Here is a 57671-nt window from a genome sequence, read left to right as displayed (position 1 = left end):
TGTCCAGCGACGTCCTGGTCTGGCTGCTCGGCGCGACCAGCGCCTGGATCCTCGCGGGCGTCCTCGACCAGCCGGGCAACGGGTCGGACTGGCTCTTCACCGGCCCCGGCCAGGAGTACCTGTGGCTCGGTCTCCCCGTCGTCCTCGGCGCCCTCGTCCACGACATCGGCGACGCCCTGACGGTCTCCGGCTGCCCGATCCTCTGGCCCATCCCGGTGGGCCGCAAGCGCTGGTACCCGGTCGGCCCGCCCAAGGGCCTGCGCTTCCGCGCCGGAAGCTGGGTCGAGCTGAAGGTCCTCATGCCGGCCTTCATGCTCCTCGGCGGCGTCGGCGGGGCCTCGGCGCTCGGCTTTCTGTAGGCCCGCTACCGGGCCGGGATCCAGCACCCGGCAGCCGGGCGGCCCACCCGTGCCGAGCGTCGGACCGGCGCCCGCCTCCCGGCTACCGGCCGGGGGCGGATCCGGGCCGGCCCGGTCCGCGCGACGGCAGGGTCTGCCGGTAGACGACGCTCGTCGTCGTGCTGCCGAAGCCCGCCAGCTCGTCCATGAGCGTCTCCAGGTGCTCCATGGACGTCGCGGCCACCTTCAGGGTGTAGCAGTCGTCGCCCGTGGTACGCAGGCACTCCAAGATCTCCCTGCGCTCGGCGAGCAGGCGCCGCAGCGGCTCGTGCCGGTTGCCCGGGTACTTGAGCCGGACGAGGGCGAGCACCGGATAGCCGACCTTCGTCAGGTCGACCACGGCGTGATAGCCGCTGATGACGCCCGCCGCCTCCAACTGGCGCACCCGCTCGGTGGTCGCCGACGGGCTGAGACTCACCCGCCGCCCCAGCTCGCTGATCGAGATCCGGGCCTCCTGCTGCAGTTGCTCGATGATCGCCCAGTCCACGGCGTCGAGATTCACGGTCATGCGCCGACACTACCGGGAAAGTCGCGGCGATCAGCCCTTATCGCAGGGAAGATCCTCTTCAATCGGCACTGATCACGGGGATAGCCTCCGGTCATGCGAATCGGCGTGAACGTACCGAACTTCGGCCCCGGGACGGACCCCGGCGTCCTGCGCGACTGGGCCCTCACGGTGGAGGCGCTCGGCTACGACCTGCTCATGGTGTCGGACCACGTGGCCGTCACCCCCGACGTCGCCGAGCGGTACCCGGAGCCGTTCCACGAAGCGTTCACCACGCTCTCCTGGCTCGCCGGCCTCACCACGCGTATACGGCTCGGCAGCACCGTAGTGGTACTGCCGTACCGGCATCCGCTGCTCGTGGCACGGACGGCCGCCACTCTCGACCGGCTCAGCGGCGGCCGGCTGGTGCTCGGGGTGGGCGTCGGCTGGGCGCGCCAGGAGTTCGAGGCGCTCGACGTGCCCTTCTCCGCGCGAGGCCGCCTCACCGACGACGCCCTGTGCGCCCTGCGCCGGGCATGGCGGACGGACGCCGGGGCGGGCGCCGTGCCGATCTGGGTGGGGGGCAACAGCGAGGCGGGCATCCGCCGCGCCGTCCGCTTCGGCGACGCCTGGCACCCGCTGCGGGGCACGCTCGACTGGATGCGCTCGGTCGTGACCCGGTACGAGCTGCCCGGCTTCGCGCCCCGCATCGCCCTGCGGCGGACCGGCACACCGGTCGACGCACCCGACCGCCCCGCCGGCGTCGGCACCCTCGAACAGATCCTGGACGACCTCGACCGGCTCGAGGGGCTCGGCGCCCACACCGTCGTACTCGACCCGTACCACGGCGACCCGGACGAGACCCGCAGACCCGAGCATGCCTGGCGGACTCTCACCGCCCTGGCCGACCACCGGAGGACAGCACCGTGATCACCCCCGCCGACGAGAGGCTGCTGCGCCGCGCGATCGAGATCGCCGCGCACGCCGTCACCCTGGGCGACGCGCCCTACGGCTCCCTGCTGGCCGGGCCCGACGGCACCGTCCTCGCCGAGGCCCACAACACCGTCCGGCGCGACGACGACATCACCGCCCACCCCGAACTGAAGCTGGCCCGGTGGGCGGCCCGCGAACTCGACCCCGACACGGCCGCGGACACCACGATGTACACGAGCTGTGAGCCCTGCGGCATGTGCGCCGGCGCCCTCGTCCGTTCCGGTCTCGGCCGCGTCGTCCACGCGCTGTCCACCGCTCAACTCGTCGCCCTCAACCCCGGGTCGGGAGCCTGGCCCACGGTACGGCAGGACGGCCCGGCCCTGTTCGACGCGGCCCGCGCACCGATCGAGTCCTACTACCGGGCCTGAACCGGCGCGGGCGGGCCGCTGCCGCCCCGTCCTCGCTACCCGTGCCAGGAGCGCCACAGCGCCGCGTACGCCCCGTCCGCCGCCACCAGCTCGTCGTGGCTGCCCAGCTCGCCGATCCGGCCGTCCTCGACCACCGCGATCAGGTCGGCGTCATGGGCCGTGTGCAGGCGGTGGGCGATGGCGATCACCGTGCGGCCGTCCAGGACGCGGGCCAGGGAACGCTCCAGATGGCGGGCCGCGCGCGGGTCCAGGAGCGAGGTGGCCTCGTCGAGGACCAGGGTGTGCGGGTCGGCAAGGACGAGCCGGGCCAGCGCGATCTGCTGGGCCTGCGCCGGGGTCAGGGCCAGTCCGCCCGAGCCGACCTCGCTGTCCAGGCCCTCGGCCAGGGCGCGCGCCCAGGTGTCGGCGTCGACGGCCTCCAGGGCCGCCCACAGCTCGGCGTCCCCGGCGCCCGCCCGGGCGAGCAGCAGGTTGTCGCGGAGCGAGCCGACGAAGACATGGTGTTCCTGGTTGACCAGGGCGACGTGCTCGCGCACCCGCTCGGCCGGCATCCGGGCCAGCTCCGCCGCACCGAGGGTGACGGTCCCGGAACGCGGGGCGTAGATGCCGGCGAGCAGCCGGCCCAGCGTCGACTTCCCGGCGCCGGACGGCCCGACCAGCGCGATCCGGGTGCCCGGGGCCACGTCCAGCGACACCCGGTGCAGCACGTCGACGCCCTCCCGGTAGCCGAAGCGCACCTCGTCGGCCCGCACCGCCCGCCCCTCGGGCCGCACGTCCGGATCACCGGCCCCGGGCTCGATGTCCCGCACGCCGACGAGCCGGCCCAGCGACACCTGGGCCACCTGGAGCTCGTCGTACCAGCGCAGGACGATCCCGATGGGGTCGACCAGCATCTGGGCGAGCAGCGCGCCCGTGGTCAGTTCACCCACGTCCATCCAGCCCTGGAACACGAAGGCCCCACCGACCAGCAGCACGGAGGCGATCACGACGGTGTGGGTGAGGGTGATCACCGGGAACAGCACCGAGCGCAGGAAGAGGGTGTATCGCTCCCACGCGGTCCAATCGGCGATCCGCCGGTCCGACAGCTCGATCCGGCGCGGGCCGAGGCGGTGCGCCTCGACCGTGCGGCCCGCGTCCACCGTCTCGGCGAGGGCGGCGGCCACCGCCGCGTACCCCGCCGCCTCCGAGCGGTACGCCGAGGGCGCCCGCCGGAAGTACCAGCGGCAGCCCGCGATCAGCAGCGGCGCGGCGAGCAGCAGCGCGAGCGCCAGCGGCGGCGCCACCACCGCGATGCCGCCGACGAGCAGCGCCGCCCACACCACGCCGATGACGAGCTGCGGCACCGCCTCGCGCATGGCGTTGGCCAGCCGGTCGACGTCCGTGGTGATCCGCGAGAGCAGATCGCCCGTCCCGGCCCGCTCCAGGACGCCCGGCGGCAGGCGCACCGAGCGCACCAGGAAGTCCTCGCGCAGATCGGCCAGCATCTCCTCGCCGAGGACCGCGCCGCGCAGCCGTACCAGCCGGACGAACACCGTCTGCACCAGGAGCGCGACGACGAACAGGGCGGCCGTGCGCCCCGGATGGAGCTCCCGGACGCCCGCCGTGAGGTCGTCGACGAGCGAGCCGAGGAGGTAGGGACCGGCCATCGAGGCGGTCACGGCGACGCCGTTGACGACGACGAGCGCCGCGAACGCGCCCCGGTGGCGGCGCAGCAGCCCGCGGACGTACGCCCGGACCGTCGCCGGGGTGCCGACCGGCAGGGTCGTCGCCGACCGCGGGGCGGCCGGGTCGTGGGCGGGCGGTGCCAGGCCGATCATGCCGATTCCCCTTCCAGTTCGCCCTGCCACTCTTCGTCCAGCTCGTCGGACCCGTCGCCGGGCCGCGCCCGCCCGGCGTTCCCGCGCGCGAGCTCCTCGTCGGTCTCGCGGGTGACGACCGCCCGGTAGCGGGGCTCACGGGCGAGCAGCTCGCGATGGGTGCCGACCGCGACCGCCGCACCGCCGTCGACGAGGACGACCCGGTCGGCCAGGTCGAGCAACAGCGGCGAGGAGGCCAGCACCACCGTCGTCCGCCCGGCCCGCAGCCGCTTGACGCCGGCCGCCACCCGGGCCTCGGTGTGCGAGTCCACCGCCGAGGTCGGCTCGTCGAGGACGAGGACCTCCGGGTCGGTCACCAGGGAGCGGGCCAGGGCGAGCCGCTGGCGCTGGCCGCCGGAGAGCGACCGGCCCCGCTCGGTGATCCGGGTCCGCATCGGATCGCCGCCGGTGTCCACGGACGCCTGGGCGAGGGCGTCGAGCACGTCCCCGCACCGGGCCGCCTCCAGCGCCCCGGCCGCCGTGACCCCGCCGGAGGACGGCACGTCGAGCAGCTCCGCCAGGGTGCCCGACAGCAGTACCGGGTCCTTGTCCTGTACGAGCACGGCGGTACGGGCGGTGTCGAGCGGCAGCTCGTCGAGCGGGACACCGCCGAGCAGCACCGAGGAGTGCTCCTCGCCCGGGTCGGCGGGATGGCCGCCGAGCCGGTCCGCGAGCCGCCCGGCCGCGTCCGGGTCGCCGCACACCACGGCCGTGAAGCGCCCGGCCGGGGCGAGCACCCCGGTCACCGGGTCGTAGAGGTCACCGCCCGGCGGCACCTCCCGCGCGGCGCCGTCCGCCGGCGTCGTCGTCCGGGCCAGGGCGAGCACCCGCGCGGTGCGCTTCGCGGAGGGCCGCGAGAAGGAGTACGCCATCGCGATCTCCTCGAAGGCGCGCAGCGGATGGTGGGTGAGCGCCACCGCCCCGTAGACCGTGACCAGTTCGCCGACCGTGATCCGCCCGTCGAGCGCCAGCCGCGCCCCGTACACGACGACGCCGAGGAGCAGCAGGCCCGGCAGCAGCACCTGGATCGCCGCGATCAGCGCCCACATCCGGGCGCTGCGGACGGCCGCGCGGCGGACCTCCTGGGAGGCGGCCCGGTAGCGGCCGAGGAACAGCTCCTCGCCGCCGATGCCGCGCAGGACGCGCAGCCCGGCGACGGTGTCGGAGGCCAGTTCGGTGGCCCGGCCGGCCTTCTCGCGCTGCTCGTCGGCCCGGCGGGTGGCGCGGGGCAGCAGCGGCAGCGCGGCGAGGGCGAGGACGGGGACGGCCAGCGCGACGACCGGGCCCAGGTCGGGCTGGTAGAGCACGAGCCCGACGCAGACGAGGACGAGGGCGACGGCGGCCGAGGCGAAACGGGAGACCGCCTCCACGAACCAGCCGATCTTCTCCACGTCACCGGTCGAGACGGCGACGACCTCGCCCGCGGCGACCCGCCGGGTCAGCACGGAGCCGAGCTCGGCGGTCTTGCGCGACAGCAGTTGCTGCACCCGGGCGGCGGCCGTGATCCAGTTGGTGACGGCCACCCGGTGCACCATGGTGTCGCCGGCCGCGATGGCCAGACCGAAGGCGACGAGCAGACCGATGCCGAGACCGAGCCGGCCCCCGTCGCGGTCCACGACGGCCTGTACGGCGAGGCCGACGCCCAGCGGCAGCCCGGCGATGCCCAGGTGCAGCAGCAGGCCCCACAGCAGGCAGCGCACCTGCCCGCCGAGCTGGCGCCGGCCGAGCCAGAGGAGGAACCGGGAGCCCGAACGGACGTCGGGTTCCCCCGGGTCGGCGTACGGAAGGTCACGAATCTGCATGGCGCCCCAAGCGCTGTCGGCCGGCGCCCTGACGACGGGCACGGCCGGTCCTGTGATGTCTCGCGTGAAATCTGTCCCTGCTCGGCCCGGACCGGTCAAGGCTCGCTCCGCCGGACCTCCGTCGGCAAACGATTTTCCGGCAACTCCGAGCACTTCGGGCCAAGCCGGCCCCCCGCCCTCTGGACCGCGCCCGCGGGAGCGCGCTTCACTCACGACCCATGAGACAACGGAAGATCATGAGCATGATCAGCGGCCTCACCCTGGCCGCCGGACTCCTGCTCGCCGCCCCCGCGGCCCATGCGGACGAGACCCCGGCCACCCCGCCGGCCGAGTTCACCACCGACTGGCACGACCCGCTCACCGCCGCACCCCCGATCACCACCCCGGGCACCCGGACCTGCGAAGTGACCCTCGCCGAGGAGCAGTTCCGGGATTTCACCCCGTACCGCGGCAGCTACACCCCGCCCGAGGAGTGCGGCGACGGCCGCTGGAACAAGGTGGTGCTGCGCCTGGACGGCACGGTGAAGGGCCGTCAGTACGACCGGCTCGGCCACCTCAGCCTCGGCGGCGTCGAGATCTTCCGCACCTCCACGCCCCAGCCCTCGCCCGACGGCATCGCCTGGTCCGTCGAGAAGGACGTCACCGCCTACCGCGACGTCCTCAGCCGCCCCCAGCCGGTCGAGATGCTCATCGGCAACGTCGTGAACGAGACCTACACCGGTGTCATCGACGTCCGCGTCACCCTCACCTTCCACACGGCGCAGGGCCGGGTGAAACCCGCGGCCGGCACCCCCGACCGGGTCCTCCCGCTCACCACCGGCACCCTGACCACCCCGCGCAACACCGAACGCCTCCTCGCCGAGGTGTACGCCACCGGCTCGGGCGGCGGCTGCGAGGAGTACTGGTACCTCACCGTCCCCGACGCGGCCCCCTACTCCTGCAAGGCCGGCGAAGGCCCGTACCGCGAGGTGCGGATCTCCGTCGACGGACGGCTCGCCGGCATCGCCGCACCCTTCCCGACCGTCTGGACCGGCGGCTGGTCCAACCCCTTCCTCTGGTACGTCACCCCCGCGCCGCGCGCCTTCGACGTCCAGCCGATCGTCTACGACCTCACCCCCTTCGCCGCGCTCCTCAACGACGGGCGGCCGCACCGCGTCGAGGTGAGCGTCGCCGGCGTGCCCGCCGGGCAGACCGGCTGGAGCACCCCCACCAACATCCTGCTCTGGCAGGACGAGGGCCGCGCCGTGGTCACCGGCGGCCTCGACCGGCACGAGGAGTCGGCGCCGCGCAACTCCTCGTCGTACACCGCCGGTTCGCCCCACCGGCTGGACACCGAGGGCGGTCACCGGCTGACCGTCGCCGGCCATCTGAACACCTCGCACGGGCGCGTCGACACCACCGTCACCCGCGTGCTCGACCACCGCTCCACGCACCGCTGGGGCGAGGGCGAGAACCCGGACGCGCTCACCGCGGCCTGGACCGACGACGAGACGGTCACCACCGGCCGGACCACCACCCGCACCCACCGCACGTACACCATGGACGGCGAGACCACCGTCGGCGCCGGCGACCGGCTGCGGACCGTGCTCACCCTCGGCGACCGGGCCCGCACCAGCGTCGTACGGGGCGGCCGCACCCTGTCGTGGTCCGTCCTCGACGACACCTACCGCGGTGACGCCACCTACACCACCGGCGTCCCGCGCGACCAGCGCCACGCGGTCGGCACCAGCTCCGAGCGCTACCGCAGTCACGGCTCCGGCGGCTGCTACGACCGTTCCCTGAAGATCGTCCAGGGCACCCTGGTCGAGGACCTGCGGCGCTGCTGAAAGCCGTGATGTCCGGGCCCCGCGCGGGGGCCCGGACACCCTGCGGACCGGGGTCTCGGGCTCGGCGGCTCAGGCGGGTCTGGCCGAGTCCACCCCCGAGCGGGCCCTGCGCCACTCGCCGCGCGTGAAGTCGGGGATGGGCTGCGGGGCGCCGCCCGCCTTGATGGAGGCGTGGCTCAGCGGCACGGGAGCGGTCCAGGTCGCCGCGTCGTACACGTCGAAGTCCGGGACGAGCCCCAGCCGCATGCACTGCGTCAGCCGGAACACCATGATGTAGTCCATGCCGCCGTGCCCGCCGGGCGGGTTGGCGTGCTCCTTCCACAGCCAGTGGTCGAACTCGCCCGCGTACGCGCCGAAGTCGCCCCACTGGTGGCCCTTGTGGTCCGGCTCCAGATAGATCCGGGCCGGATAGTCCTCGAAGACGCCCTTGGTGCCGCCCAGGCTGTTGATCCGGCTGTACGGGTGCGGGGTGGACACGTCGTGCTCCAGCCGGATCACCCGCCCCTTGGCCGTCTTGACCAGACTGATCGTCCGGTCGCTCTCGATGTACGACTCCTTCCAGCTCGGGTCGTTCTTCGGCATGTGGGCCGCCCGGTACTCGGCCAGGCCCAGCGCGGGCGTACCGAGGCTGGCGATGCTGACGGCCCGGTCCCCGGTTCACGTCCATGTAGTTGGCGACCGGACCGAAGCCGTGGTTCGGGTAGAGGTCGCCGCGCAGCCTGGTGTGCCAGAGCCGGCGCCACGGGCCCTCGTAGTACGTCGGCGAGAACATCAGCTCCCGCAGGTCGTGGTTGTACGCCCCGGCGCCGTGCAGGAGTTCACCGAACTTCCCGGCGTGCGCCATGCGCAGCACCCGCATCTCGTTGCGCCCGTAACAGCAGTTCTCCAGTTGCATGCAGTGCCGCCGGGTCTGCTCGGACACGTCGACGAGCTCCCAGAGGTGGTCCAGACGCATCGCGACCGGACACTCGACGCCGACGTGCTTGCCGTGCAGCATCGCCTGCTTCGCCTGCTCGAAGTGGAGGTCCCAGGGCGTGGCCACGTGGACGAAGTCGACGTCCGTGCGCTCGTACAGCCGCAGATAGTCCTCGGGGCCGCTCGCGTACACGGCGGGGGAGGGCTGACCCGCGGCGACGACCTGGGCGGCGGCCCGCTCGGCCTTCTCCTTCACCGGGTCGCAGACGGCGACCACCCGGACGCCGGGCAGGGCGAGATAGAGGCCGAGCATGCCGGCGCCGCGGTTGCCGAGACCGACCAGGGCGACCCGGACGGTGGAGCGGCCCTCGAACGGGACACCGGCCATGGTCGCGCCCCGGCGGGGCGGGGTCGCGAGGGTCTCCTCGGACGCGGGCGCCCCGGCCGGTGCCGCCGCCTCGGCGGAGCCCGTACCCAGGGCACCGAGCCCGAGTCCCGCGCCGGCCGCACCGGTGGTTCTGAGCACGGAGCGGCGGCTGGGGCGCGGGGGAGTGCTGTCGTTCATCGAACCTCCGATTGCGGTGCGTGCAGGGTGGGTTCATGAATCCCGAACAGGACCTTGGCCGCTGTTGCTCCTGATGTGCAAGGGCGCCGTTTGGACTTGTGCGCAGGGGTGGTTGGACTCTTCTCCTCCGGTTACCGGCCGGCGAGGGCGGCGGCGCGGGTCACGGCCGGGTGGCGCGCTCCAGCTCCAGCAGGGCCGAGCGGTACGGGCGGCCGGTCGCCCGCTCCATGCCGATCTCGCACATGCGGTTGGCGGAGAGGTGCGCGTCGAACGGCCGGGCCGTCACCTCCGCCGCCTCCCGGGCGGTGGCCGAGGCCGTCAGCTCCGGGTGCAGCATGCCGCGGTCGCCGGCGAACGCGCAGCAGCCCGCGTCGAGCGGCACGACGACCTCCTCCGCGCAGGCCCCCGCGAGCGCGGTCAGCCGGTCCTCGTCCCCCAGGTGCCGCATGGAACAGGTGGGATGGACCACCGCCGAGGCCACCCGGTGGCGCACGTCGAGCCGGGGCAGCAGCTCGTCCGCCGCCCACACGAGCGAGTCGACCACCGTCAGCGCCGCGTGCAACTCCCGGTTGTCGTCGGTGAGATACGGCACCACCTCCCGGGCGATGCCCAGCGTGCAGGAGGAGGCGTCCACGACCAGGGGCAGCGTGCCGCCGGCGGTCCAGCCCCAGGCGGCCGCCACGATCCGGTTGGCCATCACCTCGTTGCCGCGCGCGTAGCCCTTGGAGTGCCAGATCGTCGCGCAGCACGTGCCGGCCACGTCCTCCGGGATCCACACCGGCCGCCCGGCCCGCGCGGACAGCGCCACCACCGCCTCGGGCAGCGAGGGGCCGGGGTGGCCCGCCGGATCGCCGAAGATCCGGTTCACACAGGCCGGGTAGTAGACGGCGACGGCGGCCGGCCGGTGGGTGCGGGGCAGCCGGCGGGCCGCGGCGCCCGGGATCTCGGGCAGCCACTCCGGTACGAGGTCGGGGCGGACGGCCCGGCGCGCGAGGCCGGTCGCCGACTCCAGGAACCGGTCGCCGATCCGCTCGGCGGCGGCCACGGCGAGCCGCGCGGAGGTCTCCACGGCGCGGAAGTTCCGCGCGGCCAGCGCGGCGATCCGCTCCTCGCGCGCGGAGTGCCGGGCGTGCCGGAAGCCCTTCATCAGGGCGCCGGTGTCGATGCCGACCGGGCAGGCCAGCGCGCAGGTCGCGTCCCCGGCGCAGGTGTCGACCGCGTCGTAGCCGTACGACTCCAGGAGGCTCGTCTCGACCGGCGCGCCGTCCGCCTGCCGCATCATCTCCCGGCGCAGCACGATCCGCTGGCGCGGACTGGTCGTCAGGTCGTGGCTGGGGCAGGTCGGTTCGCAGAACCCGCACTCGATGCAGGGGTCGGCGATCGGCTCCACGGTGGGGATGGTCTTCAGGCCGCGCAGATGGGCCTGCGGGTCGCGGTCGAGGACGACGCGGGGGGCGAGGACGCCGTCGGGGTCGATGATCTCCTTGGTGCGCCACATCAGTTCGGTCGCCTTGGGCCCCCACTCCAGCTCCAGGAAGGGCGCGATGTTGCGGCCGGTGGCGTGCTCGCCCTTGAGGGAGCCGTCGAAGCGCTCCACGGTGAGCTTGCAGAAGTCGTCCATGAAGGACGCGTAGCGCTCGACGTCGGCCGGGTCGGCCGCGTCGAAGGCGAGCAGGAAGTGCAGGTTGCCGTGGGCGGCGTGACCGGCCACGGCGGCGTCGAAGCCGTGCCGGGCCTGGAGGTCGAGCAGCTCCGCGCAGGCTTCGGCGAGCCGGGCGGGCGGCACCGCGAAGTCCTCGGTGATCAGGGTCGTCCCGGAGGGACGGGAGCCGCCGACCGCCGTCACGAAGGCGCGGCGGGCCTTCCAGTAGCCGGCGATCGTCCCCGCGTCACGGGTGAAGGCGTTGCAGGCGTCCGCGACGGAGGGCACCGGGGCGACGAGCTCCAGTCCGGCCACCACCCGGGCCGCCGCCTCCTCGTACGCCGTCAGCGCGGCCTCGTCGGGCGCCCGGAACTCCACCAGGAGCGCCGTCGTCTCCCGGGGCAGCTCCGCCCAGTCGGCGGGTACGCCGGGGACGCGCACCGAGGCCCGCAGGGTGTTGCCGTCCATCAGCTCGACGGCCCGCGCCCCGGCCTCGGTGAAGCCGGGAACGGCGGCCGCGGCCGCCGGCAGGGAGGGGAGGAACAGCAGCGCCGTGGAGACCATGCGGTCCAGCGGGACGGTGTCGAAGACGACCTCGGAGATGAAGCCGAACGTGCCCTGGGAGCCCACCATCAGGCCGCGCAGGATCTCCGCCGGCGTGGCGCCGTCGAGGAAGGCGTCCAGGCGGTAGCCGTTGGTGTTCTTGAGCGTGTGCTTGGCGCGGATCCGGGCCGTGAGCTCCTCGTCCGCCTCGATCTCCGCCTTGACGGCCAGCAGGCCCGCGCACAGCCGGGGTTCGGCGCGGGCCAGTTCCTCGTCGGCGGCGGGGTCGGCGGTGTCGACGAGCGTGCCGCTCGGCAGCACGAAGGTGAGGGAGGCGAGGGTGCGGTAGGAGTCGCGGGTGGTGCCCGCGGTCATGCCGGAGGCGTTGTTGGCGACCACGCCGCCGAGCGTGCAGGCGATCGCGCTCGCCGGGTCGGGGCCGAGCACACGGCCGTACGGCGCCAGGGCGGCGTTCGCCCGGACGACCGTCGTGCCCGGCCGGATCCGGGCCCGGGCTCCGCCGTCGAGGACCTCGACGCCGGCCCAGTGGCGGCGCACGTCGACGAGGATGTCCTCGCCCTGCGCCTGCCCGTTGAGGCTCGTCCCGGCGGCCCGGAAGACCACCTCGCGGCCCTTGCCGTGCGCGTACGACAGGACGGCGGACACGTCGTCGACGTCCTCGGCCACCACGACCACCTGGGGCACGAACCGGTAGGGGCTCGCGTCGGAGGCGTACTTCACCAGGTCCGAGACGGTCGACAGCACCTTGTCCGGGCCGAGGAGGGCGACCAGCTCCTCCCGCAGGTGCTTCGGGGTGCCCCGGGACTGGAGGTCGGGCACCCGGTCGGGCGCCGCCCGCCGCTTCGTCCCGGCTCGCAGGGCCCGCGGGTTCGGCTCCAGTACGGGCATGGCCAGGGCTCCCCTCCGGCGCGACCGTGCCCTCGTCCCGGTGGCCCCGGTCTCAGCAGACCCGCTCCGGACCCCGGTCGACGAGGGCGGACAGCAGACCTCCGAGCACCTCGCGCTGTTCGACGGTCAGTGGGGCCAGCATGTCCTCTGCGGCGGCCCGGCGCGCGCTGCGCAGCTCCCTCAGCGTGTCGCGGCCGGCGTCGGTGAGCTCGATCCTGACCACCCGCCGGTTGGTCGGATCGGGCACCCTGCGCACCCGGCCGGCCGTCTCCAGACCGTCGACGAGGCTGGTCACCGCGCGGGGGACGACCTCGAGCCGGGCCGCGAGGTCGGCCATCCGGGGCGGCTCCTCGTAGTGCGCGACCGTGCGCAGCAGACGGGACTGCGCGGGGGTGATGCCGACCGGCTCCAGGTGGTGCTTCTGGATGCGGTGCAGCCGGCGGGTCAGGCGGAGCAGTTGCTCGGCGAGGAGGCCGTCGGGATCGGGGGTGGTCATGCGGGAACACTATCAGGACCATGTTCATTGTGAGCATAGGTAACAATGAGCTATGCTCTCATCGGTCACGCTCTCCCACCCGCGCAGGAGCCCATGCATCCGCACGACGAGTCCACCTGGACGCCACCCGCCCGCGACCCCCGGCAGCCCGAGGAGCCCGCCCAGTGGCGGCGCATCCTGCGGCTCTTCCGGCCCTACCGGGGCCGTCTCGCCGTCGTCGGCCTGCTCGTCGGCGCCTCGTCGCTGGTCACGGTCGCGTCCCCGTTCCTCCTCAAGGAGATCCTGGACACCGCGATCCCGCAGGGCCGCACGGGGCTGCTCAGCCTGCTCGCCGTCGGCATGATCCTCACCGCCGTGACCTCCGGCGTCTTCGGCGTGCTCCAGACCCTGATCTCCACCACCGTCGGCCAGCGCGTCATGCACGACCTGCGCACCGCGGTCTACGGGCGGCTCCAGAAGATGCCGCTCGCCTTCTTCACCCGCACCCGCACCGGCGAGGTCCAGTCCCGGATCGCCAACGACATCGGCGGCATGCAGGCGACGGTCACCTCGACCGCCACGTCCCTCGTGTCCAACCTGACCGCGGTCGTCGCCACCGTCGCCGCCATGCTCGCGCTGGACTGGCGGCTCACCCTCGTCTCGCTGCTCCTGCTGCCCGTCTTCGTCTGGATCAGCCGCAGGGTCGGCCGCGAGCGCAAGCGGATCACCACCCGGCGGCAGAAGCAGATGGCCGCCATGGCCGCCACCGTCACCGAGTCCCTCTCCGTCAGCGGCATCCTGCTCGGCCGCACCATGGGCCGCGCCGACTCCCTGACGAAGTCCTTCGCGGAGGAGTCCGAGCGCCTCGTCGACCTCGAAGTGCGCTCCTCCATGGCGGGCCGCTGGCGGATGTCCACCATCGGCATCGTCATGGCCGCCATGCCCGCGCTCATCTACTGGGCGGCGGGCCTCGCCCTCCAGGCCGGCGGCCCCACCGTCTCCCTCGGCACGCTGGTCGCCTTCGTCTCGCTCCAGCAGGGCCTGTTCCGGCCCGCCGTCAGCCTGCTCTCCACCGGCGTGCAGATCCAGACCTCCCTCGCCCTGTTCCAGCGGATCTTCGAGTATCTGGACCTCCCTGTCGAGATCACCGAACCGGCCGAGCCGGTGCGCCTGCCGAAGGTCTCCGGCGAGGTCGCCTTCGAGAAGGTCGGCTTCCGTTACGACGCCGAGGGCGAGGGCCGGCCCACCCTCGACGGCATCGACCTCACCGTCCCGGCCGGCGGCAGCCTCGCGGTCGTCGGCCCCACCGGCTCCGGCAAGTCCACCCTCAGTTACCTCGTGCCCCGGCTCTACGACGTCACCGACGGCCGGGTCACCCTCGACGGGGTCGACGTGCGCGACCTGGATTTCGACACCCTCGCCCGGGCCGTCGGCGTCGTCTCCCAGGAGACCTACCTCTTCCACGCCTCCGTCGCCGACAACCTGCGCTTCGCCAAGCCTGACGCCACCGACGAGGAGATCGAGGCCGCCGCCCGGGCCGCCCAGATCCACGACCACATCGCCTCCCTCCCCGAGGGCTACGACACGCTCGTCGGCGAGCGCGGCTACCGCTTCTCGGGCGGCGAGAAGCAGCGCCTCGCCATCGCCCGCACCATCCTGCGCGACCCGCCCGTGCTGATCCTCGACGAGGCGACCAGCGCGCTCGACACCCGTACCGAGCACGCCGTGCAGCGGGCCATCGACGCGCTCTCCGCCGGACGCACCACCATCACCATCGCCCACCGGCTCTCCACCGTCCGCGACGCCGACCAGATCGTCGTCCTGGAGGCGGGCCGCATAGCCGAGCGCGGCACGCACGAGGAACTGCTCGCCCTGGACGGCAGATACGCGGCACTGGTGCGCCGGGACGAACGCACGAACGTGGGAGCGGATGTTCCCCAGAACGTGTGATCGTGCCGGTTTTCATTGCCCCGCTCCCGTGGGGCGGCTGATGATGACGGTGCGCAAGCGACGGGCTGCAGACCGCGACTGCGCAGTCCCACAGCAGTTCCGCACAAGGAGAGAGCACCACCATGAACGTCATCACCGACCTGCTCGCCGGCGTCCTCCACTTCCTGGGCTGGCTCGTCTGATCCTCACGCCCGGCAGGTAGGCGGCGCCGTCGGTCCCCCGTCCCAGGGGACCGGCGGCGCCGCCGCGTGCGTGGGTCCCCGGATTCGCGGACGGACCGGGTTAGCGTGCGGCCATGTCGTATCGGTCCTGGCAGCCCGAAACCCGTCGCCGCCGGCCCCGGCTCACCGGGCGCGGCAAACTCGTCCTCCTCCTCGGCGGCGCCCTGACCGTCGCCGCCGCGCTCACGGTGTCGCTGCTGCTGGTGCTCGGCGGTGAGACCACCGAGCGGCCCGCCCCCGAGAAGCAGCGCACCCTCCTCATCCCGGAGGGCTGGCGCGGCGGTGAGGTGTACGCCGCCGTCGACCGCTCCCTCGGCCTCCCGGCCGGCACGGCCCGCAGGGTCGCCCAGGCGCCGGCCACCGGCCTCGCCCTCCCGCCCGCCGCCGGTGGCAACCCCGAGGGCTATCTCTTCCCCGCGACCTATCCGGTGCGGAAGACCACGACCCCCGAGGCCCTGCTGCGCTACATGGTCGACACCGCGGGGAAACGCTTCGGCACCGCGCGGATCGCGGAGGGGGCCCGGCGGCACGGGATGAGCGTCCACCAGACGGTCATCATCGCCAGCATCGTGCAGGCCGAGGCCGACACCCCCGAGGACATGGGCAAGGTCGCGCGGGTCGTCTACAACCGGCTCGCGAAGGGGATGCCCCTCCAGATGGACTCGACCATCAACTACGCCCTCGGGCGCGACACCGTCGACACCACCCACCAGGACACCCGCATCGACAGCCCCTACAACACCTACGAGCGCGGGGGACTGCCCCCCTCGCCCATCGGGAACCCGGGCGAGCAGGCCATGAGCGCCGCCGTCGATCCGGCGCCGGGCGACTGGCTCTACTTCGTCACCGTCCGGCCCGGAGACACCCGCTTCACCGCCGACTACTCCGAACACCTCGCCCACGTGGCCGAGTTCAACGAGCAGCGACGGGCTGCCGGGAGCCCGGGGAGCTCCTGAGCAGCGTCCTGATCCCGGCGACCGCCGCGCGGCCGGCCCGGTTCGCGCCGATCGTCGACGCCGAGGGGCCGTAGCCGACGAGGTGGACGCGCGGGTCCCGTACTGCCCGGGTCCCCTCGACGCGGATGCCGCCGCCGGGCTCGCGCAGCCGCAGCGGGGCGAGATGGTCGATCGCCGCCCGGAAGCCGGTCGCCCACAGGATCACGTCCGCGTCGACGGTCCGGCCGTCGTCCCAGGCCACGCCGGTCGGGGTGATCCGGTCGAACATCGGCAGCCGGTCCAGGATCCCGCGCGCGCGTGCGGCGCGGACGGCGTCGTTCAGCGGCAGGCCGGTGACCGACACCACGCTCCGCGGCGGCAGCCCCCGCCGCACCCGCTCCTCCACCAGGGCGACGGCGGCCCGGCCCTCGGCCTCGCCGAACGGGCCCTCGCGCCAGACCGGCTCGCGCCGGGTCACCCAGGTGGTCCCGGCGGCCACCTCGGCGATCTCCATCAGGTGCTGGGTCCCCGAAGCACCACCGCCGACCACGATCACCCGCAGGCCGGCGAAGGCGTCCGGCCCGGGGTAGCCGGCCGTGTGCAGTTGCCGGCCCCGGAAGGTCTCCTGCCCCGGGTAGCGGGGCCAGAACGGGCGGTCCCAGGTGCCGGTCGCGTTGATCAGGGCCCGGGCGGCGTAGCCGCCCTCGGAGGTCTCGACGAGCAGCCGCCCGTCCTCGCCCTCGCGGACCGCGCTCACCTCGACCGGCCGGTGCACCCGCAGGCCGAAGGCCGCCTCGTAGTCGGCGAAGTAGTCCCCGATCACCTCGGACGACGGACGGTCCGGATCGGCGCCGACGAGCTCCTTGCCGGGCAGCGCGTGCATCCCGTGGACCTTGCCGTACGTCAGCGAGGGCCAGCGGAACTGCCAGGCGCCGCCCGGCCGCGGGGCGTGGTCGAGGACCACGAAGTCCCGGTCGGGCTCCAAGCCCGTACGCCGGAGGTGGTAGGCCGCGGACAGACCGGCCTGACCGGCACCGACGACCACGACGTCCACGTCCCGTACCCCGACGCCCTGCGACCCGAAATCGTTCACGATTCCACTAACCGTGGCGGGTGCGGGCTTCTTCCCGGCTCTCCCCGGCTGCGGGGGACGGCGAGGGCACGGCAGGATGGGCTCATGTCGTTCAGCACCACGATCCTCCGCCTCACCACCGGCTCCACGGAGACCGTCACCGACCTCACCGACCGCTGCGAGGACTTCCTCAGCCGCGCCGCCGAAGGCCGAGACGGCCTCCTCAACCTCTTCGTCCCCCACGCCACCGCCGGCCTGGCCATCCTGGAGACCGGCGCCGGCAGCGACGACGACCTGCTGACCGCCCTCCACCACCTGCTCCCGGCCGACGACCGCTGGCAGCACCGGCACGGCTCCCCGGGCCACGGCCGCGACCACGTCCTCCCCGCCCTCGTCCCCCCGCACGCGACCCTCCCCGTCGTCGCGGGCCGCCTCGTCCTCGGCACCTGGCAGTCGGTCTGCCTGGTGGACACGAACAAGGACAACCCGGAGCGACAGGTGCGGCTGAGTTTCCTGGGCTGACCGGGCGGCCGGGACGCGGGCGGCCGGAACGCGGGCGGAGCCGTGCCGGGACCGGTCAGGCGCCGAGCAGGGTGCCGAGCGGGGAGAGCTGGTTGCCGGACAGGGGCAGTTGGTCGAGGGCGGGCACGCCCTCCGCGGAGGCCGGGGCCGCGGCCGGGCCTGACACCGGTGCGGCACCCTCGGCCGGTGCGGCGGCCGAGGCCGCGCCCGCGGAACCGAGGGCCACGGCCCCGGCCAGGAGCATGCCACCGATGAGCGTGGACTTCATGGGAACGCCTTCCGTAGGGAGCCACCTGACGGGCTCGTACGGCCTGGTCAACGAGCCGGCCCGGCCGGGGACACCCCGGGCCGGCCCCGGCCGGTGGCGACTATGCCCCGGGGCCGGCCGGAGCGTCAGTGCTCGCAGAGGGAGAATTCCCGCTCGTACAACTGCTCGTTGTGCTCGTCGACGAAGAACTTCCGTTCCCGCATGAGCTCCTCGCGGTACTCCTTGGCCTGTTCGAGCGTCATCGTCGAGGTGTCCGACCAGGGCTGCTGCGGCGGCACATCGGACGTCGAGACGATCCTCTCCGACGGGTCGACCAGGAAGAACGCGAGAATCTTGCGGTGTCCCGGGCGGGTGGGGTCCGCCAGGCGGAACGCGCCGACGCGGTGCTGGAGGACGTTCGGGAACGCCAGGCAGCGGCCCGCGGGAGTCGCGGCCGATCCCAGGAGCTGGTTCAGCGCGTCCTCGTTCTCCAGGCCGTAGACGTCGCGCATCCCGTTGTCGTCGTTCTGCTCGTAGTCCGGGTCGTCGACCGCCGCCCGGAAGCTCAGCCGGCTCTCGGTGATGTTCTCGCTGTCCCAGTAGTAGATGCCGGTCGAGACGATCCGCTCGTTCACCATCCCCTCGACATGCCAGGAACCGCCGGCGTACTCCGGCTTCTCCGGCGTGAGGTGCACGGTGGCGAGCTTGACGATGACCTGGAGGCGGCGGCCGCGCAGGTCGACCCGGGCCGATGCGTCCGGCGCCTCGGGCGGGGTGAAGTCCGGGGCGTCGGGCAGGACCGGCCGGCGGTTGTCCCACCAGTCGTCCTGGGCGATCTCCCACGCGCGGACGGCTTCCGCGTAGGCCGCCTCGTCACTGAAGGAGGCCCTGTCCGGATGCTCCGGCTCCGAGTCGTACCACCCGTAGGGGTCGGCCTCGATCCGAAGGGGGCGCGGGTGGCGCAGATCGGTCAGCACGTTCTCCAGCAGCGGGCGGAAACGCCCGAACAACTCCGGCAGGACGGCGGCGAGTTCGCCATGCGCCTCCGGATGGACGTTGTTGACGTAGGAACGGAAGGTGACCTCGCCGTCGTCGCTCACGTCGACGTCCGTGGGCAGCCACTGGAACCGCTCCGAGAACTCGTACGAGGAGTAGCGGTCCGTCGGGTTCCGCCACGCCCACTCGGGCGCCCCGCTCACGTCCTTCACCAGGCAGAACAGGGAGGGGTGCACCAGGTCGAGGACCTGGCCGTCGGAGCCGGGATGCCAGTCCTTCTCCGCTTCGGGCACGTCCTCCAGCACCCGCACCGCCTCGCGCAGCCGGGACCTCAGCGCCTCGTCGATCAGGGTGTCCGACTGCCACACCCCGTCGACCCCCGACACCTCGACGCCGGTGCGCTCGTCCCGCAGCGCGGCGTAATGCGCGAGCTCGGCCAGCACATAACGAATCTGCGCCTCGGTGAGCCCCTGCTCGACCGCCTCCTTCGTCCACCGGGCGACGATCTCGGCGTCGTTCCTCTTCTCGGACCACCCGGGCTTCTCCCGGATGAGCGCGCTGAGCCGCATCATCTCGAGTTCCTGCAGCGTCCGGGGTGTTGAGAGTCCTATGGAGCGGGAGGAATGAAAGGGCAGCGGGAAAGCGGACAGGCCGGTCACTTCTCTGGGGTCCTCACGGTCGGGGTGCGGTGGCGGGAAGAATACGTCAGCCCACGGACACCGCCGCCGTGGTCCCGCCGGTGCGGTGGGCGCACGCCGAGCCGCCGGGACGCTGCGCTACGTTGAAGCCGTGACCGACATCGAATTGCGCATCGACACGTCCCGGCCGCACACCGCCCGGATCTGGAACTACTGGACCGGCGGCAAGGACAACTACCCCGTCGACCGGGAGGCCGGCGACCGGATCCGTCAACTGCACCCCGGCATAGGGGAGTACGCGAAGGCGGACCGACTGTTCCTGGGGCGGGCGGTACGGCATCTGGCCGAACAGGAGGGCATCCGGCAGTTCCTGGACATCGGGACGGGCCTGCCGAGCGCCGACAACACCCACGAGGTCGCCCAGCGCGTCGCCCCCGACGCGCGGGTCGTGTACGTGGACAACGACCCGCTCGTGCTCGCGCACGCCCGCGCGCTGCTCGTCGGGACGCCCGAGGGGCGCACCGACTATCTGGACGCGGACCTGCGCGACGTCGACACGATCCTCGCCGCCGCCGCGAAGACGCTCGACCTCTCGCAGCCGGTCGCGCTCATGCTGCTCGGGGTCGTCATCTTCGTCGAGGACGACGAGGAGTCGTACGCGATCGTCCGCCGCCTCATGGACGCGCTCGCGCCCGGCAGCCACCTCGTCCTGTCCCACACGGTCACCCACCCCGACATGCCGGACGTCGACGCGGCGGTGGCGTTCTGGAACGAGCACGGCACCCCGAAGCTCACCCAGCGCACCCCCGAGGCGGTCGCCCGCTACTTCGACGGCCTGGAACTGCTGGAGCCGGGTGTGGTGTCGTGCTCGGCGTGGCGCCCGGAGACGCCGGCGCCGGACGTCGCGATGTACGCGGGCGTCGGCCGCAAGTAGCGCACGCCCACCCGGCCGGCCGGGCCCCTCGGCGTGGCCGGGGGGCCGGGTCGGCGAAGATGGGGGCGGTAGCTGTTCCCATCACGCGAGGAGCGAGGGAGATGCCCACTTCCGGGCCCGGGGCGAGACCGACGATCGCCGATGTCGCCAGCGCCGCCGGGGTGTCGCGGACGACCGTCTCCCACGCCCTCAACGGGATCGGCAAGGTCGACCCGCGCACCCGCGAGCGGGTCAAGCGGGTGGCCGCCGAGCTGGGGTACCGGCCCAACCTGCGGGCGCAGCGGCTGCGGCGCGGACAGGCCAAGGCCATCGCGCTCGCCTCCTCCATGCCGTTCGCGGTGGCGGCCGGACCCTCCCGGCTCGGCTTCTACATGGAGATCGCCGCCGCCGTCGCCGAGAGCGCCCTGCTGCACGGCTACGCCCTCGTACTGGTGCCGCCGGTGCGCTCCGGCTCGGGGCTCAACTCCGTCGACATCGACGGCGCCATCGTCGTCGAGCCCGATGTCGACGACGAGGCGGCCGCGCACCTGAGGGAGCGCGGACTGCCGTACGTGACGCTGGGCAGGCCCGTGTCGCCGGACGAGGCGGCGCCGTACGTCGATCTGCGCGGCGAACTCGTCGCGGAGAGGCTGCTCGGCCATCTGCGCGAGCAGGGCGCCGGGCGCCCGGCGCTGATCATCGGGTCCGGCGGGCGGCACTCGTCGGTCGACGCCCGCGCCGCGTACGAGCGCCTCGCCGAGGAGCACGGCTGGCCGCCGGTCGTGGTCACCGCCCCCGAGGCGGGCGGCGAGGACGCCGGCTACGAGGCGTGCGCCCGGCTGCTCGCCGAGCACCCCGGGACCGACGCCGTGTGCGCGCTGGTGGACGCCTTCGCCGTCGGCGCGGTCCGTGCCGTCCGGGACAGCGGGCGCGCCGTACCGGACGACGTCATGGTCGTCACCCGCTACGACGGCCTGCGGGCGCGGACGTGCGAGCCGCCGCTCACCGCCGTCGACCTCCACCTGGACCGGGCGGCATCCGACGCGGTCGACCTGCTCCTCGGCCGGCTGCGCGGCGAGGTGACCACCGGCGCGGTGGTCACCTCGCCCGAGCCCCGGGTGATCCCGCGTGCGTCCTCCCTGAGGATCACGCCCCGAGCATGAGCACCAGGCCGGAGACCAGCGCGAACCCCAGCACCGACAGGCGCATGCGGCGGGCGTCCAGGCGCCGGTGCACCAGCCGGCTCGCCCAGGCGCCGGCGCCGATGGCCGGCAGCAGGAGCACCGCCCAGCCCAGATCCGCCGGTTGACCCTTCCCCGTGGCGAACAACAGCCCCAACGAGGCGACTTCGCCCACGAGGAAGCAGACGGCGACGGTGGAGCGCAGCTCGGCGGGCGGCCGGTGCTGGTAGACCAGGGCGAGCGGTGGACCACCGACACCGGTGGCCGTCTCCGTCAGCCCCGTCACCGCGCCCGCCCCGATGTACGCGGCCCGGCCGGGGGTGAACGCGGGGGCCGCGAGGCTCGCCACCGCCGCCAGGACGGTGGCGGCGCCCACGAAGAGGCCGAGGCTGCGGTCCGGGATCAGCCAGAGCAGCGCAAGTCCCGCCGGGGTGGCGGCGAGCCGCGCGGCGATGATCCAGCCGGCGCCCCGCAGGTCGAGCGCGGCCCGCTCCCGCCATGCCACGTAGGCGTTCAGCGGGATCATCGCCATCAGCACGAACACGGGGAGCAGCCCCGGGTCCAGGATCCCGGCGACGGGCGCGACGATCAGCGCGAAGCCGAGGCCGCTGCTGCCCTGCACGAACGCGGCGACGGCCACGGTGACGGCGAGGACGACGAGTTCGCCCGTGCTCACGGCGCGGTGCTCCGGGCGTGCGCCGCCGTGGACGTGGGGTGGACGCGGACGACGGCCGCCTTCTCCATGACGGCCCGGGACAGTTCGGCGGCCCGCCGCACGAGGGCGGGACCGTCCCAGGTGGTCGGCATGCCGCGCCACAGGCGCAGCCCGCCCCCGACGAACACGGCGGTGATCTGGTCGCGGTTGCCGCGTCGTACGAGCTCCCACGGCAGGTCCCAGGACAGCGCGAGTTCGGGCGTGGAGACGTCGACGACGAGGAAGTCGGCGGCCAGCCCCTCGGCGATGGTGCCCGTGCGGGCTCCGAGGCCGACGGCGTCGGCGCCGCCACGGGTGGCGTGGTCGAGCCAGGTCCAGCCGGCGCCGCACGAGGAGTCGCCGCTGACCAGGCCGTACGCGATCCGCTGGGCGAACTCGGCCGCCTCGGCGAGCCGGAAGCCGTCGCCCCGGGTGCCGTCGGTGCCCAGGCCGAAGCGGATGCCCCGCTCGGCCATGGCCAGCGCGGGAGCGACGGCGTTGCCCTTCCAGGCGCTGGCGACCGGGTTGTAGCTGACGGCGGTCCCGGTGTCGGCGAGGAGGGTCAGCTCCCTGGGGGTGAGCAGGGTGGCGTGCGCGGCGAGCAGGTGCGGGCCGAGCGCGCCGAGGTGATGGAGCTGTTCGAGGGGCCGCCGCCCGTGCCGCAGCAGGGAGCGTTCCACCGCGGCCAGGTGCTCGTTGACATGGATCTGTACGGTGGCGCCCGCCTGCGCGGCGAGCCGGGCGACGCCCCGCAGGACCCCCGGGGTCGCCGCCTCGGGAATGGAGACGGCGAGGGAGGACCGGACCAGCGGGTCGCCCTCGTACCGGGCGAGGTGCTTCTCCGCGCGGTCGAGCACGGTGGCGACGTCCGTGTCCTTGCCGGCGTCGTCGCAGACGAGCCCGAGGACGCACCGGATCCCGGCGTCGCGGGCGGCCGAGGCGAGGACGTCGACGTCCACGTCGGCGCGGGTGCCGGCGTCGGTGACGGTGGTGAAGCCGCCGCGCAGCGCCTCCAGGGACGCCAACTTGGCCGCCGTATAAGCGGCTTCCTCGTCCAGCGCGCCTTCCAGCGGCACCCACACCCGCCGGAAGATCTCCGACGGTTCGCCGAAGGCGAGCGCGGAGCCGAAGCTCTGGGTGAGGTGGTGGTGGGCGTCGACGAAGCCGGGCATCAGGAGGTGGCCGGGCAGCCGGGTCGCGTCGAGGTGGGGATGGGTGCGCAGGAGGTCCTCGGCGGGGCCGACGGCCCCGAACGCGCCGTCGGCGACGACGACTCCGAAGCCCTCGGCGGGCCCTTCGGGCAGCAGGACGGCATCCGGTACGAGGAGGAGCGGGCCGGGCCGGTCGAGGGCCTCGCGGACGAGCTGGTTCATCGGTCGCCTTCCGGGCGGACGGAGGCCGGGCGTGCGGCGATGCGCGGCCTGATGTGGTGGAAGAGGATGTTGAGGACGACGGCCGTGAACGCGCCGACGGCGACGCCGCTTTCGAGGAGGATGCGGGCGTTCGGCGGGAAGCCCGCGTACACGCCCGGGATGAGGATCGGCAGCAGACCGAGCGCCAGGGCGACGGCGCAGACGAAAGTGTTGGTGTGCCGGTCGAGGTCGGAGCGGCCGAGCATCTGCACGCCGAGCACGGTGATGACCGCGAAGACGACCATGGCGGTGCCTCCGATCACCGCCGCCGGGATGACGCTGATCGCGCGGGTCACGGGGGCGAGGAAGCCGATCGCGATGAGGACCACGCCGGCGGCGGCGGTGACGTAGCGGCTGCGGACGCCGGTCACGCGGACGATGCCGATGTTCTCGCCGCTCGTCACCATCAGCGGCAGTCCGAAGAAGCCGCCGAAGAGCGAGGTGAGGGCGTCACCGCGGATGGTGCGGGGGACGGCGGTGCGCCGGTCGATCTCCTTCCCGACGGCCTCGGCGTTGATCACGGTCTGGCCGGTGGCCTCGGCCATGGAGGCGAGGCTGTAGAGCATCAGCGGCAGCGCGGCGAGCAGGTTGAACTGCGGCGAGCCGAACGGCATCAGCTCGGGGAGGCCGATCAGCCCGCCTTCCGTGGCGCGGTCGAGACCGATGTGGCCCAGTGCCGCCGCCAGCGCGGTGCCCGCCAGGAGGCCGAGCATGACGGCGAGTTGGCGGACGACGCCGGTGAACAGCAGGTAGAAGACCACGGTGAAGCCGATGGTCGCCATGCCGAGGCCGAGGTTCACCGGGTCGGCGAAGCCCGGCTCGCCGGGGCGGCCGGTGACCAGGACGGCGCCGACCTTCACCAGGTTGACGCCGACGATGACGATCATCGTGCCGATGACGAGGGCCGGGAAGAAGGCGAGCAGCCGGGAGAAGAGCGGCAGCGCGGCGAAGGTGAAGAGGGCGGTGAGCAGGACCGCGCCGGCGGCCGTGGGCAGGCCGTGCTGCTCGGCGATGGCGATGAAGAGGATGAGCGGGGCGCCGCCCGGCAGCATCACGAAGGGCAGCCGCGGCCCGAACCGCCAGGGTCCGAGCGACTGGACGAGCGACCCGACGCCGGAGAGCACGAAGGCCGCCGAGAGCAGGTTGACGGTCAGTCCGGCGTCGAGGCGGAGCGCGGCGCTCATCAGGAAGATCGCCGAGATCGGTGTGGCGGCCATGACGAGGACGTGTTGGACGCCGAAGAGCAGGATCCGGCCCAGCGGGCGCGCCTCGTCGACGGGGTGGACGCCGGGGAGAGCGTCGGGAGCGGGGGGAGGGGTGGGAGCGGCGGGGGCGGAGGGGGCGGCGAGGTCGGGGGAGTGGGTGAGGCCGGCGGGGTCGGCGGGCTCCGGTGCGGGGGGCTGGTCCGTACCGGGAGACATCTTGCGGGGACTGGACACGTTCGAGCTCCGATCGGCGTTCGACACGTTCGGGTTCAGCCGCGATCCGGCCCTGGACGGGGAGCCAAAGCGAGTGGCCAAATCGATTTGGCCGCCAGTATGTGAGGGCGCCTCATGGCCGTCAAGGGGTGGGCCTGCTCGACCCTCCGCGGGGAGGTCTCGCGGGCGGCAACGAAATCCGCATCCGGCGTGCTCCGCGGCCATCGATTCCTAAGTTACCGAGGCGTTTTACTTAAAAAACCATGCCGCTCTTCTTGCGTTGCGGCCCGTCCGTCCGCAAAGATCTGTCTCCGGCCCGGGCCGTTCGCCCCGGCCTCCCCACGCCTCCCTGTCTGGACGCCTGGCCGCGCACCGGTAACCCCGTGCCGCCAGCCGGTGAACCGCCCGATCCGCGCGGCCGCCCGGACCCCTCCTTCGAGGCGCTCCCGCGCGACGTGGCGTCGCGCCCCTCTCCCCACCTCTCATTCACCTACCTCACGTTCACCTACTTCAAGGCAAGGCAGAGATGGCACCACTGGCCTCGCGGCGACGACCCGCCACCACCCCGCACCCGGTGGATGAGGTACTTCCGCTCCCCGCCCTCGCGCTCTACGGATTCCAGCACGTCCTGGCGTTCTACGCCGGTGCGGTGCTCGTCCCGGTGATCCTGGGCACCAGCCTCGGCCTCTCGCGGCAGGAACTCGTCTACCTCATCAACGCGGACCTGGTCACCGCGGGCATCGCCACCATCATCCAGGCGTGGGGCTTCTGGCGGATCGGAGCACGACTGCCGCTCGTCCAGGGCGCCACCTTCACCGCCGTCTCCCCGATGATCGCCATCGGCCAGGGCGCGGGCGGCGGCACCGCCGGCCTCCTCGTCGTGTACGGCGCCGTCATCACGGGCGGCGTCGCCGCCTTCCTCTTCGCCCCCTTCGCCGCCCGGCTCACCGCGTACTTCCCTCCGATCGTCACCGGCACCCTGCTCACGGTCATCGGCATCGTGCTCATCCCCGTGGCGCTGGAGAACGTCGGCGGCGGCTCGGCCCTGGTCGACGGCCCCCACTACGGGGACCCGGTCAACCTCGCCTACGCGGGCGGAACCCTCGGCTTCATCCTGCTGGTCATCCGGTTCGGCGGGCCGTTCCTGCGCAGCATCGCCGTCCTGCTCGGGCTGGTGGGCGGCACCGCGGCCGCCTGGCTGCTCGGCGACACCGACCTCGGGGCGGTCGACCAGGCCGACTGGCTCGGCGTCAGCAGCCCCTTCCACTACGGGCTGCCGCACTTCTCGCTCTTCCCGATGCTGGCCATGGTCGTCGTCATGCTCATCACCATGGTGGAGACCACCGGAGACGTGTACGCCATGGGCGAGATCACCGGGCGGGAGGTCGACGGCGAGACGGTCGGCCGCGCGCTGCGGGCCGACGGCCTGGCCACCGCCCTCGGCGGGGTGTTCAACTCCTTCCCGTACGTGGCCTTCGCCGAGAACATCGGTCTGGTCCGGATCTCCCGCGTGACCAGCCGGTTCGTCGTGGTCGCGGCCGGCGTCTTCATGATCCTCCTCGGCCTGGTGCCGAAGGCGGGCGCCGTGGTGGCCTCCGTCCCGCACCCCGTCCTCGGCGCGGCGGCCGTCGCGATGTTCGGCATGGTCGCCACCGTCGGCATCCAGATCCTCGGCCGGGTCGACCTCCGGGAGGAACGCAACGCCATCATCCTGGCCGTCAGCCTCGGCGCCGCCATGCTCCCGACGACCGTCGCGCCCTTCTTCGAGCGCATGCCCACCGAGGTGCGCGCCGTCCTCGGCAGCGGCATCACCCTCGGCACGCTGACGGCGGTCCTGCTGAACCTGTTCTTCCACGTCTTCGAGAGCCGCCGCAAGCGGGAGGACATCGACTGGGACAGCCTGGCCCACGACGACGGGACGGGGCCGCAGGCCCGCACGGCCCGCTGACCCCGCCCCCGCCGCGCGGAGGCCGTCGCTCCGCGCAGCCGCCCACCGAGGTGATCCGCACGTGTCCTCCCACCCGCCGTTCTCACCCGTCCAGGCCCGGGCCGCCCGCCTCCGCATCGGCCTGACCCCCGAACAGGCCGTGGCCGCCATGGCGCAGCTCGGTCTCCACCGTCCGGTGCAGGCCCTCCTCGCCTGGGAGTCCGGGGCGCTGCCGCCGTCGGAGACCGAGCTCTTCGCGCTGGCCGACGCACTGTGGTGCCCGGTCCCCGTGCTCATGGACCTGACTCCGCGCTCGCTCCGCGAGCACCGACTCGCCCGGCAGTTCACCGCCGAGCGGCTGGCCCGGCGCATCGGCATGGACCCGCACGACTACGCCCGCGCCGAGAGCGAGCACCGCTGGCGCGGCACCGACCGGCAGACGATGCTGCTCGCGGACGCCCTGGGCCTCGAATCGGAGGAACTCCTCGGCGTCATCGGCCGGGCCGGCGCCCTCGACGGCCTCCTCCGGCAGGCCGTCGAAGGGCGGTGGAAACAGCACACCGGCCCGCTCGCGCGGCTCGTCGGCGCACCCGAGCGGACGGTGGCGCGGGCGCTGCGCACCCTGCACCAGGAGTACGCCCGCTTCAACGAGCGCTACATGGGCCATCTCGTCGCCCGCAGCGACCAGGCCCGGCTGAAGGAGATCGCCGCGGAACGGACCGAGTGGCTGAACGCGCTCCCGGACCGTTTCCTCCGTCTCGTCGGTCACGACGCACCGCATTGACATCGGCGGTGCGTCAATCGTGGTGATCTTGGTGTTGGTCTCGGCGTGCCACGCGATGCGAAGCTGAACCCCGGCCCGACCAGGGGCGATCGGCGCGTGAGCGAGAGGCAGTCTCCATGGACATCTTCACGACGGAGAACGGTGCGGTCCGAGGGTTCCGGGCCGCCGACGACGTCGTCGCCGTCCTCGGCATCCCGTACGCCGCCCCGCCCTTCGGCCCGAACCGCTTCCGGGAGCCCCGCCCGGCGGCGGCGTGGACCGGAGTGCGGGACGGCACGCTCTTCGGACCGGTCTCCCCGCAGTCGGCCGAACTGCCCGGCGCGCCCGCGTGGTCGCCCGGCGACGAGGACATCCTCACCGTCAACGTCTGGACCCCGGCCCCGACTCCGGCCCCGGCTCCGGCCTCGACTCCGGTCCCGGCCCGGGGCGGCGGCCGGCGCCTGCCGGTCCTCGTCTGGATCCACGGCGGGGCCTACACCTTCGGCTCGTCGGCCCAGCCGGACTTCGACGGCACGGTACTGGCCCGCGCCGGACTCGTCGTGGTCACCCTCAACTACCGGCTCGGCTTCGAGGGCTTCGGGCACGTCCCGGCCGGCGGAGCGACCGCGTATCCGGACAACCGGGGTCTGCTCGACCAAGTCGCGGCCCTGCGCTGGGTGCGGGACAACATCGCCGCCTTCGGGGGCGACCCCGGCAACGTCACCGTCGCCGGGCAGTCCTCCGGGGCCGCCTCGGCCGCCTGCCTGATGGTCATGGACCGGGCCCGCGGCCTCTTCCACCGCGCCGTCCTGCACAGCCCGGCCAGCCCCTGCTACACGCCGGAGACCGCCGCGGCGACCACCCGGGAGATCGCCGCCGAGGCCGGCTGCCCCGCCACCCCCGAGGGCCTTGCCTCCATGAAGCCCGAGGCCCTCGTCGACGCCTCCGACCGCGTGGTCGACCGCTACCGCCGCGACCCCGACGCCGGATCCCGCCACTACGACCCCACGCTCTACGCACCCGTCCTCGACGGCGACGTCCTGCCGACCGACCCGCTCACCGGGATGACGGACGGCCTCACCACGGACGTGGACGTGCTGGTCTGCCACACCACGGAGGAGTACCGGCTGCTCGACGCCGTCGGCAGCAGCGCGAAGATCACCACCGAGGCACAACTGGCCCGCTTCGCCCGCGACTTCGACCTCCCGGACGACCTGGTGGCCGGCTGTCGCACCGCCATGCCCGACGCCCCGGTCCTCGACGTCTATCTCGCCCTCTACGGCGACCTGCTGTTCGGCGAGTACGGCAACCGGCTCGCCGAACGCCACGCCGGAGCCGGCGGCCGCGCCTTCCTGTCACGTTTCGACCGGCGGCGCACCGGCCCGAACGGAGCCGTCCACGCCTGGCACTGCGCCGACATCCCCTTCGCCTTCGGCACTCTCGACGACGAGCGCCTGGCCTTCCTCATCGGCGGCGCACCCACCGCCCAGGACCGGGAACTGGCCGCCCGCATGGTGCGCGCCTGGGCGGACTTCGCCGCCACCGGAGACCCGGGCTGGCCGGCGGTGGGCGACGACGACCCGCTCCGGGCCCACGTCTGGCGTACGGAGGAGAGCGACTCCGGCGACCTTCCCACCATTCCGCGCGCCCTCTGGTCCGAGGTGCCACTTCCCCTCCTGCACCCCTGACCGGCGGACGCCCGCCGGACCCGCACGCCCCCTCGGCGTCTCGCACCCGGGCCGCCCCGGGCCGTGAACTATCTTGGGCAGCAGCGAGACGAGAAGGAGGCACCCGGTGCCATCTGGGCAGCAGGCGCGCGCACAGGCGGCCGCGATCACCCCCGGCCGACGCGCGATGGACGCGGAGGCCGAGGCCGAGGCGGAGGCGGGGTCACCCGCCGAGCGGGTGCGGGCCCTCTTCGGCGGACACCGGCTCTCGCCGGGCCAGCGCCGCATCGCCCAGTTCCTGACCGACCACCTCACCGAGGCCGCGTTCCTGTCCATCACCGAGCTCGCCGAGCGGGTGGGCGTCAGCCAGCCGTCCGTGACCCGGTTCGCCGCGTCGCTGGGCTTCAGCGGCTATCCGGCGCTGCGGGAGGCACTCCAGCCGATCGCGCTCAGCGCGGTCGCCGGGGCTCCCGGCGAGAGCGAGGGCGAGGGGCGGCTGCGCAACGAGCTCCAGTCGGCCGTCGACGCCGAGATCGAGAACCTCACGGCCCTGCGACGCGGGGTCTTCGCCGACCCCGACCGCATCCTCGACATCGGCCGCGAGCTCGCCCGGTCCGTCCCGCTCACCGTCCTCGGCCTGCGGATCTCGGTCTCCCTCGCCGAGTACTTCGCCTACGCCGCACGGCGCATCCACCCGGACGTCCGGGTGGTGACGCGCGGCGGCAGCGTCGCCTACGACGGACTGCTCCAGGCGCGCGAGGCCGGCGGCACCTGGGTGCTGGCCTTCGCGATGCCCCGGCACGCCAAGGAGACCCTCGCCGTCGTGCGCGCCGCCCGCGCCGCCGGGCTGCGGGTCGCGCTGATCACCGACCTGGCGTTCGGCCCGCTCGTCGACGAGGCCGACGTGGTGTTCTCGGCGGGCACCGGGTCCCGGCTCGTCTTCGACTCGTACGCGGCGCCGGGCGTGCTGTCCGCGGCGATCCTCCAGGCCATGGCGGACGCGGATCCGGAGCGCACGCAGACCCGCCTGGAGAAATACGAGCAGGCGGCCGACCAGCACGACTTCTTCCTGGACGACTAGCCCGGACCCTCGTCTTCCGGATGCGGAGGAGGGTGCGCCATGGATTCCGCATGCATGAAAATTTTCATTCTCTTGCTTTCTCGGCAGTAAGTATATTTACTGAGAGCGCCCGCACGGGCCCGCGCAGAACACCTCAGGGTCGCCCCCTCCTCCTCAGACGGCCCTCGTGTGTGAACGGCACGCACCGCGCTTCGCGCGTGTGCACTGTGGCGGCTCCGGTCAACCCCTGGGCCGGAGCCGCCACCTCAGCGGCCCTCGGGCGGTGCCGGCGGGGCCAGGGCACCGTTCAGAAGGAGGCGGGGCGTTCCCCCGCCGTCGGCCGGGACGGTCCACACGTCGTCGGTGCGCGCGCCGGTCTGGGCCGGGAGCGCGTAGGCCAGGGTCCGGTCGTCCAGCCACACCGCCTGGTCGTCCACGCTGCGGCGCTCGGCCAGCGGCGTCGACCTCAGGGTGCGCAGGTCGAGGACGTGTTCCCGCCAGAGCGCGGCCGTGCCGAGGACCCGCTTCTTGTACGCGACACGGGTGCCGTCCGGCGAGAGCGAGGGGCACTCGACGTTGCGGGTCAGGGTCGTGACCGTACGCGCCGCGAGGGAGCCGCGGACCAGATAGGTCTGCTCGCGGGTGCTCAGGGTCGCGTAGAAGGTGTCGTCGTCGGCCGCGAAGGTGACGCCCCAGAAGTTGACGTCCCGGTTCCGGTACGGGCGGCCGTCGAGCACCACCGCGAACTCCTCCAGGTTCGGGCTGAGTCGCCAGCCGCGGGTGTCGAGGATCGCCGTGCGGGTGGAGAAGAAGGCGGTGCCGTACGACTCGCCCTTGACGAAGACGGTCCAGGCGGCCAGCCGGCCGCTGGGGGAGATCCGGGCGCGGCTCGGGATGCCGGCCAGGGGATAGGTCCTGAGCGTGCGCAACCGCGCGTCCAGGACGAGGGCGCGGTAGGACGGGCGGCCGAGGACGCTGGTGGACTGGAGGCAGACGCCGGTGCCGGCCGCCGCGTGGAAGCGCAGACAGCTCACGTCCGACGCCGTGCGGGTCGCGCCGGCCGGGGCGGCGGCCGGGACCGACACGAGCCGGTCGCGGTGGGGCCCCGCGGCCGTGTTGCGGAAGACCAGGCGGCCGGGCTCGTCCAGGGTGACCGTCCCGCGCGCGAAGGCCGGCCCGCCCGGCCGGGGCCGGTTCTCCTCAGCGGCCCGCTCGGCGGCCGAGAGGACCGACCAGGTGCCGACGCCGGCGAGGAGCAGGACCCCGGCGGCCAGGATCAGCAGGCGGCGCAGCGGAGTGAGGGTCATCGTGGATCTTCCGTGAGGCGCGCGGGGCGCGTGGGCGGGGCGGGGCGCAGGACGGCGCCCGCGACGGCCGCGCAGCAGGCGAGGCCCGCGGCCGCCGCGGCGAGCGCCGGGCCGTCGCCCCACACGGCCCACGCGGCACCGAAGGCCAGGGAGCAGCAGAAACGGGCCAGGGCCTGACCGGTGCCGACCAGGGCGATGCCGCTGGCCCGCAGTCGCGCCGGCACCACGGCGGCGACCGCCGCGGGCAGCACGCCGTCGGTGGCGGCGTAGAACAGCCCGTGCAGCAGCAGGACCAGATACGGCAGGGCGGGCGTGGCCGGCGCCCAGAGCAGCAGGGCGTAGGCGAGCAGCAGTCCGGCGTGCCCGGCGAGGAAGACCGCGCGGCGGCCCACCCGGTCGGCGAGCCGCCCGGCCGGCAGGGCGAGCAGCAGGAACACCGCCGCCGTGCCGAGCGGAAGCAGAGGGAACACCTGCTCGTCGATCCCCGTGCGGCGTTGCACCAGGAGATAGAGGAAGGCGTCGCTGACCGTGGTCAGGCCGAGCAGCACCGCGCAGGCGAACAGCGCCCGCAGCCGCCCGGCGCGCAGCAGCCCGAACGCGGCCCGCAGATCGACCCGTTCCTCCCGGGCCTCTGCGGCCGCGGGGACTTCCGCCGTCTTTCCGCCACCGCCCGCGGACTTCCTTCCGCTCGGTACGAAAAGCACCAGGACCAGCACGCCGAGCGCCGCCACACACCCGCTGACGGCGAACACCGCGTCGTAACCCCCCGCGGCCGCACCGAGGATGAGGAAGGCGACGATCGGGCCGAGCAGCGCCCCCGTCGTGTCCATCGCCCGGTGGACGCCGAAGGCCCGGCCCTGCCGCTCCGGCGGGGCGGACAGCGAGATCAGCGCGTCCCGGGGGGCGGTGCGCAGGCCCTTGCCCGTACGGTCGAGCGCGAGGGCCGCGCCCAGGGCGCCGAGATGGGGCACCAGCAGCAGCGGCTTGCACAGCGCCGACAGGCCGTACCCGATCCCCGCCACCAGCTTGTGGTTCCGCACCCGGTCCGCCAGATGGCCGCCGGTGAGCTGCACCAGCGCGCTCACGCCGTTCTGCACGCCGTCGAGCACGCCGAAGCCCAGCGGACTGAGCCCGAGCCCCACCACCAGGTACAGCGGCAGCACGGCCGTGACCATCTCCGTCGAGACGTCCGTGACCAGGCTGACCGTGCCGAGCGCCAGAACGGTCGGGGACACCGCCCGGACCGTGCCGCGGACGCGGTCGGGCGCGGCGGTCGTCCCGCGCGGGGCGGAGCGATCGGCCAGGTACACAGTCGAGGACCCCCCACTGCCGTGAACGGTGGACGCGCGCCCACTGTAACGCCGGAGGTCCGCCGGAACGGCGCGATCGGTGCGGCTTCGCGACCGCTTGCCACCAATTCCGCGAAAGGGCTCATCGTCACCGTGTTGTGCGCCTATCTTCCCCTTGTACGCTGCGAGTTGAGCACAACGTTCGCGCTGTGCGCAGGGGGTGTCCGTGGGGGGTTTCACCGGCAGGAGGCGGAAGCGCCGACGCTTCGACGCCGACTGTCCTTCTCATCATGCTCATCGCGCCCGGGGTCGTGAGGCCCGGGTCCTACCGCGCTCCGGGCTGCCCGGGAACCGGGCGTCCGCCGGATAACCGCGCCCGGCACGCGGGGCGGCATCCCACCAGGGTGCCGCGATTCCGTCCTGCGCTGCGCCGTGCCGTTCCGTTGCCGCGCCGCGCCGTGCCGCGGAGCGCCGTACCGCCCTTCCGTTGCGTATCGCTTTGCCGTTCCGTTCCGCCTTTCCGTATCAGCCGACCCGGACCAGCCGCTCTGGTCCGGACCGACCCGAGGGGGGTGGGTGTGTCCGTTCGTCCTGCCAACACACCCGAAGATCCACGCAGTTCACGGATGAGAAAGCTGGCCCGAGCCGACCGTCCGCTCCACGACCTCGCCACCCGCCTGCTCACGGTGGCCGAGCGCGGACTCCCGCGGATGCTCCTGCCGGACGGCACCGGCTTCGTCTTCACCCGGGCCGCCCGCGCCACGGGCGACCGCACAGGCGCGCGCCCCTGGAGCCTCGAACAGCGCGGCACCAGCCTCCGCTACGCCGCCATCACCGCCCTCGGCGCCCGCTTCCTGCCCGCCGACCGGCAGCGCGCCGTGCTCGGCGGACGCACCGCCGAGGAGTTCACCGGCCTGCTGATCGAGCGGCTTCCCGGGGTGCGCAACCTCGGCGACGCCGCCCTCGTCGCCTGGGCCGCGGCCGAGACCCGGCACCCGAAGCTCTCCGACGCCCTCGACCGGGTCACCGCCCTCGACCCGCCCGGCCGGCCCCACTACACCGTCGAGGCCGCCTGGGTGCTCTCCGCCCTCGCCGCCGCCCGCGGCACCCTGGACGTGGAGGACCGCCTCACCGCCGCCCGCGACCGGCTGCTGCGCGCCCGGATCGACGGCGGCCCCCTCTTCCCGCACGCCACCGGACCGGGCCTGAACCCCTGGTACCGCGCCCACATCGGCTGCTTCGCCGACCAGACCTACCCCCTCCAGGCCCTCGCCCGCGCCCACGCCACCGGCCACGACCCCGAGGCCCTGGCCGCCGCCGACGCCTGCGCCACCCGCGTCTGCTCCCTCCAGGGCGACGGCGGACAGTGGTGGTGGCACTACGACGCCCGGCGCGGCACCGTCGTCGAGGGCTACCCGGTCTACAGCGTGCACCAGCACGCCATGGCCCCCACCGCCCTGCTCGACCTCGCCGAGGCCGGCGGCACCGACTTCGCCGAGCCGATCCGCCGCGGCCTGCGCTGGATGACCGAGGTCCCCGAACTCGCCCGCGCCGGCGCGGCCGAACCGATGATCCTCGACGACCTCGGCGTCACCTGGCGCAAGGTCCACCGCGGCGACCCGAAGAAGGCGGTGCGCGCCGCCCGCGGCCTCACCACCCGCGTCCTCCCCGGGCTCCGGCTCGGTCCGCTCGACGCCGTGTTCCGCCCCACCGCGGTCGACCGCGAATGCCGCCCGTACGAGTTCGGCTGGATGCTCTTCGCCTGGCTGGGCGCCCTCCACGACACCGACGACGGGGAGGCGAACGGCTCATGACGACACGTCAAAACCTGTTCGGCGTCACGCTCGACGCCCTCACCATGGACCAGACCGTGGCCCGCTGCCTCGACGCCGTCCGCGCGGGCGAACGACTGGAGATAGGCGTCGTCAACGCCGCCAAGCTGGTCACCATGCGCCGCGACCCCGCCCTCGCCCGCGCCGTCACCGGCTGCGACCTCGTCCTCGCCGACGGACAGGCCGTCGTGTGGGCCGGCCGGCTGCTGCGCCGCCCCCTGCCCGAACGCGTCGCCGGCATCGACCTCTTCATGCGACTGCTCGCCGAGGCCGAGCGCGAAGGGCTCTCCGTCTACTTCCTCGGCGCCCGGCAGGACGTCCTGGAGAAGATGCTCCGCCGGGTCGCCGCCCGCTTCCCCCGCCTGCGCGTCGCCGGAAGCAGGAACGGCTACTTCGACGACGACCGGCAGCCCGAGATCGCCGACGCCATCGCGGCCAGCGGCGCCCACATGCTGTTCCTCGGCATGACCTCGCCCAAGAAGGAGATCTTCACCGCCGGATACGGCGAGCGCAGCAAGGTTGCCCTCGTGCACGGCGTCGGCGGCTCCTTCGACATCCTGGCCGGCGTCACCCGCCGCGCCCCCGAGCGCTGGCAGCGGCTCGGCCTCGAATGGCTCTACCGCGCCCTCCAGGAACCACGCCGCCTCGGCCGCCGCTACCTCACCACCAACGTCTCCTTCGCCCTGATGACAGGACGGGAGCTGCTCCGCCGTACGCCGACCGTCAGCACCGCCAGCACCGTGACCAGGGGGAAGTCGTGATGCGTGTCGTCGTCGTGGGACAGGGATACGTCGGCCTGCCGCTCGCCATCCGGGCCGCCGAGGTCGGCCACGAGGTCATCGGCTACGACGTGGACGCCGAGCGGGTCAAGAGCCTCACCGCCGGCGAGTCGTACGTCGAGGACGTCTCCTCGGAACGCATCCGCGCCGCGGCCGAGGCCGGGAGATACCGGGCGAGCGACGCCGTACGCGACTGCGGCGGCTTCGACGTCGCCGTCGTCACCGTGCCGACACCGCTGCACGAGGGCGCCCCGGACCTGCGCTACATCGAGGACTCGGCCCGCGCCCTCGCCCGCTATCTGCGCCCCGGGGCCACCGTGATCCTGGAGTCCACCACCTACCCCGGCACCACCCAGGAGCTGTTCGGCCCCCTCCTCGAAGAAGGCTCGGGACTCGTCGCCGGGGCCGACTTCCACCTCGGCTACAGCCCCGAGCGGATCGACCCCGGCAACCCGGTCTGGGGCTTCGAGCAGACCCCCAAGGTCGTCTCCGGCGTGGACGCCGCCTCCCTCACGGCCGTGCGCGAGTTCTACGACGGACTCGTCGACACCACCGTCCCGGTCGGCTCGCCCAAGGAGGCCGAGCTCGCCAAACTCCTGGAGAACACCTTCCGGCACGTCAACATCGCTCTCGTCAACGAGATCGCCATGTTCGCCCGGCACCTCGACATCGACGTGTGGCAGGCCATCGACGCCGCCTCCAGCAAGCCCTTCGGCTTCATGCGCTTCACCCCTGGACCCGGCGTCGGCGGCCACTGCCTGCCCATCGACCCCTCCTACCTCTCCTGGCGCGTCCAGCGCGAACTCGGCCAGAGCTTCCGCTTCGTCGAACTCGCCAACGACATCAACAACCACATGCCCGACTACGTCACCCGGCGGCTGGTCAGCGCCTTCAACACCCGCAAGCGGGCCGTCAACGGCTCCCGGATCCTGCTTCTCGGCCTCGCCTACAAGAAGAACACCGGCGACGCCCGCGAGTCGCCCGCGCTGCGCATCTCCCAACTCCTGCTCGACATGGGCGCAGAGGTCAGGGCCGCCGACCCGCACGTGGTCGAGGGCCACCGGGTCGACCAGCGGCTCGCGCGGGTCGACCTCACCGAGGAGGAGCTCACCGCGGCCGACGCGGTCGTGCTGCTCACCGACCACGACGCCTTCGACTACGGGCTCGTCGAGGCCCACGCCGACTACGTACTCGACTGCCGGCGCCGGCTGAGCGGTCCCCGGATCGAGGTGCTCTGACCCCATGCGGATCCTCTGCGTCGCCGGCGCGCGACCCAACTACATGAAGATCAAACCGGTGATGGACGCCCTGGAGGCCAGGGACGCGGAGGTGATTCTCGTCCACACCGGACAGCACTACGACCCCGCCATGAACGACGTCTTCTTCCGCGACCTCGGCCTGCGCCCGCCCGACCACTTCCTCGGCGTGGGCTCCGGCAGCCACGCCACCCAGACCGGGCGGGTTATGGCCGCCTTCGAACCGCTCGTCGAGGAAAGCGCCCCCGACCTCGTGGTCGTGGTCGGCGACGTCAACTCCACCCTGGCCTGCGCCCTGGTCACGGCCAAGGCCGGCCCGCTGCTCGCCCATGTGGAGGCGGGACTGCGCAGCCGCGACTGGTCCATGCCCGAGGAGGTCAACCGGGTCGCCACCGACCGGATCAGCGACTACCTCCTCGCCCCCTCCCACGACGCCGGCGAAAACCTGCGCGCCGAGGGCTACCACGACGACCAGATCCATGTCGTCGGCAACGTCATGATCGACACCCTGTTCGCCAACCGGGAACGGGCCCTCCGGTCCGGGGCCCTCGCCGCTCTCGGCCTCGGGGACGGCGCGTACGGTCTCGTCACCCTCCACCGGCCCGCCAACGTCGACGACCCCGAGGTCCTCGCCGGCCTCCTCAAGGGACTCGGCGAGGTCGCCGCCCACTGCCCGCTCGTCCTGCCCGTCCACCCCCGGGCCGCCGAGAAGCTGCACGCCCTCGGCGTGCCCGGCGGTATCCGGCTCGTCCCGCCCGCCGGCTACCTGGACTTCATCGCCCTCCAGGCGGGCGCGCGGATCGTGCTCACCGACTCCGGAGGCGTCCAGGAGGAGACCACCGCCCTCGGCGTCCCCTGCGTCACCCTCCGGGACAACACCGAGCGGCCGATCACCGTCGAGCAGGGCACCAACGTCCTCGCCGGCCGCGACCCCGACCGGATCGTCGCCACCGCGCTGCGGCTCCTCGACGCTCCGCCCCCGCCGCGCCGCCCCGCGCTCTGGGACGGAAAGGCGGGCGAGCGCATCGCGGACGTCCTGCTGGGAGGAGGCACCGCCGGCACCCGCCCCCGGCCCACCGACCACCGCTGAACCGCAGGGCGTGGTGATCGCGAACGGCTCACACCCCGACGCGATCCCCCCTATCCTCGTCAGCGGGACGGCAGTTGAACAGCCGCCACACGGGGGCGCGCAAGGGGGAACGCCATGGACCTCGCAGAGATCTTCCGGGTCATGTGCCGGCGGTGGTACGTCCTCGTGCCCGGACTGCTGCTCACCGCCGGGCTCGTGGCGGGCGCGTGGCTGCTCGTGCCCGTCTCGTACGCGTCGCAGAGCACCGTCGCCATGCTCAACTCCCGCAAGGGCGCGGCGGCCGACGGCAATCCCTTCCTCAGCATGGAGCCCTCGCTGACCGGCATGGCCGACAGCCTCGCCCGCAACGTCAACTCCGACGCGTCCAAGGCCGAGTTGAAGAAGCAGGGTCTCACCCTGAAGTACGAGGCCAAGATCGCGGACAACGCCCAGGGGCCGCTGCTCTGGCTCACCGTCACCGGTGAGGACCGGACGGCGGTCCTCCAGGGCAACAGGACGCTGATGGCCTTCACCGCCCAGCGCCTGACGGACCTCCAGGCGGAGCAGGCGGTGCCGTCGGACGCCATGATCCGGATCACCACGATCGTCCCGCCGCAGAACCCCGAGGCCCAGCTCAAGTCCAAGATCCAGTACGTGATCATGGGCGCCGGCCTCGGCATCGTTCTCAGCCTCGTGGCCACCTTCTTCGCGGAGGCGCGCCGCCGGGCCCGGACCCCGGCACGGCACCGGCAGGACCCCGAACCGGCCCCCGAGACCGAGCCGACCCCCGAGGCGGGGCCGGAGCCTGACGCCGACCCGCCCCCCGCCGAGCCGGGGCGGCAGCCCGACCAGCCCACCGTCCCGCTCCCCGTCCTGCCCGTCGCCGAGCGGCGGCCCGCCAAACGGCCGCCGTCCTGGGTGAAGTGACGAGGGGCCGCGCCGTGGAGACCGAGACCGCACCCGCCGACCGGGCGACTTTAGGGACCAAGGTCCGCTCGGCGACCCGGTGGAGCCTGATCAACACCATGGTGATGCGGCTCGGGAACTTCGCCACCGGCATCTTCCTCGTGCGCTACGTCCTCGACCCGGCCGCCTGGGGCGTCTACGGCGTCGCGCAGACCGTCCTCATGGTCCTGCTGTCCGCCAACGAACTCGGCGTCACCCTCGCCATCGTGCGCTGGGAGGGCGACGTACGGCGGTTCGCGCCCACCGTCCTCACCCTCGGCGCCCTCTCCAGCGGCCTGCTCTACCTGCTCCTCTTCGCCTCCGCCCCGGCCGTCGCCGGGCTCCTCGGCTCCGACGAGGCCACCGCCGTGCTGCGCGTGATGTGCCTCTGTCTGGTCCTCGACGGCCTCTCCCAGGTCCCCGCCGGCGTCCTCACCCGCGAGTTCCGCCAGGGCCGCCGCATGGTCGTCGACGCCCTCAACTTCGTCGTCAGCACCGCCGTGACCCTGGTCCTCGCCCTCCAGGGCTGGGGCGCCATGAGCTTCGCCTGCGGCGCCGTCGCCGGCAACGTGGTCGCCCTCGCCGGCTGCGCGCTCGCCGCCCCCGGCTTCCTCCGCTTCGGCTGGGACACCGCACAGGCCAGGGCCCTGCTCCGGTTCGGACTGCCACTGGCCGGCGCCAGCCTGCTGTCCCTGGCCGTGGTCAACGCGGACGCGATGATCGTCGGCGCCGTCCTCGGCAACGTGGCCCTCGGCTACTACATGCTCGCCTTCAACATGGCCGGCTGGCCGGTCCGGGTCATCTCCGAGACCGCCCGCCGGGTCTCCTTCGCGGGCTTCTCCCGCCTCGCCGGCACCCCCCGGGCCCTCTCCGAGGGCTTCGCGCGGGCGCTGGGCGCCCTGATGACCGCCACCGTGCCCGCCTGCGTGCTGCTCGGCGCGCTCGCCGGACCCCTCGTGGAGCTCGTCTACGGCGCGAAGTGGCGGCCCGCCGCCGAAGCGCTGCCCTGGCTGATGGCCCTCGGCCTCGCCCGGATCGCCGCCGAGCTCACGTACGACTGCCTCGTCGCCGTCGGCAGGCGCCGCTCGCTCCTGCTCATCCAGGGACTCTGGCTGGTGACCCTCGTCCCGGTGCTGATCCTCGCGGCCCGCGCCGGGGGCATCGAGACGGTCGGCGCCGGCCACGTCGCCGTCGCCGGAGCGGTCGTCCTGCCCGCCTTCCTGCTGGCCCTGCGGCGCGGCGGCATCGCGGTCCGGGCGCTCGCCCGGGTCTGCCTGCGGCCGGTGCTCGGCGGCGCCGTCATGGCGGTCGTCGTCGTCCTGCTCCGGCAGCACCTGGGGGAGGGGATCGCCGCCCTGGGCGCCACGTGTGTCATCGGCCTCGTGGGATACGGCCTGTGCGTGCTGCCCGGGCGCAGACTGGTGCGCGGCACACTCGCCCGGCGGCGCCGGAGCCGGGCGGACGAGCCGGCGGCCGACCGTCCGCCCGCGGGGCACGAGCTGCCCGCCCGGGACGGCGGGCTCGCCGTCCCCTCCGTACCGGCGCAGAAGCGGCCGGCCGACCCGGCCCGAGAGCGATGAGGTGAGTCCCCTGGCCCGACCCGGCCGCCGCAAGGTCCTCGGGGCGGCGCTGCTGAGCGCCGTCCTGCTCTTCTCCCTGTTCACCTTCACCGGGCTGGGCCAGAAGGCGCTCTGCCTCGGCGGCGCCGCCCTGTGCGACTCCCGCGCCATCACCGCGCCCGGCGCCGACGGTTCGCCGGCGCCCGGCACCGACAGGTCCGACGGCAAGGCGCCCGCGCCCCGGGGCTGCGCGCGCCCCCGGGACTGCGGCTATCCCGACGACACCACCACCGGCCCGCGGATCTCCACCCTGACCCCGCAGAGCACCGGCAACGCGGCCATCCGCACCGACGGCACCGTCATCCGGGGCTGGGACATCACCGGCTCCCTCGACATCTACGCCGACAACGTCACCGTCATCGACAGCCGCATCACCTCCACCAACTGGTGGGGCATCAACCTGCGCCCCGGCTACTCCGGACTGCGCGTGCTGTACACCACCATCACCGCCGTGCCCGGCAAGGGCCCCAACAACGGCGGATCGGACTACGCGGTCTCCAACATGAGCACCAGCTCGGTCGAGGTCGGCCACTGCGACATCTCCGTCTTCGGCGACGCCCTGTCTATGGGGCAGGGCCACCTGCACGACAACTACGTCCACGACATCACCCCCTTCAAGAACCTCGACGGGGAGTGGCAGCACACCAACGCCGTCATCAGCAACGGCGGCGGCAAGGGCAAGCTGATCATCCGCCACAACACGCTGCTCAACCCGACCCCCGTCGAGCAGGGCGCCTCCGCCGCCATCGGCCTCTTCGCCGACAGCGCACCCGTCACGCAGACGGTCGTCGACGACAACTGGCTGGCCGGCGGCGCCTACACGCTCTACGCCGGCGGCAAGGACTCCTCCGGGATCGAGGTCACCGACAACGTCTTCTCGCCCCAGTACTACCCGGCGGGCGGCAAGTACGGCGCCGTCGCCTACTGGAACCCCACCGGCACGGGCAACGTCTGGCGCGGCAACCGGATGGCCGACGGCACCCCCGTCGTACCGCCGCCGCCGAACTGAGGGCCGGGCGGCGCGGCCCCGCCAAGTGCGAGGCCGCGTTCCGGGCATTCGCCTGATCCCGCCCCTCCTCCCCGACTACGGTTGACCGCGATCCACCCTCCACCCCGCCTCCTTCGAACCCCAGGTGGTTGATGCGATGTCCGGCATCCGTGCCCTCCGCGATCGTTTCGTCGACGCGCCCGACTCCCTCGGCGAACGGTTCCGCGCGGCCCGCTGGGAGCGGTTCCGGTCCTGCTTCCCCCGCATCGAGGACATGCGGGTGGTGGACCTCGGCGGCACCGCCGAGAACTGGCTCCGCTCCCCGCTCCGGCCGCAGCACGTGCACCTGGTCAACCTGGAGGCGCACCCGGCCGAGCTGCCCGACTGGATCACCGCCGAGATCGCCGACGTGACCGACCCCGAGATCCCCGCCAAACTGGGCACCTTCGACCTCGTGGTCTCCAACTCCACCATCGAGCACGTGGGCGGCCCCAGCCAGCGGCGCCGCTTCGTCGCCGCCATCGAGCAACTGGCCCCGCTGCACTGGGTCCAGACCCCCTACCGCTACTTCCCGGTGGAGCCGCACTTCCTCGCGCCCGGCTTCCAGTTCCTGCCGCTGGCCGCCCAGGCCAAGCTGGTCCGGCACTGGCCGCTCACCCACAGCCGCCCGGCCACCCCGGAGGAGGGCATGGACGCGGTCATCAACATCGAGCTGCTCACCCGCGCCGAGATGCGCCATCTCTTCCCCCGCTCCGTCATCCTCAGCGAGCGGGTCGCCGGACTCACCAAGTCGCTGACGGCCGTGCGCACCAAGGCGCCCGTGCGCGACACGGCGCGTGCGTAGCCTGCTCAAGGGCCCCTGGGCGCTGCTGAAGCGGCTCTTCGGCTGGCTCGTCCTCCACGAACTGCGCAACAAGGTCCTGCTCGCCCCGACCGCCCGGCGGCTGCGCCGCTTCGAGGACGCCGAGACCGCCCGGCTCGCCCGGCTCCTGGGCCGGCGGCCCTCGGCACGGGTCGCGACCGTCATCGCGACCCACCGGCGGCCCGAGGCGCTGCTGCGGGCCGTGCGCTCCGCCCTGGAGCAGACCGTGCGCGACCAGGTCGTCATCGTCGTCGACGACGGCGCCGGGCTGCCCGAACTCCCCGCCGACGAGCGTCTGTTCGCCGTGTCGCTGGCCCGCAACACCGGAGTGGCGGGCGTCGTGCGCAACATCGGCATCCGACTCACCTCCTCGGCGTACGTCGCCTTCCTCGACGACGACAACCTGTGGGAGCCCGACCACCTTCAGGAGGCGCTCACCGCCCTGGAGGCCCCGGGCGGCCCCGACGGCGTCTACACGGCGCTGCGGAGGGTACGGCCCGACGGCACCGACATGGACGTCCTGTCGGTGCCCTTCGACCGGCGCAGGGCCGCCCACGAGGCATTCCTCGACACCAACGCCTTCGTCGCCCGGCGCACCCCGGCCCTGCACTTCAGCAGGCTGCGGCGCACCCCCGAGGTGCTGCCCCGGGAGGACTGGGAGCTGATCCGCCGCTACGCCCGCACCCACCGCGTGGTCCACCTGCCCCGGCCCACGGTGCGCTATCTGGTCAACCCGGCCAGCTTCTACACCTCGTGGCGGGACTGAGGCCCGCGCAGCAGCGCCCCGACCGCGGCCCGCGCCGGCTCCCGGCCGAGCGCCGCCCGGGACAGCTCCCGCAGCAGCACCGCCCCGCGGAAGGCCGCGGTGGCGGCCAGGCCGTGGCGGCGCCGGTAGAGCCGCACCCGGTTCACGACGAGCAGCGACCACAGGCGCGGCGAGACCCGTGAGTCGCCGCCCAGATGGGTCGCCCGCGCCGCCGGCTCCAGTCGGGTCGCGAGGCCCAGGTCCCGGGCCCGCAGGCAGTACTCCGTCTCCTCCGAGTAGAGGAAGAAGGACTCGTCCCACGGCCCGCAGGCGTCCACGCACTCCCGGGACAGCGCCATCAGGGCGCCGGTGGCCCAGTCCGCGCGCGTCCGGGCCGCGTAGGCGGCCGGGGCGGTGACCAGCTCGCTCCAGCGCGGGAACCGGCCGGCCCTGCGGTTGCCGAGGACGGCCTCGCCGAGCGCCCGGGTCAGGCTCGCCTCACGCCGCAGCGAGTGGATCAGGCCGCCGTCCTCCTCGTACAGGAGCGGCACCGCGATCCCGACCCGGCCGCCGTCCGGCAGCGGCGTGCCCAGGGCCTCCACCAGCGTCTGCGCGCAGCCCTCGCCCATCCGGATGTCCGGGTTGCAGATCAGCACGGCCCGGTACCCGTCGTCGTCCGCCGCCGCCGCGCGCAGGGCCGCGTTGACGCCGAAGGCGTAGCCGCCGTTGCGGCCGGTCTCCACGACGGTGGCCTCGGGGGCGTGCGCGCGGACCACGGCGACGGTGTCGTCCGAGGAGGCGTTGTCGGCGACGACGAGCCGCCAGTCGAGCCCCTTCATGCCCGCGGGCAGCGCGTCGAGGAAGCCCGGCAGCACCTTCGCGCTGTTCCAGGTGACGACGAGGACGACCACCGGGCCGACGGCTCGGGGTTCTTGACGGTTCATCGGGTCTCCACGAGACGAGAGGAGTCGGGCGTACGGGCGGCCGGCGCGGGCGTCGGGGGCAGGGCCTCGGCGCCGGCCGCCGGCTGCCCCGCCGCCTCGCGCCGTACGAAGCCGAGACAGCTCCCGCCGGCGCCGATGAGCAGGAAGAACACCCCCGCGAACATCGGGAAGCTCAGAGTGTCGAAGGTGGCGCTCACCACCAGGGCCACCATCGCCGAGGCGAAGAACGCCTGCCCCAGCTCCCGGTCCGACTCGGAGCGGGCGAGCCGGCGGATCGCGCCGCCGTTGTGCACGCCGGAGAGACCGAGGAGCAGCAGACAGGCGGCGCCGAGCGCGCCCAGCTCGGCGAGCGTGAGCAGGTACTGGTTGTCGGTGAAGAAGTAGCGCTCCGGGGTGAAGGTGCCGAAGCCCCGGCCGAAGAGCGGATCCTGCACGAAGTACTCATAAATCTTCGGGTACTTGATGGTCCTGGCCTGGGTGCTGCTGTCGGCGTTGTTGAGACTGCCCGAGAACAGTCCCGTGATCGTGCCGATCAGGCCCGGCACCAGGACCTTGAACAGCGCCACCGCCCCGAACAGGATGCCGATGGCCGCCCAGCGCCGCTCGGGCTTCCAGCGGGGCACCATGACGAGCACGACGACCAGGATCCCGATGATCGAGGTCCGCGACACCGTCAGCGGCAGCCCGCCCCCGAGGAGGACCACCGGCGCCCACCGCTTGAACCTTCCGAGGTGCCGCCGCGCCGGGTCGAAGGCGTACCAGATCGCGAACGGCAGCAGGATCGCCAGCATCCCGCTGAACTCCAGCGGATGGGCGGTGAGCGACCGGGGCCGGGTGAAGGAGCCGCGGTCGAGGACGGCGACGCTCGCCACGCTGGAGTTAAGGCCCGGGATGCGCAGCGAGTCCGCGATGTTGGTGCCGGTGACGAAGTCGTACAGACCCAGCGCCGCCACCACCGAGCCCATCACGACCAGGCGGCGCAGCAGCACGTCGAGCCGCTGCCGGTCCTGGATCCCGGCCGTTGTCAGCACGATCAGCGACACCCACACGAGCAGCACGATCAGACCCCGGTCGGCGGCCAGGATCTCCTTCTGGGAGCTGATCCGGTCCTGGTTCGCCACGTACGAGACCAGGACGGTCAGGGCCAGCACCAGGATCACCGTGCGCATCGAGCGGGTGCCGGGAGCCGGGGCGATCCGGCCGCAGCACCAGGTCGCCAGGTACCAGAAGAGACCGAGCAGCGCGTACACGTTCGCCGGGGTGCCCGCGCCGCCGAGCGCGGGCAGCGCCAGGTTCGACGGCAGGAACAGCGCGAGCGCCAGATAACCGGTGAGGACCGCGGTCGCGTCCAGCGGCCGGGTCAGCAGCCGGCGCACCCGCCCCGCGCCGGGCCGGGGCACCGGGGGAGCGGCGTGGCAGACGGGCAGGCCCCGCGCCCGGCGGCGGGCCGCCGCCCACGCCTCCACCACGAAGGACAGCACGAAGGCCGCGGTGACACCGAAGACGACGACCGCCGCCACCTTCTGGTAGCGGGACTTGGGCTGCGACACCGGCTTCTGCGGCGGCACGATCCGGGCCGACCGCACGTAGTAGCCGTCCGGCACCCGGGCCTGCTGCTGGAGGGCCTGGAGCTGCTCGGCGGCGTAGTCCGTGATCGTCCGCGTCTGCTCCAGGACCCTGTCCCGGTCCTCGCCCTTGACCGTCAGGGTCAGCAGCGGCCCCTCCGCCTGGGCGGCGAAGTCGACCGCGTACTCGTCGGTGACCCCGTGGCCGCGCAGCACCACCACCGTCTCCGGCGACTGGAGCGCCCGGATCAGCACATCGGCCGTGCCGATCAGCGAACCGCTCGCGTACGCCAGCGGGTTGCCGTAGCTGGGCGCGGGCCGGGCCACCCGGCTGGAGTTGAGCAGGGCGAGCTGGCTCTGCGACTCGTACGTCACCGGAACCGTCGTGTAGAGGTAGCCGCCCGCGACCAGACTCAGCAGGGTCAGCGGCACCATCGCGTACCAGCGCCGGGCCAGCACGCGGAAGATCTCGGCGATGCTCACGAACCCTCCCCCGGTTCCCCTCCGTGCTGCCAGTATCGGTGTCGATGGAACCACTGACCCCCGAGGGACTCGCCCGCCTGCTGCGGCGCCGCTGGTACGTCCTGGTGCTCGCCGCGCTCCTCACCGCGGCCGCCTGCTACCCCGCGCTGCGGCCCGCGCCGCGCTACCAGAGCTCCGCGGTGCTCGTGGTGAAGCCGCCGCGCACCGACAACCAGCCCAACCAGCTCACCAACCTCCAGCCCTCGCTGGCCATGGTCTCCTACGCGGTCGTCCAACGGCTCGACTCCCCTGCCGGGCGGGCCGAGTTGCGCGAGGCCGGGGTGCACGGCACCTACCGGCTCACCCCCCGCAACAGCGGCACCAGCGCCACCCCGTACTACTCGATCCCCACCCTGCAGGTCGAGGCCGAGCAGTCCGCGCCCGAGGACGCCGACCGGGTGGTGCAGACGATCATCGCGGTCTACGGCCGCCACCTGAAGGCGCTCCAGAGCGAACAGCGGGTGCCGGCCACGGCGATGCTCACCGTCGACCTGGTCAACCGCCCCGGCACGGTCGCCCTGCCCCCCAACCGGACCCGCGCCCTGGCCGGGGTGGGGCTGCTCGGCACCCTCGCGGGCGTGACGGCGGTGCTCTGGACGGAGCGGTACGCGACGGCGCGCCGCCGCCGCCGACCCGGACCCGGCCTCGGGCCCGGGCCCGCCCCGGGGGTCAGTGCGCCGCACCGTACTCCGTGAGACGGCCGTCCCGCTCCTCGTACAGCTCGCCGGTCTCCGGGCACTCCCACAGGCCCGGCCGCTCCGCGTGCGCGGTCAGCCGGACGCCCGCCCGGCCGACCCAGCCCGCCCGGCGGGCCGGGACACCCATCACCAGGGCGAAGTCGGGCACGTCGGAGGTCACCACCGAACCGGCCGCGACCAGCGCCCAGCGGCCGATGGTCACCGGCGCCACGCACACCGCGCGGGCGCCGATCGCGGCCCCGTCGCCGACCCGGACGGCCACCGGCTCCCAGTCGCCGCCCCGCTTCAGCCGCCCGTCCGGGGCCACCGCCCGCGGGTTGTGGTCGTTGGTGAGGACCGCCGCGGGACCGATGAACACGCCGTCGCCGAGCACCGCGGGCTCGTACACCAGGGCGTGGTTCTGCAGCTTGCAGTTGTCCCCGATGACGACGCCGGGGCCGACATAGGCGCCCCGGCCCACCACGCAGTTCGCGCCGAGGCGGGCGTCCTCGCGGATCTGGGCGAGCTCCCACACACTGCTGCCGGCCCCGACGAGGGCCTTCTCGTCGACCTGGGCGGTGGGCTGGATCCGGTGGTTCACTGTCGTGCCTTTCCTCGTCGGGTACGGGAGGGGGAGGGGTGCTCAGATCCCACGGCGCTTCCACGACCGCCACCACAGCCACTCGCGGGCCCGGTCGGCCACCGCCGAGAGCACCAGCGGCTGGAGGTACGGCATGGTCCGCGCCCCGATCCGCTGCCGCAGCCGCAGCGCCCGGTACTCCGGCAGCGACTCCAGGTCGGGCCGGCACGCGCGGGCGAAGGCCACCAGGTCGTCGACCGGCACGACGTCCGTACGCCCCCGGTCGTAGGCCCGGTACGCCCGCCGCAGCGCGTGGCGGGCCAGGCGGGTGTGCACCAGGGCGGCCAGCCGGTCGGCCTGCGGCAGCCGGTCGGCGCACTTGGTGAGGACGGCGTCGAAGGCGGCCCGCCGCTGCCGGATGTCGTCGAGCTGCCCGCCGAAGTCGGTGGTGGACATGTTGTCGCCGTGCACCCGGTAGTACGCCTGGTCGGCCCCGCGCACATAGCCGACGTCCGCGTGGGCGGCGAGCCGCATCCACATCTCGATGTCGCCGGCGTGCGGGAGCTCCGGGTCGTAGCCGCCGACCTTCCGCTGGAGGGCGGTGCGGACCACCACCTCGGGCGAGGTGATGCAGCCCGTGCCCTCGCGGAAGCGCCGCTCCAGCCACCAGTGACCGGGATAGACCACGGAGCCGGTGCTCCGGGTGCGGGCCGCCGGCAGCGGCCCGCCGTGCCGGAAGTGCAGCGGCCTGCCGTAGCAGAAGCCGACCTCCGGATGGGCGTCGAGCAGGGCGACGGCCCGGACGAGGGCCCCCGGCACCAGCCGGTCGTCGGCGGAGAGCAGGACGACGTAGTCGCCGTCCGCCCACTCCAGCAGGCCCTCGTTGTACGTGGCGATGTGGCCCTTGTTGGTCGCGTGGACCCGTACCTCGATCCTCGGGTCGGAGGCGGCCAGCTTCGCGGCCACCTCCGCCGAGTCGTCGGGCGACGCGTCGTCGATGATCAGGACCCGCACGTCGAGGCCGGGCTGTTCGTCGAGCACGCTGCGTACGCAGTCGGCCAGGAAGTGGCCGTACTTGTAGCAGGGGATGACGACGCTGACTGAGCTCATGTGCTGCGTTCCCCGATTTCGGTCGGGGTCAGCCGGTCGTGAAGACCGGGCCGACCCAGTAGTTCGTCGCGTTGTAGGAGCCGGTGGGGAAGACGGTCGACGCACCGTACTTGTAGAGGCCGTTGCGGCTGCCCGTCGCGTCCGCCGGGGCGGACAGGGGGTAGGTGAGCCGGGCGCCCGTGAAGTAGCCCTTGTCGGCTGCGTAGTTGCCGTTCGGCGCGTGGTACGACACCACGTAGTTCGTCCCCGCCGTGATGGGGACGGGCGTGGCGAAGGTCAGCCGCTGCCAGCCGGTGGCGGTCTCGTCGGTGAAGGTGCCGGTCGCCAGCAGCGTGCCGTCGTCGGTCCACAGGCTGCCCGTGTGGATGCCGGTGTTGGTGGCCCCCTTGTAGAAGGTGACCCCGGTGACCTTGCCGGCCAGCGCCGACCGGAAGCGGGTGCCCAGCTCCAGGGAGTTGGCGTCGCCGGTCTCGGCCGCCTTGGCGGGCACCGTCTGCGCGCTCCACAGGGTGCACGGGCAGGCGGTCGGCGGCGGGGTCGCGCTGGTGGTGAAGGTCCAGGTCACCGGCTCGGCCATGGCGTTGCCCCACAGGTCGGCGGCCTGCACGGACGCCGTGTAGACCGTGCCGAGGGCGAGCTGGCTGTCGAGGGTGAAGGCGGCGGTCTTCCCGTCGCCGTCGAGGGTGGCCCGGCCGGGGACGGTGGCGTTGCCGGGGCCCTTCACCGTGAACACCAGGGTGCCGCTGTCGACGCTCCGGTCGAAGGTCGCGGACAGCGGCGCGGTGATCGCGACCCCGGTCGCGCCCGGGGCCGGGGTGCGGCCGGTGACGACGGGCGGCGTGGTGCTCGCCGACCCGGTCTCCAGGACGGCGTCCACCCAGTAGTTGCTGCCGGGGGAGGACTGCGACGGGAAGCCGCTGCTCGCCCCGTACCTGTAGACGCCGTTGCCGCCGTCGGTGCCCGACGGGAGCGCCGTCAGCGGGGCGAGGCCCGCGCCCTTGTCGGTGAAGTAGTGGGCGTCGAAGGCGTATCCGCCGTGAGGGGCGAAGTACGAGGCGATGTACGTGGTGTTCGCCTTCACCGGCACCGGGTCGGCGAACGTGAGCTGCTGCCAGCCGGACGCGGTCTCGTTCGTGAAGGTGCCGGTGGCCAGGAGCTGACCGGAGGCGGACCACAGGCTGCCCTTGTGCGTCCCAGTGTTGGCGGCGCTCTTGTAGAAGCGGACGCCGGTGATGGTGCCGGGAACCGAGCTGCGGACCTTCACGCCCAACTCGACGGAGCTGCCGTCGCCACCGTTGGGCTTGGCCGGCGCGGCCGAGGCGGGCCACACCGTGCACGGGCACTGCTGGTCGGCCACGGTCAGCGGCACCGTGGTCACGGCCCCGATGTTGACGCTGTCGTCGACCGCGCGGACCTTGAGCTGCGCGGGGCCCTGGGTCATCGGCGTCCAGGTGTGGCTCCAGGAGCCGGTGCCCTCGGCGGCCCGCCAGGTGGTGCCGCCGTCGGTGGAGACCTCCACCCGGGCCACCACGCCGCCGCCCGTGTCGGTGGCGGTGCCGGTGACGGTGATCTGCCGCTGCGCCGGTACGGAGGCGTGCGCGGCCGGGCTGGTGACGGTGACGGCCGGGCCGGTGGTGTCGGTGGAGGCCGTGGCCGTGACGAGCCCGGACTGCAGGGTCTTCGGCTGGATGCCCATGTCCGCGAGGACGTTCACGGTGGCCTGCTGCATCCGCTTGTCCTCGGTGACGACCCCGCCGGCCGGGTCGGCGGTCGGCACGTTCGTCAGACCCCAGGACCACTGCACGGTGCCGGTGCCGAAGACCAGCGCCTTCGACGTCTGGTCGCGGAAGGCGACCAGGCTGTGGGTGGCGGTGCCGTTGCCGTAGTTGTTGCCCCAGTCGAGCAGGTAGTTGCCGTCGGTGATGTCGAGCGTGGTCGACGACAGCCGGATCTGGCCCGCCGGACGGCTCGCGTTCTCGATGTCGCTGTTCCACTCGTAGCCGAGCGTCCCGGCCGGGAAGGTGGCGACCTGGTTGCCGGTCAGGGCGGCGACCGAGGTGTTGCGCCACAGCCGCATCCGCGCGAACGCGGCCGGCACGGTGATGGCGTCGTTGCGCGGGCCGTTCACCTGGAACAGCGAGCCGGTCAGCATGTTCTGCGGACGGTACGGCTCGCCCTCCTTGGTGCTGTCCGGGTCCATCCAGGTGCCCGTCCACACGGGGCTCGGGTCGGGTATGCCGTTCGGCGTCGGGAACTTGAGCTTGGTCTCCTTGTAGCAGACCAGCGTCCGGTTCGCCGTGTTGCTGCCGTCGATGCTCGGCTCCAGGCGGGTCTTCCAGAAGATCTCGTTGCCCGCGAAGTACGTCTGGTGCTGGCCCGCCTTGCGCGCGTTGAGGACGTGGGTGAACTGCTCCTGCGTCCAGTACTCGTCGTGCCCCTGCGACATGAACATCTTGTGGTTCGCGAGCAGTGTGGCGCCCCGGGTGGCGGTGTCCAGACCGGAGACGTAGCTCAGGTCGTAGCCGTTGCGCTCCAGCCAGGCGATCATCATGTACTCGGAGCCGTAGATGCCGTTCTCGCCGCCGATGTCCATCGGCCGGTTGTAACTGACCTTGTACGCGCGCCCGTCGGGCGCCGGACCCTGGCCGTCGTACAGGTTGGTGCCGCCCCAGTCGTTGTACGCCTGCCAGGTCTGGTCGGAGGTCTGCACGAGGATGTCGGAGCGGCTGGCGTCGTTGCGCACCACGAACGGGTACGGCATGAGCCCGTTGCCGTCGGCCTGGTCGAAGTTGGCGAGGTACAGCCCCGAGACCGCGTCGGCGGGCACCGTCCAGCTCGCCGTGGTGGGCCAGTTGCCGCAGTCCATCAGCCCCGTCGGCTGGTCCTTGAGACAGGCCGGCCGCTGCGTGCCGTAGGTGGCCGGATAGGTCTGGGCGGCCTGCGCGGGCGTCGATATCAGCCGGGCGCCGTCACCGCCGTACCAGCCGAGCCGGTAGATCTTCACGTGGTACGGGGCCGGTGACTGCACCTTGAACGACAGGGTCTCCCCGGCCTGGAGGCTCATCTTGGTGGGGAATCCCGCGATGTCGCCCCAGGAGCTGCCGGCGAACCAGTCCGGCATGGGCGTGCCCGGCTTGGAGTTCTCGCAGACGATCGGGTTGCCGCCCGTGCCGCAGGGATCGGCGAGCGCGGTCGCGTTCCCGGCGGGCGGCAGGAAGAACGCGGCCAGCGCCGCGGCCAGGGCGAACACGGCGCCTCTGACCCGGCGACGGTAGGGGTTGTGCATCGCGGGACCTTTCACGGGCAGGACGGGACCCGGCCTGCGGCCGGAGTGGGGGAGCGGGCCCTCAGCCGAGGGCGTGCGCCAGCGCGTCCACGACCCGGCGCTGCCGGTCGTGGGTGATCTGCGGGAAGAGCGGCAGCGACAGGATCTCGCCGGCCGCCCGCTCCGCGTGCGGGAAGTCCCCGCGTGCGTGGCCGAGATGGCGGTAGGCGGGCGTCAGGTGGACCGGGGTCGGGTAGTGGACACCCGCCCCGATGCCGCTCGCGTTCAGTTTGCCGACCACCGCGTCGCGGTCCGCGCCGGGCACCCGCACCACGTACAGGTGCCATACGTGGACGGTGCCGTCGGCCGTGACGGGGCGGACCACCCGGCCGGCCTCCGCGAGCGGGGCGAGCAGCTCGTCGTAGCGCGCCGCCGCCCTTCGCCGGGCCTCGTTGCCGGCGGCGAGCCGGCGCAGCTTGGCCCGCAGCACGACGGCCTGGAGGCCGTCGAGCCGGCTGTTGAAACCGGGCACGTCGTGCCGGTACTTGTGGACCCCGCCGTGGTTGGCGACCGCCCGCACCAGGGCGGCGGCCTCCGCGTCGTCGGTGAGGACCGCGCCGGCGTCACCGTAGGCGCCGAGGTTCTTGCCGGGGTAGAAGCTGGTGGCGGCGATCCCGCCGCGGCCCGGCGTACGGCCCTGCCGGCTCGCGCCCTGGCTCTGCGCCGCGTCCTCCACGATCCGCACGTGCCCGGGCAGGCCCTCGGCGAGCGCGGCCACGTCGGCGCACTGCCCGTACAGATGGACCGGCACCACGGCACGGGTGGCCGCGCCGACCGCGGCCAGGGCGGCCCGGGGATCGATCAGCAGGGTGTCGGGCTCGCAGTCGACCAGGACCGGCCGGGCCCCGGCCCGGGCGACCGCGCCCGCCGTGGCGATGAAGGTGTTCGCGGGCAGCACGACCTCGTCGCCCGCCCCGACCCCGCTCGCCCGCAGGGCCAGCTCCAGGGCGTCCGTGCCGTTGGCGACGCCCACGCAGTGGCGGACCCCGCCGAACTCCGCGTACTCCCGCTCGAACTCCCGGACCTCCTCGCCGCCGATGAACGCGGTGTCCGCGAGGACCCGGTCGAAGCCGGCGCGTATCTCCTCCTCGACCTCCGCGTGGGCCGCCCGCAGGTCCACCAGGGGTATGGGGTCCGTCCGGTCCGTCTGGTCCATCAGCCGTTCACTCCTCGTGCCGGGATCCTGGTGGCGTCGTCCGCCGTGAGCTGTTCGAGCGCGGGGGCAGCCGCCGCGCGCAGCCGGCGGGCCGGGGTCCCGGCCCACACCTCGCCCGGCGGCACGTCGGCGAGGACCAGCGCGCCCATGCCGACCAGGGACCAGGCCCCGACCGCCACGCCCTCGCGGACCAGCGCGCCCGCCCCGACGTAGGCGCCCCGGCCGATCCGGGCGCCGCCGCCGAGCCGTACGCCCGAGGCGAGGGTGGCGAGGTCCCCGATCTCGTCGTCATGGGTGAGGACGGTCTGCGGCATGACGGCGACATGGCGGCCCACCCGCACGGACGCCGTCAGGACCGTGTGGGCGAGCAGCACCGTGCCCCGGCCGACCGTCGAGCTCGCCGACACCACGGCGGTGGGGTGCACCACGGTGGTGTAGCGGTGCTCGGGCAGGCCGAGCCGCCGCACGAGCCGGGCGCGGGCGGCGTAGTCGCGCGGGTTGCCCACGCAGACCACGAAGGACGCGTCCTCGAGTTCGGCCACCCGCTCGGTGCCGCCGAGCACGGGCACCCCGTCGAGCGCGACGCCGTGCAGCGCCGGGTCGTCGTCCAGATGGCCCGCGAGCGGCAGGCCGGCGGCGAGGGCGGCCTGCGCGGTCTCCCGCGCGAAGCCACCGGCGCCGATGATCACGAGCGGCCCGGTCACGGCCGCGCCGCCGCGTCCCGCCGGGCGGCTTCCCGCCCGGCCGTGTCCCGCCCGGCCGGGGCGCGTCCGGCCGTGTCCCGCGCCGCCGCTTCCCGGAGCACCGCGACCACCCGGTCCTGCTGCTCCTCGGTCATCGTGTGGAACAGCGGCAGGATCAGGGAGTCGCGGCTGATCCGCTCGGTCACCGGCAGCGGCGCCGCCGGATGCCCGGCGTACGCCGGTTCCAGATGGCTCGCCATGATGCCCCGGCGCGCCGACACCCCGGCCTCGGCGAGGACCCCGAGCAGCGCGTCGCGGCCCACCGGGAAGTCCTCGGCGAGCAGCACCCAGTACGACTGGAAGTTGCCCTCACCGTGCGCCGGATCCCGGACCGGGTCGACACCGGGCACCTCGGCCAGCAACTCCCCGTACCGTGCCGCCAGTTCACGGCGCCGCGCCACCATGGCGTCCAGCTTCTCCAACTGGGCCAGGCCCACCGCGGCCTGGATGTCGGTCATCCGGTAGTTGAACCCGGTCTCCAGATAGCTCTCCAGGACCGGTGTGCCGCTCGCGTGCCGCTCGGCCGCCGACACGTTCATCCCGTGCTCGCGCAGCCGCCGCAGCCGCGCCGCCCACGCGTCGTCGTCGGTGGTGATCATGCCGCCCTCGCCGGTGGTGAGCAGCTTGCGCGGGTGGAACGACCAGGCGGCGAGCAGCGCGCCCCTGCCGACGGACGCGCCGTCGACGGTGGAGCCGATCGCGCAGGCCGCGTCCTCCACCAGCGGCAGGCCCCAGCCCTCGCAGGCCGCCCGCAGCGCGGACACGTCCGCGGGCACCCCGCCCTGGTGGACGAGGAGCACCGCCCGGGTCCGCTCGGTGCGCACGGCGTCCACGGTGGCCGCGGTCAGGTTGCCGGTCGCGAGCTCGACGTCCGCGAAGACCGGCACGGCGCCCACGTACCGTACGGCGTTGGCCGTGGCGATGAAGGACAGCGACGGGACCACGACCTCGTCGCCCGGGCCGAGCCCGAGCGCGAGCAGCGCGAGGTGCAGCGCCGTCGTGCAGGAACTGACGGCCACGCCGTGCCGGGCGCCGACGCGCTCCGCGAAGGCCCGCTCGAAGGCGGCGACCCGCGGGCCCTGGGCGACCCAGCCGGACAGCACGGCGTCGGAGGCCGCCTTCGCCTCCTCCTCGCCCAGCCACGGCACCATGACCGGAATCCGCACCGGCTCCTCGGCGGCCTCGGCGTCGGCCTTCTCGGCGTCCGTCGCCGTCGCGCCCTTCTCCGCCCGCCACCAGTCCACCAGGTCCTTCAGGCCGGTCCGCAGGTCGATCTCCGCCTTGAAACCGAGCCGCTCCTCGGCGAGCCGGGTGTCGGCGAGCCGCCGGGTGACCCCGTTGACCGCGCGCGCCGGGCCGTGCACCGGCTCCAGGCCGGAGCCCATCACGTCGAGCAGCGCGTCGGCGAGCTCGCGCAGGGACGTCTCGGTGGCGCTGGCCACGTTGAACACCTCGTCGGTGACGTCCGCGCGGGCGGCCAGGATGTTGGCGCGGGCGATGTCCCGGACGTCGACGAAGTCCATCGTCTGCGTCCCGTCGCCGAGGATCAGCGGCGGCTCGCCCGCCTCGATCCGCTCCATCCAGCGGATCAGCACCTCGGTGTACAGGCCGTGGATGTCCATCCGCGGCCCGTACACGTTGAAGTAGCGCAGCGCCACGTAGTCCAGGCCGTACATGGCGTGGAAGCTGCGCAGCATCCCCTCGTTGAATGCCTTGGCCGCACCGTAGAAGGTGTCGTTGTTGTACGGGTGGTGGCGCTCGCCGGTCGGGAACGACTCGGCGAGCCCGTAGACGGAGGCCGAGGACGAGGCGATCACCTTCTCGACGCCCGCGGCCGCGGCGGCCTCCAGGACGTTGAACGTGCCGTCGACCATCACCTCGTTGGCGAGCCGGGGCTCCTCCGCGCACTGGGTGATGCGGATGGCCGCCAGGTGGAAGACCAGGTCCGCGCCCGCGGTCACCCTCCGCACCGTCGCCGCGTCGCGGATGTCGCCCTCCACCAGCTCGACGACCCCGCTGCCCGTCGCCCGGGCGAGATTGGCCCGCCGGCCGCGCACCAGGTTGTCGAGCACGACGACCTCGCGCGCACCCCCCTCGACCAGGAGGTCCGTCACATGGGAACCGATCGTGCCGGCACCGCCGGTGACCAGGATCCGCTTGCCCCGAATGTCGCTCAACGCCGTTCTCCCGCCGCTTCGTTCGCGTGCTTCAGGGACCGGTCGGCCCCGGTCCGCAGGCCGACGACCGCACCACGGAACTCCAGGCTCCGCGAGGCCGCCTCCAGAATGTCCAGGACCCTCAGGCCCGCCTGCCCGTCGGTCAGCGGCGCCCGCCGCTCCGTGATCGCCGCGGCGAACTCGTCGACCATCGTGCGCAGCGCCTCCTTCTCCCCGATGGCCGGCGCGATCATGTCGCCGGTCCGGTACGAGATCAGGGCCTGCCGGCGCTCGTCCGCCCCCAGGTCCTGGGGCGTCGCGAGGTCCACCCCGCGGTCGAACACCGCGACGCGCTGCGCCGGATTGAGGTCGTCCCAGATCAGGGTGCGCTTGGCGCCGCCGACCATGGTGGTGCGGACCTTGGTCGGCGACAGCCAGTTGACGTGCACATGGGCGATGGCACCCGTGTTGAGCTGGAGCGTGAGGTACGTGATGCAGTCCCGCCCCGCGCCGATCGGATCCGCCCCGTGCGCGGCGACCGCGACCGGCTGGACGTGCTCGGGCAGGATGAAGTCGAGGATGGACAGGTCGTGCGGGGCCAGGTCCCACAGCACGTCGATGTCCTTCTGCACCAGACCGAGGTTGATCCGCACCGAGTCCACGTAGTGGATGTCGCCGAGGGCGCCCTCGTGCACCAGCTCGCGGATCTTCGCCACGGCCGGGGTGTAGCAGTAGGTGTGGTCGCACATCAGGGTCAGGCCGCGCTCCTCGGCCTCGGCGACCAGGCGCGCCCCGTCGGCGTAGGTGGTGGCGAGCGGCTTCTCGACCAGGACGTGCTTGCCCGCGCGCAGGGCGGCGAGGGCCACGTCCAGATGGGTGCCGGCCGGGGTGGCGACGGCGACCGCGTCCACGGCCGGGTCGGCGAGCACGGCCGCGTAGTCGGCGGTCGCCTGCACCGTGGAGTAGCCGCCGAGGACCCGCCGGGCGCGCGTCACGTCGAGGTCGCACAGCCAGCGCAGCCGGAACCGGTCGCTGCCCTGGAAGTTGCGCACCAGATTCGGGCCCCAGTAGCCGGCGCCGATCACGGCGACCCCCAGGGGTCGCCCCGCCGGGTCCTGTTCTTGCCGCTCGTCCGCTCGGTCGGCGTCGTTCACCGTGTCTTCCCCCAAGGTCGTCGTGATGGTGGCGCGCATCTCAGTACGCGCCCGTGCCGCGCAGGACCGCGGGGCCGGTGCGCAGCAGGATCACCGCGTCCAGGCCGAGCGACCAGTTGTCCACATAGGCCAGGTCGAGCCGGACGGCCTCGTCCCACGGCAGGTCGGAACGGCCGCTGACCTGCCACAGGCCGGTCAGTCCCGGCTTCACGAGGAGCCGGCGCCGGACCTCGTGGCTGTAGCCGGCGACCTCCTCGGGCAGCGGCGGGCGCGGCCCGATCAGCGACATGTGCCCGCCCAGCACGTTGATCAGTTGGGGCAGTTCGTCCAGCGAGTAGCGGCGGAGCGTGGCGCCGACCCGGGTCACCCGGGGATCGTCGCGGACCTTGAACAGCAGCCCGTCGCTGTTGTGGTTGGCGTGCGCGAGCTCGGCCCTGCGGGCCTCCGCGTCGGGCCGCATCGTACGGAACTTCAGCATGGTGAACTGCCTGCCGTGCAGGCCCACGCGCACCTGCCGGAAGAGCGCGGGACCCCGGCTGCCGAGCCGTACGGTCAGCGCGACCGCGCACATCAGCGGGGACAGCAGCAGGAGCAGCACGGCCGCGAGCAGCCGCTCGGCGATCTCCTTCGGGAGCCGGGCCAGCCGGGAGAGCCGG

At 73.5% G+C, this 57671-nt stretch carries 46 protein-coding genes and 1 pseudogene (2 of these 47 cut by a window edge); 23 read left to right on the top strand and 24 right to left on the bottom strand.

The features are described from left to right. A protein-coding gene (locus ABZ135_RS01040; protein ID WP_356690444.1) for a metal-dependent hydrolase crosses the window boundary here: on the top strand, positions 1 to 359 show its 3' portion. The gene continues 433 nt to the left of window position 1, outside the view; only the last 359 of its 792 coding nucleotides appear in the window; the start codon falls outside the window, past its left edge; its stop codon occupies positions 357 to 359. An 82-nt stretch (positions 360 to 441) separates the two neighbouring features. Here ABZ135_RS01040 and ABZ135_RS01035 read toward each other — a convergent pair whose 3' ends face one another. Then, a complete protein-coding gene (locus ABZ135_RS01035) occupies positions 442 to 906 on the bottom strand; it encodes an Lrp/AsnC family transcriptional regulator (protein ID WP_356690442.1) in 465 nt (154 codons plus the stop codon). A 93-nt stretch (positions 907 to 999) separates the two neighbouring features. Between ABZ135_RS01035 and ABZ135_RS01030 the strand changes: the two genes are divergently transcribed. Further along, entirely contained in the window at positions 1000 to 1812 is an 813-nt protein-coding gene (locus tag ABZ135_RS01030; protein ID WP_356690440.1) for an LLM class flavin-dependent oxidoreductase, read from the top strand. Then, positions 1809 to 2243: a nucleoside deaminase gene (locus ABZ135_RS01025; RefSeq protein ID WP_356690438.1), complete on the top strand. Its 435-nt coding sequence runs from the start codon at positions 1809 to 1811 to the stop codon at positions 2241 to 2243. Before ABZ135_RS01030 ends, ABZ135_RS01025 begins: the two co-directional genes overlap by 4 nt. A 35-nt stretch (positions 2244 to 2278) precedes the next feature. Here ABZ135_RS01025 and ABZ135_RS01020 read toward each other — a convergent pair whose 3' ends face one another. Continuing rightward, entirely contained in the window at positions 2279 to 4060 is a 1782-nt protein-coding gene (locus ABZ135_RS01020) for an ABC transporter ATP-binding protein (RefSeq protein WP_356690436.1), read from the bottom strand. Beyond that, positions 4057 to 5901 carry an ABC transporter ATP-binding protein gene (locus tag ABZ135_RS01015; protein ID WP_356690633.1) on the bottom strand — a complete coding sequence of 615 codons (1845 nt, stop codon included), beginning with the start codon at positions 5899 to 5901 and terminating at the stop codon, positions 4057 to 4059. Before ABZ135_RS01015 ends, ABZ135_RS01020 begins: the two co-directional genes overlap by 4 nt. A gap of 218 nt (positions 5902 to 6119) precedes the next feature. Here ABZ135_RS01015 and ABZ135_RS01010 point away from each other — a divergent pair, with 218 nt between their 5' ends. After that, complete coding sequence (locus ABZ135_RS01010) at positions 6120 to 7727, top strand: peptide-N4-asparagine amidase (protein ID WP_356690434.1); 1608 nt, start codon at positions 6120 to 6122, stop codon at positions 7725 to 7727. 69 nt (positions 7728 to 7796) lie between these two features. On the opposite strand, the pseudogene ABZ135_RS01005 reads toward ABZ135_RS01010, so the two are convergent. From ABZ135_RS01005 to ABZ135_RS00995, 3 genes and pseudogenes are all read right to left on the bottom strand, one after another. Continuing rightward, a pseudogene (locus ABZ135_RS01005) lies at positions 7797 to 9207 on the bottom strand (Gfo/Idh/MocA family oxidoreductase). Between the two features lie 160 nt (positions 9208 to 9367). Then, positions 9368 to 12301: an FAD-binding and (Fe-S)-binding domain-containing protein gene (locus ABZ135_RS01000; RefSeq protein ID WP_356690432.1), complete on the bottom strand. Its 2934-nt coding sequence runs from the start codon at positions 12299 to 12301 to the stop codon at positions 9368 to 9370. Between the two features lie 52 nt (positions 12302 to 12353). Beyond that, on the bottom strand, positions 12354 to 12797 hold the full coding sequence (locus ABZ135_RS00995) for a MarR family transcriptional regulator (protein ID WP_356690430.1): 444 nt from the start codon (positions 12795 to 12797) through the stop codon (positions 12354 to 12356). 93 nt (positions 12798 to 12890) lie between these two features. Here ABZ135_RS00995 and ABZ135_RS00990 point away from each other — a divergent pair, with 93 nt between their 5' ends. Both ABZ135_RS00990 and mltG read left to right on the top strand, forming a co-directional pair. Continuing rightward, the gene (locus tag ABZ135_RS00990) at positions 12891 to 14726 is read left to right on the top strand and encodes an ABC transporter ATP-binding protein (RefSeq protein WP_356690428.1); all 1836 of its coding nucleotides are present in this window, start codon (positions 12891 to 12893) and stop codon (positions 14724 to 14726) included. Positions 14727 to 15021: 295 nt separating this feature from the next. Beyond that, on the top strand, positions 15022 to 15903 hold the full coding sequence (gene mltG / locus ABZ135_RS00985) for an endolytic transglycosylase MltG (protein ID WP_356690426.1): 882 nt from the start codon (positions 15022 to 15024) through the stop codon (positions 15901 to 15903). Here the strand turns inward: mltG and ABZ135_RS00980 are convergent. Continuing rightward, the gene (locus tag ABZ135_RS00980) at positions 15860 to 16975 is read right to left on the bottom strand and encodes an NAD(P)-binding domain-containing protein (protein WP_356690424.1); all 1116 of its coding nucleotides are present in this window, start codon (positions 16973 to 16975) and stop codon (positions 15860 to 15862) included. The two genes, mltG and ABZ135_RS00980, sit on opposite strands and share 44 nt — an antisense overlap. An 84-nt stretch (positions 16976 to 17059) precedes the next feature. On the opposite strand from ABZ135_RS00980, the gene ABZ135_RS00975 reads away from it, so the two are divergent. After that, the gene (locus tag ABZ135_RS00975; protein ID WP_356690422.1) at positions 17060 to 17476 is read left to right on the top strand and encodes a secondary thiamine-phosphate synthase enzyme YjbQ; all 417 of its coding nucleotides are present in this window, start codon (positions 17060 to 17062) and stop codon (positions 17474 to 17476) included. A 55-nt stretch (positions 17477 to 17531) separates the two neighbouring features. Here ABZ135_RS00975 and ABZ135_RS00970 read toward each other — a convergent pair whose 3' ends face one another. Next, complete coding sequence (locus tag ABZ135_RS00970) at positions 17532 to 17744, bottom strand: hypothetical protein (RefSeq protein WP_356690420.1); 213 nt, start codon at positions 17742 to 17744, stop codon at positions 17532 to 17534. A 125-nt stretch (positions 17745 to 17869) separates the two neighbouring features. After that, the gene (locus ABZ135_RS00965; RefSeq protein ID WP_356690418.1) at positions 17870 to 19378 is read right to left on the bottom strand and encodes a DUF4246 domain-containing protein; all 1509 of its coding nucleotides are present in this window, start codon (positions 19376 to 19378) and stop codon (positions 17870 to 17872) included. Positions 19379 to 19508: 130 nt separating this feature from the next. Between ABZ135_RS00965 and ABZ135_RS00960 the strand changes: the two genes are divergently transcribed. Together ABZ135_RS00960 and ABZ135_RS00955 are read left to right on the top strand one after the other, a co-directional pair. Then, positions 19509 to 20291 (top strand): SAM-dependent methyltransferase, encoded by a 783-nt coding sequence (locus tag ABZ135_RS00960; RefSeq protein ID WP_356690416.1) that lies wholly within the window; start codon positions 19509 to 19511, stop codon positions 20289 to 20291. Positions 20292 to 20392: 101 nt separating this feature from the next. Continuing rightward, entirely contained in the window at positions 20393 to 21433 is a 1041-nt protein-coding gene (locus ABZ135_RS00955) for a substrate-binding domain-containing protein (RefSeq protein WP_356690414.1), read from the top strand. Here ABZ135_RS00955 and ABZ135_RS00950 read toward each other — a convergent pair. From ABZ135_RS00950 to ABZ135_RS00940, 3 genes are read right to left on the bottom strand one after another with little or no spacing between them, the layout of a single operon-like run. Then, entirely contained in the window at positions 21417 to 22127 is a 711-nt protein-coding gene (locus ABZ135_RS00950; protein ID WP_356690412.1) for a sulfite exporter TauE/SafE family protein, read from the bottom strand. The genes ABZ135_RS00955 and ABZ135_RS00950 overlap by 17 nt on opposite strands. Then, positions 22124 to 23518: an amidohydrolase family protein gene (locus ABZ135_RS00945; protein ID WP_356690410.1), complete on the bottom strand. Its 1395-nt coding sequence runs from the start codon at positions 23516 to 23518 to the stop codon at positions 22124 to 22126. The genes ABZ135_RS00950 and ABZ135_RS00945 overlap by 4 nt, the downstream gene beginning before the upstream one ends. Further along, a complete protein-coding gene (locus ABZ135_RS00940; RefSeq protein WP_356690408.1) occupies positions 23515 to 24996 on the bottom strand; it encodes a uracil-xanthine permease family protein in 1482 nt (493 codons plus the stop codon). Before ABZ135_RS00940 ends, ABZ135_RS00945 begins: the two co-directional genes overlap by 4 nt. Before the next feature lie 553 nt (positions 24997 to 25549). Here ABZ135_RS00940 and ABZ135_RS00935 point away from each other — a divergent pair. The 4 genes from ABZ135_RS00935 to ABZ135_RS00920 all read left to right on the top strand — a co-directional run bounded on the left by ABZ135_RS00935 (position 25550) and on the right by ABZ135_RS00920 (position 30413). Next, positions 25550 to 26923 (top strand): nucleobase:cation symporter-2 family protein, encoded by a 1374-nt coding sequence (locus ABZ135_RS00935; RefSeq protein ID WP_356690406.1) that lies wholly within the window; start codon positions 25550 to 25552, stop codon positions 26921 to 26923. 61 nt (positions 26924 to 26984) lie between these two features. Continuing rightward, positions 26985 to 27686: a helix-turn-helix transcriptional regulator gene (locus ABZ135_RS00930; protein ID WP_356690404.1), complete on the top strand. Its 702-nt coding sequence runs from the start codon at positions 26985 to 26987 to the stop codon at positions 27684 to 27686. Positions 27687 to 27802: 116 nt separating this feature from the next. Next, positions 27803 to 29353, top strand: coding sequence for a carboxylesterase family protein (locus ABZ135_RS00925; protein WP_356690402.1), 1551 nt, complete (start codon positions 27803 to 27805; stop codon positions 29351 to 29353). A 106-nt stretch (positions 29354 to 29459) separates the two neighbouring features. Next, entirely contained in the window at positions 29460 to 30413 is a 954-nt protein-coding gene (locus ABZ135_RS00920; protein WP_356690400.1) for a MurR/RpiR family transcriptional regulator, read from the top strand. 245 nt (positions 30414 to 30658) lie between these two features. On the opposite strand, the gene ABZ135_RS00915 is transcribed toward ABZ135_RS00920, so the two are convergent. Together ABZ135_RS00915 and ABZ135_RS00910 are read right to left on the bottom strand one after the other, a co-directional pair. Beyond that, positions 30659 to 31699, bottom strand: coding sequence for a TolB-like translocation protein (locus ABZ135_RS00915; RefSeq protein ID WP_356690398.1), 1041 nt, complete (start codon positions 31697 to 31699; stop codon positions 30659 to 30661). Continuing rightward, positions 31696 to 33009, bottom strand: a complete 1314-nt coding sequence (locus ABZ135_RS00910; RefSeq protein WP_356690396.1) for an MFS transporter — start codon at positions 33007 to 33009, stop codon at positions 31696 to 31698. Before ABZ135_RS00910 ends, ABZ135_RS00915 begins: the two co-directional genes overlap by 4 nt. Positions 33010 to 33614: 605 nt before the next feature. Here ABZ135_RS00910 and ABZ135_RS00905 point away from each other — a divergent pair. The 9 genes from ABZ135_RS00905 to ABZ135_RS00865 all read left to right on the top strand — a co-directional run bounded on the left by ABZ135_RS00905 (position 33615) and on the right by ABZ135_RS00865 (position 43104). Further along, a complete protein-coding gene (locus ABZ135_RS00905; protein WP_356690394.1) occupies positions 33615 to 34802 on the top strand; it encodes a hypothetical protein in 1188 nt (395 codons plus the stop codon). Next, on the top strand, positions 34799 to 35581 hold the full coding sequence (locus ABZ135_RS00900; RefSeq protein WP_356690392.1) for a WecB/TagA/CpsF family glycosyltransferase: 783 nt from the start codon (positions 34799 to 34801) through the stop codon (positions 35579 to 35581). Before ABZ135_RS00905 ends, ABZ135_RS00900 begins: the two co-directional genes overlap by 4 nt. Beyond that, the gene (locus tag ABZ135_RS00895; protein ID WP_356690390.1) at positions 35581 to 36837 is read left to right on the top strand and encodes a nucleotide sugar dehydrogenase; all 1257 of its coding nucleotides are present in this window, start codon (positions 35581 to 35583) and stop codon (positions 36835 to 36837) included. Before ABZ135_RS00900 ends, ABZ135_RS00895 begins: the two co-directional genes overlap by 1 nt. A 4-nt stretch (positions 36838 to 36841) precedes the next feature. Continuing rightward, a complete protein-coding gene (gene wecB, locus ABZ135_RS00890) occupies positions 36842 to 37945 on the top strand; it encodes a UDP-N-acetylglucosamine 2-epimerase (non-hydrolyzing) (RefSeq protein WP_356690388.1) in 1104 nt (367 codons plus the stop codon). A gap of 114 nt (positions 37946 to 38059) precedes the next feature. Next, positions 38060 to 38851: a chain length determinant protein gene (locus tag ABZ135_RS00885; protein ID WP_356690386.1), complete on the top strand. Its 792-nt coding sequence runs from the start codon at positions 38060 to 38062 to the stop codon at positions 38849 to 38851. 14 nt (positions 38852 to 38865) lie between these two features. After that, complete coding sequence (locus ABZ135_RS00880; protein WP_356690384.1) at positions 38866 to 40449, top strand: oligosaccharide flippase family protein; 1584 nt, start codon at positions 38866 to 38868, stop codon at positions 40447 to 40449. 1 nt (position 40450) lies between these two features. Then, positions 40451 to 41497 carry a hypothetical protein gene (locus tag ABZ135_RS00875; protein ID WP_356690382.1) on the top strand — a complete coding sequence of 349 codons (1047 nt, stop codon included), beginning with the start codon at positions 40451 to 40453 and terminating at the stop codon, positions 41495 to 41497. Between the two features lie 136 nt (positions 41498 to 41633). Beyond that, positions 41634 to 42320 carry a class I SAM-dependent methyltransferase gene (locus tag ABZ135_RS00870; RefSeq protein ID WP_356690380.1) on the top strand — a complete coding sequence of 229 codons (687 nt, stop codon included), beginning with the start codon at positions 41634 to 41636 and terminating at the stop codon, positions 42318 to 42320. After that, entirely contained in the window at positions 42313 to 43104 is a 792-nt protein-coding gene (locus tag ABZ135_RS00865) for a glycosyltransferase family 2 protein (RefSeq protein WP_356690378.1), read from the top strand. The genes ABZ135_RS00870 and ABZ135_RS00865 overlap by 8 nt, the downstream gene beginning before the upstream one ends. Here the strand turns inward: ABZ135_RS00865 and ABZ135_RS00860 are convergent. Continuing rightward, on the bottom strand, positions 43083 to 44027 hold the full coding sequence (locus tag ABZ135_RS00860; RefSeq protein ID WP_356690376.1) for a glycosyltransferase family 2 protein: 945 nt from the start codon (positions 44025 to 44027) through the stop codon (positions 43083 to 43085). The genes ABZ135_RS00865 and ABZ135_RS00860 overlap by 22 nt on opposite strands. Further along, a complete protein-coding gene (locus ABZ135_RS00855) occupies positions 44024 to 46075 on the bottom strand; it encodes an O-antigen ligase family protein (RefSeq protein ID WP_356690374.1) in 2052 nt (683 codons plus the stop codon). The genes ABZ135_RS00860 and ABZ135_RS00855 overlap by 4 nt, the downstream gene beginning before the upstream one ends. A gap of 44 nt (positions 46076 to 46119) precedes the next feature. Between ABZ135_RS00855 and ABZ135_RS00850 the strand changes: the two genes are divergently transcribed. Continuing rightward, positions 46120 to 46809: a Wzz/FepE/Etk N-terminal domain-containing protein gene (locus ABZ135_RS00850; RefSeq protein WP_356690372.1), complete on the top strand. Its 690-nt coding sequence runs from the start codon at positions 46120 to 46122 to the stop codon at positions 46807 to 46809. Here the strand turns inward: ABZ135_RS00850 and ABZ135_RS00845 are convergent. The 8 genes from ABZ135_RS00845 to ABZ135_RS00810 form a co-directional block, all read right to left on the bottom strand. Then, positions 46784 to 47392 carry an acyltransferase gene (locus tag ABZ135_RS00845; RefSeq protein WP_356690370.1) on the bottom strand — a complete coding sequence of 203 codons (609 nt, stop codon included), beginning with the start codon at positions 47390 to 47392 and terminating at the stop codon, positions 46784 to 46786. The two genes, ABZ135_RS00850 and ABZ135_RS00845, sit on opposite strands and share 26 nt — an antisense overlap. 42 nt (positions 47393 to 47434) lie before the next feature. Beyond that, positions 47435 to 48481 carry a glycosyltransferase gene (locus tag ABZ135_RS00840; protein ID WP_356690368.1) on the bottom strand — a complete coding sequence of 349 codons (1047 nt, stop codon included), beginning with the start codon at positions 48479 to 48481 and terminating at the stop codon, positions 47435 to 47437. Positions 48482 to 48509: 28 nt separating this feature from the next. Beyond that, the gene (locus ABZ135_RS00835) at positions 48510 to 51767 is read right to left on the bottom strand and encodes a DUF4082 domain-containing protein (RefSeq protein ID WP_356690366.1); all 3258 of its coding nucleotides are present in this window, start codon (positions 51765 to 51767) and stop codon (positions 48510 to 48512) included. Between the two features lie 61 nt (positions 51768 to 51828). After that, positions 51829 to 52962 (bottom strand): DegT/DnrJ/EryC1/StrS aminotransferase family protein, encoded by a 1134-nt coding sequence (locus ABZ135_RS00830; RefSeq protein WP_356690364.1) that lies wholly within the window; start codon positions 52960 to 52962, stop codon positions 51829 to 51831. Next, a complete protein-coding gene (locus tag ABZ135_RS00825; RefSeq protein WP_356690362.1) occupies positions 52962 to 53666 on the bottom strand; it encodes a NeuD/PglB/VioB family sugar acetyltransferase in 705 nt (234 codons plus the stop codon). The genes ABZ135_RS00830 and ABZ135_RS00825 overlap by 1 nt, the downstream gene beginning before the upstream one ends. Continuing rightward, positions 53663 to 55882 (bottom strand): aminotransferase class I/II-fold pyridoxal phosphate-dependent enzyme, encoded by a 2220-nt coding sequence (locus ABZ135_RS00820; protein ID WP_356690360.1) that lies wholly within the window; start codon positions 55880 to 55882, stop codon positions 53663 to 53665. Before ABZ135_RS00820 ends, ABZ135_RS00825 begins: the two co-directional genes overlap by 4 nt. Continuing rightward, positions 55879 to 57015, bottom strand: coding sequence for a Gfo/Idh/MocA family oxidoreductase (locus tag ABZ135_RS00815; protein ID WP_356690358.1), 1137 nt, complete (start codon positions 57013 to 57015; stop codon positions 55879 to 55881). The genes ABZ135_RS00820 and ABZ135_RS00815 overlap by 4 nt, the downstream gene beginning before the upstream one ends. 40 nt (positions 57016 to 57055) lie before the next feature. After that, positions 57056 to 57671, bottom strand: the 3' end of a protein-coding gene (locus ABZ135_RS00810; protein WP_356690356.1) for a sugar transferase. The gene runs 857 nt beyond the window's last position; only the last 616 of its 1473 coding nucleotides appear in the window; its start codon lies beyond the right edge, outside the window — the gene reads right to left on this strand; its stop codon occupies positions 57056 to 57058.

It is taken from the genome of Streptomyces sp. NPDC006339 (assembly GCF_040612775.1).
In the GTDB taxonomy this organism is placed as follows: Bacteria; Actinomycetota; Actinomycetes; order Streptomycetales; family Streptomycetaceae; genus Streptomyces.
Note: the sequence above shows the minus strand (reverse complement) of the source record. Positions and strands in the feature narration are given on the sequence as shown.

Bases quoted from the DNA above. Each gene is read 5' to 3' on its own strand.
- ABZ135_RS00955 (WP_356690414.1), top strand. From the start codon at position 20,393: ATGCCCACTTCCGGGCCCGGGGCGAGACCGACGATCGCCGATGTCGCC.
- ABZ135_RS00895 (WP_356690390.1), top strand. From the start codon at position 35,581: ATGCGTGTCGTCGTCGTGGGACAGGGATACGTCGGCCTGCCGCTCGCC.
- ABZ135_RS00870 (WP_356690380.1), top strand. From the start codon at position 41,634: ATGTCCGGCATCCGTGCCCTCCGCGATCGTTTCGTCGACGCGCCCGAC.
- ABZ135_RS00885 (WP_356690386.1), top strand. From the start codon at position 38,060: ATGGACCTCGCAGAGATCTTCCGGGTCATGTGCCGGCGGTGGTACGTC.
- ABZ135_RS00975 (WP_356690422.1), top strand. From the start codon at position 17,060: ATGTCGTTCAGCACCACGATCCTCCGCCTCACCACCGGCTCCACGGAG.
- ABZ135_RS00830 (WP_356690364.1), bottom strand. From the start codon at position 52,962: ATGGACCAGACGGACCGGACGGACCCCATACCCCTGGTGGACCTGCGG.
- ABZ135_RS00850 (WP_356690372.1), top strand. From the start codon at position 46,120: ATGGAACCACTGACCCCCGAGGGACTCGCCCGCCTGCTGCGGCGCCGC.
- ABZ135_RS00995 (WP_356690430.1), bottom strand. From the start codon at position 12,797: ATGACCACCCCCGATCCCGACGGCCTCCTCGCCGAGCAACTGCTCCGC.
- ABZ135_RS01030 (WP_356690440.1), top strand. From the start codon at position 1,000: ATGCGAATCGGCGTGAACGTACCGAACTTCGGCCCCGGGACGGACCCC.
- ABZ135_RS00990 (WP_356690428.1), top strand. From the start codon at position 12,891: ATGCATCCGCACGACGAGTCCACCTGGACGCCACCCGCCCGCGACCCC.
- mltG (WP_356690426.1), top strand. From the start codon at position 15,022: ATGTCGTATCGGTCCTGGCAGCCCGAAACCCGTCGCCGCCGGCCCCGG.
- ABZ135_RS00835 (WP_356690366.1), bottom strand. From the start codon at position 51,767: ATGCACAACCCCTACCGTCGCCGGGTCAGAGGCGCCGTGTTCGCCCTG.
- ABZ135_RS00915 (WP_356690398.1), bottom strand. From the start codon at position 31,699: ATGACCCTCACTCCGCTGCGCCGCCTGCTGATCCTGGCCGCCGGGGTC.
- ABZ135_RS01035 (WP_356690442.1), bottom strand. From the start codon at position 906: ATGACCGTGAATCTCGACGCCGTGGACTGGGCGATCATCGAGCAACTG.
- ABZ135_RS00925 (WP_356690402.1), top strand. From the start codon at position 27,803: ATGGACATCTTCACGACGGAGAACGGTGCGGTCCGAGGGTTCCGGGCC.
- ABZ135_RS01010 (WP_356690434.1), top strand. From the start codon at position 6,120: ATGAGACAACGGAAGATCATGAGCATGATCAGCGGCCTCACCCTGGCC.
- ABZ135_RS00860 (WP_356690376.1), bottom strand. From the start codon at position 44,027: ATGAACCGTCAAGAACCCCGAGCCGTCGGCCCGGTGGTCGTCCTCGTC.
- ABZ135_RS01015 (WP_356690633.1), bottom strand. From the start codon at position 5,901: ATGCAGATTCGTGACCTTCCGTACGCCGACCCGGGGGAACCCGACGTC.
- ABZ135_RS00900 (WP_356690392.1), top strand. From the start codon at position 34,799: ATGACGACACGTCAAAACCTGTTCGGCGTCACGCTCGACGCCCTCACC.
- ABZ135_RS00970 (WP_356690420.1), bottom strand. From the start codon at position 17,744: ATGAAGTCCACGCTCATCGGTGGCATGCTCCTGGCCGGGGCCGTGGCC.
- ABZ135_RS00905 (WP_356690394.1), top strand. From the start codon at position 33,615: ATGAGAAAGCTGGCCCGAGCCGACCGTCCGCTCCACGACCTCGCCACC.
- wecB (WP_356690388.1), top strand. From the start codon at position 36,842: ATGCGGATCCTCTGCGTCGCCGGCGCGCGACCCAACTACATGAAGATC.
- ABZ135_RS01020 (WP_356690436.1), bottom strand. From the start codon at position 4,060: ATGATCGGCCTGGCACCGCCCGCCCACGACCCGGCCGCCCCGCGGTCG.
- ABZ135_RS01000 (WP_356690432.1), bottom strand. From the start codon at position 12,301: ATGCCCGTACTGGAGCCGAACCCGCGGGCCCTGCGAGCCGGGACGAAG.
- ABZ135_RS00945 (WP_356690410.1), bottom strand. From the start codon at position 23,518: ATGAACCAGCTCGTCCGCGAGGCCCTCGACCGGCCCGGCCCGCTCCTC.
- ABZ135_RS00840 (WP_356690368.1), bottom strand. From the start codon at position 48,481: ATGAGCTCAGTCAGCGTCGTCATCCCCTGCTACAAGTACGGCCACTTC.